Annotated in this window: 61 protein-coding genes and 3 pseudogenes; 46 read left to right on the forward strand and 18 right to left on the reverse strand. The window is 54.4% G+C overall.

Going from position 1 to position 55271, the window contains the following annotated elements:
• The 20 genes and pseudogenes from ACFR99_RS12440 to ACFR99_RS12535 form a co-directional block, all read left to right on the forward strand.
• A pseudogene (locus ACFR99_RS12440) lies at positions 1 to 422 on the forward strand (hypothetical protein); the annotation flags it as partial.
• Positions 423 to 778: 356 nt separating this feature from the next.
• On the forward strand, positions 779 to 2041 hold the full coding sequence (locus tag ACFR99_RS12445) for a phage NrS-1 polymerase family protein (RefSeq protein ID WP_390287835.1): 1263 nt from the start codon (positions 779 to 781) through the stop codon (positions 2039 to 2041).
• A gap of 906 nt (positions 2042 to 2947) precedes the next feature.
• Positions 2948 to 3151: a hypothetical protein gene (locus ACFR99_RS12450; protein WP_390287837.1), complete on the forward strand. Its 204-nt coding sequence runs from the start codon at positions 2948 to 2950 to the stop codon at positions 3149 to 3151.
• A 137-nt stretch (positions 3152 to 3288) separates the two neighbouring features.
• Complete coding sequence (locus ACFR99_RS12455; protein ID WP_390287839.1) at positions 3289 to 3948, forward strand: helix-turn-helix domain-containing protein; 660 nt, start codon at positions 3289 to 3291, stop codon at positions 3946 to 3948.
• A gap of 556 nt (positions 3949 to 4504) precedes the next feature.
• Positions 4505 to 4969 carry a hypothetical protein gene (locus tag ACFR99_RS12460; RefSeq protein ID WP_390287841.1) on the forward strand — a complete coding sequence of 155 codons (465 nt, stop codon included), beginning with the start codon at positions 4505 to 4507 and terminating at the stop codon, positions 4967 to 4969.
• Positions 4970 to 5128: 159 nt separating this feature from the next.
• Complete coding sequence (locus ACFR99_RS12465) at positions 5129 to 5683, forward strand: DUF7342 family protein (RefSeq protein ID WP_373619992.1); 555 nt, start codon at positions 5129 to 5131, stop codon at positions 5681 to 5683.
• Positions 5684 to 5688: 5 nt separating this feature from the next.
• A complete protein-coding gene (locus tag ACFR99_RS12470; protein WP_390287843.1) occupies positions 5689 to 6132 on the forward strand; it encodes a hypothetical protein in 444 nt (147 codons plus the stop codon).
• Between the two features lie 142 nt (positions 6133 to 6274).
• Positions 6275 to 6568, forward strand: coding sequence for a hypothetical protein (locus ACFR99_RS12475; protein ID WP_390287845.1), 294 nt, complete (start codon positions 6275 to 6277; stop codon positions 6566 to 6568).
• Positions 6568 to 6897: a DUF7558 family protein gene (locus ACFR99_RS12480; RefSeq protein WP_390287847.1), complete on the forward strand. Its 330-nt coding sequence runs from the start codon at positions 6568 to 6570 to the stop codon at positions 6895 to 6897. The genes ACFR99_RS12475 and ACFR99_RS12480 overlap by 1 nt, the downstream gene beginning before the upstream one ends.
• 167 nt (positions 6898 to 7064) lie before the next feature.
• Positions 7065 to 7631, forward strand: a complete 567-nt coding sequence (locus ACFR99_RS12485) for a DUF7342 family protein (RefSeq protein WP_049912077.1) — start codon at positions 7065 to 7067, stop codon at positions 7629 to 7631.
• Positions 7624 to 8070 (forward strand): toxin-antitoxin system TumE family protein, encoded by a 447-nt coding sequence (locus ACFR99_RS12490; protein ID WP_390287850.1) that lies wholly within the window; start codon positions 7624 to 7626, stop codon positions 8068 to 8070. Before ACFR99_RS12485 ends, ACFR99_RS12490 begins: the two co-directional genes overlap by 8 nt.
• A gap of 135 nt (positions 8071 to 8205) precedes the next feature.
• Complete coding sequence (locus ACFR99_RS12495; RefSeq protein WP_390287852.1) at positions 8206 to 8562, forward strand: DUF8105 family protein; 357 nt, start codon at positions 8206 to 8208, stop codon at positions 8560 to 8562.
• A 2-nt stretch (positions 8563 to 8564) separates the two neighbouring features.
• The gene (locus ACFR99_RS12500) at positions 8565 to 8894 is read left to right on the forward strand and encodes a hypothetical protein (protein WP_390287854.1); all 330 of its coding nucleotides are present in this window, start codon (positions 8565 to 8567) and stop codon (positions 8892 to 8894) included.
• Positions 8895 to 9063: 169 nt separating this feature from the next.
• A complete protein-coding gene (locus ACFR99_RS12505; RefSeq protein WP_390287856.1) occupies positions 9064 to 9462 on the forward strand; it encodes a type II toxin-antitoxin system death-on-curing family toxin in 399 nt (132 codons plus the stop codon).
• Positions 9463 to 9480: 18 nt separating this feature from the next.
• A complete protein-coding gene (locus tag ACFR99_RS12510) occupies positions 9481 to 9666 on the forward strand; it encodes a hypothetical protein (RefSeq protein ID WP_465260898.1) in 186 nt (61 codons plus the stop codon).
• A gap of 145 nt (positions 9667 to 9811) precedes the next feature.
• Positions 9812 to 10105 carry a PadR family transcriptional regulator gene (locus ACFR99_RS12515; RefSeq protein WP_390287858.1) on the forward strand — a complete coding sequence of 98 codons (294 nt, stop codon included), beginning with the start codon at positions 9812 to 9814 and terminating at the stop codon, positions 10103 to 10105.
• 189 nt (positions 10106 to 10294) lie between these two features.
• On the forward strand, positions 10295 to 10567 hold the full coding sequence (locus tag ACFR99_RS12520) for a PadR family transcriptional regulator (protein ID WP_008458077.1): 273 nt from the start codon (positions 10295 to 10297) through the stop codon (positions 10565 to 10567).
• Positions 10568 to 10775: 208 nt separating this feature from the next.
• Positions 10776 to 11585 carry a hypothetical protein gene (locus tag ACFR99_RS12525; RefSeq protein ID WP_390287861.1) on the forward strand — a complete coding sequence of 270 codons (810 nt, stop codon included), beginning with the start codon at positions 10776 to 10778 and terminating at the stop codon, positions 11583 to 11585.
• Positions 11586 to 11828: 243 nt separating this feature from the next.
• On the forward strand, positions 11829 to 13010 hold the full coding sequence (locus ACFR99_RS12530; protein WP_390287863.1) for a tryptophan--tRNA ligase: 1182 nt from the start codon (positions 11829 to 11831) through the stop codon (positions 13008 to 13010).
• A gap of 73 nt (positions 13011 to 13083) precedes the next feature.
• Positions 13084 to 14967 (forward strand): transposase, encoded by a 1884-nt coding sequence (locus ACFR99_RS12535; protein ID WP_390287865.1) that lies wholly within the window; start codon positions 13084 to 13086, stop codon positions 14965 to 14967.
• Between the two features lie 156 nt (positions 14968 to 15123).
• Here ACFR99_RS12535 and ACFR99_RS12540 read toward each other — a convergent pair whose 3' ends face one another.
• Positions 15124 to 15498 carry a hypothetical protein gene (locus tag ACFR99_RS12540; RefSeq protein ID WP_390287867.1) on the reverse strand — a complete coding sequence of 125 codons (375 nt, stop codon included), beginning with the start codon at positions 15496 to 15498 and terminating at the stop codon, positions 15124 to 15126.
• 270 nt (positions 15499 to 15768) lie between these two features.
• On the opposite strand from ACFR99_RS12540, the gene ACFR99_RS12545 reads away from it, so the two are divergent.
• Positions 15769 to 17217, forward strand: coding sequence for a lamin tail domain-containing protein (locus ACFR99_RS12545; RefSeq protein ID WP_390287869.1), 1449 nt, complete (start codon positions 15769 to 15771; stop codon positions 17215 to 17217).
• A 5-nt stretch (positions 17218 to 17222) separates the two neighbouring features.
• The gene (locus ACFR99_RS12550; protein WP_390287871.1) at positions 17223 to 17501 is read left to right on the forward strand and encodes a DUF3006 domain-containing protein; all 279 of its coding nucleotides are present in this window, start codon (positions 17223 to 17225) and stop codon (positions 17499 to 17501) included.
• A gap of 526 nt (positions 17502 to 18027) precedes the next feature.
• Here ACFR99_RS12550 and ACFR99_RS12555 read toward each other — a convergent pair.
• On the reverse strand, positions 18028 to 18435 hold the full coding sequence (locus ACFR99_RS12555) for a hypothetical protein (protein WP_390287873.1): 408 nt from the start codon (positions 18433 to 18435) through the stop codon (positions 18028 to 18030).
• Positions 18436 to 19343: 908 nt separating this feature from the next.
• On the opposite strand from ACFR99_RS12555, the gene ACFR99_RS12560 reads away from it, so the two are divergent.
• Positions 19344 to 20240: a DNA-binding protein gene (locus ACFR99_RS12560; protein WP_390287875.1), complete on the forward strand. Its 897-nt coding sequence runs from the start codon at positions 19344 to 19346 to the stop codon at positions 20238 to 20240.
• Positions 20241 to 20504: 264 nt separating this feature from the next.
• Here ACFR99_RS12560 and ACFR99_RS12565 read toward each other — a convergent pair whose 3' ends face one another.
• Complete coding sequence (locus ACFR99_RS12565) at positions 20505 to 20666, reverse strand: hypothetical protein (protein WP_169319060.1); 162 nt, start codon at positions 20664 to 20666, stop codon at positions 20505 to 20507.
• Positions 20667 to 21045: 379 nt separating this feature from the next.
• On the opposite strand from ACFR99_RS12565, the gene ACFR99_RS12570 reads away from it, so the two are divergent.
• The 6 genes from ACFR99_RS12570 (at position 21046) to ACFR99_RS12585 (ending at position 24086) form a co-directional block, all read left to right on the forward strand.
• The gene (locus tag ACFR99_RS12570; protein ID WP_390287877.1) at positions 21046 to 21660 is read left to right on the forward strand and encodes a hypothetical protein; all 615 of its coding nucleotides are present in this window, start codon (positions 21046 to 21048) and stop codon (positions 21658 to 21660) included.
• Between the two features lie 423 nt (positions 21661 to 22083).
• Positions 22084 to 22221 carry a DUF7563 family protein gene (locus ACFR99_RS20370; protein WP_465260899.1) on the forward strand — a complete coding sequence of 46 codons (138 nt, stop codon included), beginning with the start codon at positions 22084 to 22086 and terminating at the stop codon, positions 22219 to 22221.
• 86 nt (positions 22222 to 22307) lie between these two features.
• Positions 22308 to 23192, forward strand: a complete 885-nt coding sequence (locus tag ACFR99_RS12575; protein ID WP_390287879.1) for a biosurfactant protein 1 — start codon at positions 22308 to 22310, stop codon at positions 23190 to 23192.
• A gap of 124 nt (positions 23193 to 23316) precedes the next feature.
• Positions 23317 to 23490 (forward strand): DUF8012 family protein, encoded by a 174-nt coding sequence (locus ACFR99_RS20375; protein WP_465260900.1) that lies wholly within the window; start codon positions 23317 to 23319, stop codon positions 23488 to 23490.
• A 33-nt stretch (positions 23491 to 23523) separates the two neighbouring features.
• Positions 23524 to 23775, forward strand: a complete 252-nt coding sequence (locus ACFR99_RS12580; protein ID WP_008015331.1) for a hypothetical protein — start codon at positions 23524 to 23526, stop codon at positions 23773 to 23775.
• Positions 23772 to 24086 carry a PIN domain-containing protein gene (locus ACFR99_RS12585; RefSeq protein ID WP_390287881.1) on the forward strand — a complete coding sequence of 105 codons (315 nt, stop codon included), beginning with the start codon at positions 23772 to 23774 and terminating at the stop codon, positions 24084 to 24086. Before ACFR99_RS12580 ends, ACFR99_RS12585 begins: the two co-directional genes overlap by 4 nt.
• Before the next feature lie 42 nt (positions 24087 to 24128).
• Here ACFR99_RS12585 and ACFR99_RS12590 read toward each other — a convergent pair whose 3' ends face one another.
• Positions 24129 to 25319, reverse strand: a complete 1191-nt coding sequence (locus ACFR99_RS12590) for an RNA-guided endonuclease InsQ/TnpB family protein (RefSeq protein WP_390287883.1) — start codon at positions 25317 to 25319, stop codon at positions 24129 to 24131.
• A gap of 101 nt (positions 25320 to 25420) precedes the next feature.
• Between ACFR99_RS12590 and ACFR99_RS12595 the strand changes: the two are divergent.
• The 3 genes and pseudogenes from ACFR99_RS12595 to ACFR99_RS12605 all read left to right on the forward strand — a co-directional run.
• Positions 25421 to 25609: pseudogene (locus ACFR99_RS12595) on the forward strand (PIN domain-containing protein); the annotation flags it as partial.
• 91 nt (positions 25610 to 25700) lie between these two features.
• Positions 25701 to 26201, forward strand: coding sequence for a hypothetical protein (locus ACFR99_RS12600; RefSeq protein ID WP_390287885.1), 501 nt, complete (start codon positions 25701 to 25703; stop codon positions 26199 to 26201).
• Positions 26202 to 26207: 6 nt separating this feature from the next.
• Complete coding sequence (locus ACFR99_RS12605) at positions 26208 to 26573, forward strand: DUF7568 family protein (protein ID WP_390287887.1); 366 nt, start codon at positions 26208 to 26210, stop codon at positions 26571 to 26573.
• A gap of 69 nt (positions 26574 to 26642) precedes the next feature.
• Here ACFR99_RS12605 and ACFR99_RS12610 read toward each other — a convergent pair whose 3' ends face one another.
• Entirely contained in the window at positions 26643 to 26933 is a 291-nt protein-coding gene (locus tag ACFR99_RS12610) for a winged helix-turn-helix transcriptional regulator (protein WP_390287889.1), read from the reverse strand.
• Positions 26934 to 27344: 411 nt separating this feature from the next.
• On the opposite strand from ACFR99_RS12610, the gene ACFR99_RS12615 reads away from it, so the two are divergent.
• The gene (locus tag ACFR99_RS12615; RefSeq protein WP_390287891.1) at positions 27345 to 29549 is read left to right on the forward strand and encodes an amino acid permease; all 2205 of its coding nucleotides are present in this window, start codon (positions 27345 to 27347) and stop codon (positions 29547 to 29549) included.
• A gap of 214 nt (positions 29550 to 29763) precedes the next feature.
• Here ACFR99_RS12615 and ACFR99_RS12620 read toward each other — a convergent pair whose 3' ends face one another.
• The gene (locus ACFR99_RS12620) at positions 29764 to 31302 is read right to left on the reverse strand and encodes a TrkH family potassium uptake protein (RefSeq protein ID WP_390287893.1); all 1539 of its coding nucleotides are present in this window, start codon (positions 31300 to 31302) and stop codon (positions 29764 to 29766) included.
• Between the two features lie 235 nt (positions 31303 to 31537).
• Between ACFR99_RS12620 and ACFR99_RS12625 the strand changes: the two genes are divergently transcribed.
• Together ACFR99_RS12625 and ACFR99_RS12630 are read left to right on the forward strand one after the other, a co-directional pair.
• Complete coding sequence (locus ACFR99_RS12625; protein WP_130501951.1) at positions 31538 to 31783, forward strand: hypothetical protein; 246 nt, start codon at positions 31538 to 31540, stop codon at positions 31781 to 31783.
• Between the two features lie 117 nt (positions 31784 to 31900).
• The gene (locus ACFR99_RS12630; protein ID WP_390287895.1) at positions 31901 to 32587 is read left to right on the forward strand and encodes a potassium channel family protein; all 687 of its coding nucleotides are present in this window, start codon (positions 31901 to 31903) and stop codon (positions 32585 to 32587) included.
• Positions 32588 to 32859: 272 nt separating this feature from the next.
• Here the strand turns inward: ACFR99_RS12630 and ACFR99_RS12635 are convergent, their stop codons facing one another.
• The 4 genes from ACFR99_RS12635 to ACFR99_RS12650 form a co-directional block, all read right to left on the reverse strand.
• Positions 32860 to 33090: a hypothetical protein gene (locus ACFR99_RS12635; RefSeq protein ID WP_390287897.1), complete on the reverse strand. Its 231-nt coding sequence runs from the start codon at positions 33088 to 33090 to the stop codon at positions 32860 to 32862.
• Positions 33087 to 34637, reverse strand: a complete 1551-nt coding sequence (locus tag ACFR99_RS12640) for a TrkH family potassium uptake protein (protein WP_390287899.1) — start codon at positions 34635 to 34637, stop codon at positions 33087 to 33089. Before ACFR99_RS12640 ends, ACFR99_RS12635 begins: the two co-directional genes overlap by 4 nt.
• A 127-nt stretch (positions 34638 to 34764) precedes the next feature.
• On the reverse strand, positions 34765 to 35451 hold the full coding sequence (locus ACFR99_RS12645; RefSeq protein ID WP_390287901.1) for a potassium channel family protein: 687 nt from the start codon (positions 35449 to 35451) through the stop codon (positions 34765 to 34767).
• Positions 35452 to 35719: 268 nt separating this feature from the next.
• Positions 35720 to 36070, reverse strand: a complete 351-nt coding sequence (locus ACFR99_RS12650; protein ID WP_390287903.1) for a hypothetical protein — start codon at positions 36068 to 36070, stop codon at positions 35720 to 35722.
• A 231-nt stretch (positions 36071 to 36301) separates the two neighbouring features.
• Between ACFR99_RS12650 and ACFR99_RS12655 the strand changes: the two genes are divergently transcribed.
• Complete coding sequence (locus ACFR99_RS12655) at positions 36302 to 37042, forward strand: Lrp/AsnC family transcriptional regulator (protein ID WP_390287905.1); 741 nt, start codon at positions 36302 to 36304, stop codon at positions 37040 to 37042.
• A 296-nt stretch (positions 37043 to 37338) separates the two neighbouring features.
• Entirely contained in the window at positions 37339 to 37788 is a 450-nt protein-coding gene (locus tag ACFR99_RS12660; protein WP_390287907.1) for a universal stress protein, read from the forward strand.
• A 16-nt stretch (positions 37789 to 37804) separates the two neighbouring features.
• Here ACFR99_RS12660 and ACFR99_RS12665 read toward each other — a convergent pair whose 3' ends face one another.
• Positions 37805 to 40078, reverse strand: coding sequence for an amino acid permease (locus ACFR99_RS12665; protein WP_390287909.1), 2274 nt, complete (start codon positions 40076 to 40078; stop codon positions 37805 to 37807).
• A 137-nt stretch (positions 40079 to 40215) separates the two neighbouring features.
• Here ACFR99_RS12665 and ACFR99_RS12670 point away from each other — a divergent pair, with 137 nt between their 5' ends.
• Positions 40216 to 40968 carry an Lrp/AsnC family transcriptional regulator gene (locus tag ACFR99_RS12670; RefSeq protein ID WP_390287911.1) on the forward strand — a complete coding sequence of 251 codons (753 nt, stop codon included), beginning with the start codon at positions 40216 to 40218 and terminating at the stop codon, positions 40966 to 40968.
• Between the two features lie 948 nt (positions 40969 to 41916).
• Positions 41917 to 42144 carry a DUF8129 domain-containing protein gene (locus tag ACFR99_RS12680; RefSeq protein WP_390287913.1) on the forward strand — a complete coding sequence of 76 codons (228 nt, stop codon included), beginning with the start codon at positions 41917 to 41919 and terminating at the stop codon, positions 42142 to 42144.
• A gap of 91 nt (positions 42145 to 42235) precedes the next feature.
• On the opposite strand, the gene ACFR99_RS12685 is transcribed toward ACFR99_RS12680, so the two are convergent.
• Positions 42236 to 43213, reverse strand: coding sequence for a DUF7983 family protein (locus ACFR99_RS12685; RefSeq protein ID WP_390287915.1), 978 nt, complete (start codon positions 43211 to 43213; stop codon positions 42236 to 42238).
• Positions 43214 to 43604: 391 nt separating this feature from the next.
• Between ACFR99_RS12685 and ACFR99_RS12690 the strand changes: the two genes are divergently transcribed.
• Together ACFR99_RS12690 and ACFR99_RS12695 are read left to right on the forward strand one after the other, a co-directional pair.
• Positions 43605 to 44603 carry an IS110 family RNA-guided transposase gene (locus ACFR99_RS12690; protein ID WP_390287917.1) on the forward strand — a complete coding sequence of 333 codons (999 nt, stop codon included), beginning with the start codon at positions 43605 to 43607 and terminating at the stop codon, positions 44601 to 44603.
• Positions 44604 to 44925: 322 nt separating this feature from the next.
• A complete protein-coding gene (locus tag ACFR99_RS12695; RefSeq protein WP_390287919.1) occupies positions 44926 to 45945 on the forward strand; it encodes a DHH family phosphoesterase in 1020 nt (339 codons plus the stop codon).
• 212 nt (positions 45946 to 46157) lie between these two features.
• On the opposite strand, the gene ACFR99_RS12700 is transcribed toward ACFR99_RS12695, so the two are convergent.
• A complete protein-coding gene (locus ACFR99_RS12700; protein ID WP_390287921.1) occupies positions 46158 to 47927 on the reverse strand; it encodes a transposase in 1770 nt (589 codons plus the stop codon).
• A gap of 453 nt (positions 47928 to 48380) precedes the next feature.
• Here ACFR99_RS12700 and ACFR99_RS12705 point away from each other — a divergent pair.
• Positions 48381 to 48941 (forward strand): annotated as a pseudogene (locus ACFR99_RS12705) (hypothetical protein); the annotation flags it as partial.
• Positions 48942 to 48966: 25 nt separating this feature from the next.
• On the opposite strand, the gene ACFR99_RS12710 reads toward ACFR99_RS12705, so the two are convergent.
• Positions 48967 to 49380, reverse strand: coding sequence for a type II toxin-antitoxin system VapC family toxin (locus ACFR99_RS12710; protein ID WP_390287923.1), 414 nt, complete (start codon positions 49378 to 49380; stop codon positions 48967 to 48969).
• Complete coding sequence (locus ACFR99_RS12715; protein WP_390287925.1) at positions 49377 to 49688, reverse strand: AbrB/MazE/SpoVT family DNA-binding domain-containing protein; 312 nt, start codon at positions 49686 to 49688, stop codon at positions 49377 to 49379. Before ACFR99_RS12715 ends, ACFR99_RS12710 begins: the two co-directional genes overlap by 4 nt.
• Before the next feature lie 165 nt (positions 49689 to 49853).
• Between ACFR99_RS12715 and ACFR99_RS12720 the strand changes: the two genes are divergently transcribed.
• Together ACFR99_RS12720 and ACFR99_RS12725 are read left to right on the forward strand one after the other, a co-directional pair.
• Positions 49854 to 50393, forward strand: coding sequence for a DUF7342 family protein (locus ACFR99_RS12720; protein ID WP_390287927.1), 540 nt, complete (start codon positions 49854 to 49856; stop codon positions 50391 to 50393).
• Positions 50393 to 50902, forward strand: a complete 510-nt coding sequence (locus ACFR99_RS12725; RefSeq protein WP_390287929.1) for a hypothetical protein — start codon at positions 50393 to 50395, stop codon at positions 50900 to 50902. Before ACFR99_RS12720 ends, ACFR99_RS12725 begins: the two co-directional genes overlap by 1 nt.
• Positions 50903 to 51375: 473 nt before the next feature.
• Here ACFR99_RS12725 and ACFR99_RS12730 read toward each other — a convergent pair whose 3' ends face one another.
• A complete protein-coding gene (locus ACFR99_RS12730; protein WP_390287931.1) occupies positions 51376 to 51648 on the reverse strand; it encodes a hypothetical protein in 273 nt (90 codons plus the stop codon).
• A gap of 522 nt (positions 51649 to 52170) precedes the next feature.
• On the opposite strand from ACFR99_RS12730, the gene ACFR99_RS12735 reads away from it, so the two are divergent.
• Positions 52171 to 52605, forward strand: a complete 435-nt coding sequence (locus tag ACFR99_RS12735) for a hypothetical protein (protein WP_390287933.1) — start codon at positions 52171 to 52173, stop codon at positions 52603 to 52605.
• Between the two features lie 141 nt (positions 52606 to 52746).
• Positions 52747 to 53139: a hypothetical protein gene (locus ACFR99_RS12740; protein WP_390287935.1), complete on the forward strand. Its 393-nt coding sequence runs from the start codon at positions 52747 to 52749 to the stop codon at positions 53137 to 53139.
• Positions 53140 to 53692: 553 nt separating this feature from the next.
• On the opposite strand, the gene ACFR99_RS12745 is transcribed toward ACFR99_RS12740, so the two are convergent.
• Positions 53693 to 53872 (reverse strand): hypothetical protein, encoded by a 180-nt coding sequence (locus ACFR99_RS12745; RefSeq protein ID WP_390287937.1) that lies wholly within the window; start codon positions 53870 to 53872, stop codon positions 53693 to 53695.
• A gap of 462 nt (positions 53873 to 54334) precedes the next feature.
• A complete protein-coding gene (locus ACFR99_RS12750) occupies positions 54335 to 55201 on the reverse strand; it encodes a DUF8008 family protein (RefSeq protein WP_390287939.1) in 867 nt (288 codons plus the stop codon).
• Positions 55202 to 55271: the final 70 nt, after the last annotated feature.

A 55271-nucleotide genomic window follows, 5' to 3' on the forward strand; every position in this document is an offset into this window, starting at 1 on the left:
CCCTGCTCTTCCAGCAGGGCGACACGTACGAGCTGTCTGAATCGCCAGATAACGAGGAGCTATGGCCAGATGCTTCTTCTGCTGAACACTCCAAGGCTGTGGAGCCGTCTCAGCCGGCAGAATCATGCACCTCAGAAGAGCAATCTGTACAGATCGAACCAGAGAGTGATGGCATCGAGGCGTTCGCAGCGATGTACATCAGAGAAGCAGATGGTGTGCAGATACCGAAGGAGGAATTGTTTCAGGCGTACTCGAGATGGACTGATCAGCAGGACATTGATGGGACAAATGCGAGCTGGTTCGGTCGGAAGCTTGCGAACGTCGTTGAGTATGAAGATGACCGTATCAGAGACGGCGATAATCTGGTAACAGTCTACACTGGAATCGACCTGACCAGCGATGGATCAAAGCTCCTTGAATGAGATTTATATCATAACTATGTCTGTATTTCAAGAGAATAAAACACCGGATATCTCTGCACTAGCACTAGTATTCCGATCTCCGCTCATCAGGCCATTTAAACGCCAATCTCCGGTTTACACCACTGTTTGTTCAGGTCAAATTAATTGTTCAGGTCAAGAATCTGAAAAATGTTCAGGGCAAAACCGCAGGACAGAAGCGATGTTCATGGCAAATCGAGGGTCAAAACCAACTAGTATAGAAGGGGTATCCCCCGTTGGACAGGGTAGCGAACAGCCCACTGGTTTTCGGTGTGTTTGTCAGCATCGTGATAGTGGATGCACGATGTCCAACTGGACGCATATTACGAGGTCGATCGATGATGTCTGAGAACGCTGTCTCGGTACTCCCCGAGGAACTACGTGAGCGCGACCAGTGGGTCTGCTGGAAAGAAGAACCTCGAGATGGGAAGCCGACGAAGATACCAGTGACGCCAGGGAGTGGTGCGTTCGCGTCATCGACGGATCCCAAAACATGGGCGTTGTTCGAGACAGCGCTCGAGTACGCTGACACAGGGAACGCCGATGGCATCGGCTTCGTCTTTACCGATGACGATCCCATCGTCGGCGTGGATCTGGATGACTGTCGGAATCCCGAAAGCGGCGACGTTGACGACACAGCACTGGACATCATCGAGCGACTCGATTCCTATACTGAGATCTCTCCATCGGGCACTGGGTTTCATGTGCTCATCAAGGGAGAGCTCCCAGATAGACGGAACCGCCGTGGCAGTATCGAACTGTACGACACCGCTCGGTTTTTCACCGTGACTGGCGACCGCCTCGAGGACACGCCACCTCGCGTTGCACGTCGGCAGGATGCGCTGGTCGCGATCCATCGTGAGTACGTCCAAGACTCTGACCCGGATCCAGAGCACGAATCTGGGGACCGTCGCACTAGCGACGAGACGGAAACAACGGGTAGTGCAGCCCATACTGACGTTGATCTCGAGGACCAGGAGCTGCTCGAGCGAGCGCGGAACGCATCGAACGGCGAGAAGTTCGAGCGGTTGTGGCGTGGTTCGACTGCTGGTTATGAGAGTCAGTCAGAAGCAGACATGGCGCTGTGTTGTTTGCTGGCGTTCTGGACTGGTGGGGATCAACAGCAGATGGATCGGCTCTTCCGCCAATCGGGGCTGCTTCGAGACAAGTGGGACGAAGTCCACTACGCAGACGGCTCTACGTACGGCGAGAAGACCATCGAACGAGCGATTGCGAGTATCTCCGAGTTCTACGATCCCGATACTCGAGAGACGGCAACCGAATCTGTTCCCAGAACGAGCGAGTCGTCGACCGCTGCCACCCGTGACAAATCGGATCGGACTCCGAATCGTGCGTATCTGGTTGAGAAGAATCGACTGTTGACCGACCGTGTCGACGAATTAGAGACCACGCTCGAACAGAAAAATGAGCGTATCGATCGCCTCGAGGCAACGATTGAGGATCTCAAAACCGAACTTGCAGAGCGTAACCGAGAGATCGAGCAGACTCGAGAAGAAATAGCCGAGACGACGTCCGACTGTGACACCGCTTCAGAAACAGCCTCTCTGTGGGGACGATTATTCGGCGATAGCTCCAAGTAACAATCGTCAGGAGGATCATTTCTTCGATTCAGAGCAAGGCACTTGACTCGGTAAGCAAGTCTTCGTAAGGAACAGTAGTTCTATTGAAGTATACATCCGAAAAGATAGTTCTAGCGGAAAATAACAATATAGCAACCTCGATTATCATACATACTGATAATCTATCCCTTGGATGTAGGCCTTCAAGTAGTTGCTTGTCATTGGTGTGTTCTATGCCTTCAGACCGCGTTCAAATCCGCAAACTCAAACAGCAGGTCGAAAGACAGGAGGTACTGCTCGAAGAGTTGCGCACGCACGTTACACCACAGGGTCTGACTCAAGGCAGAGAGATACAGCCATGCATGCACTGCGATGAAGGGTGGGTTGCTGTCATCGATGACCGTCTCACCTGCTCTAGCTGCGGCTATACGGCGACCCTCTAACGCCCTTGCCTGTACTAAACGCAAGCCAATGCAGGCTGTAACAATTTTACCCACTAAAGAACAAAATTATTGAAATGCCCTATCAGCCTCCAGTTGAATGTCCAATTTGCGGTGAAACGCTAGCTCTTGATCGAACTCTCGAAGATCACCTCATACGAATCCACACACATGCGGAAGTAGTTCGGTATCTAATAGCCATACATAGGCAATATAATGTAATTAACACTTCATGATGCGGTTAGAGTATTCGTTTCTTCACAGCCGATCAGTTAAGTCGTGAACTGAATATAGGATTTATAACGTTGATGAAGAGATCATAGAAGTCTTCCCACGGTGTTAACTACACCACGTCTATGGTGAATTGGCCGATAAGTAGGTATGCGTATTGAGTGTATCACAGACTGTCTCTCAGTTAATCAAAACAACAGGCTTCTGTGAATACCTCGGGGATAAATCCGTGTTCGGGACGCTACGTTGGTGACTAATGATCGAACATACCTCAAAAGATGCGCTTCGTAATGATCCACTCTCTGCCAATGAAGATGTGGCGAAGCTTTGTCTCCAGCTGCGCCATATCTCCCTCGAAGAATTAGAAGAACAGGGGTTGGTGAGGTGGGAGAGAGACGAACACCTCGTAACGAAAGGCCCACTGTTTGATGAGAAGCGACCAGAGTATGAGATTGACTAAGAGCAGATACGGTATTTGGTACCTTATTCGGCTGTCTTCGGTACAAGCGCCATCAAACGTGGCTTCTCGAAGTAATTCGATCCCAGTTCCAGTCCTCTATGGTGGCTATTTACCGCTAGAACGTGACAATTCGTCTGATGGCTACTGAAGCCACCTTTACAGTTCCGTCCGATCAGTTCCCTTTGGGAACGGTCTTCAAACAGTTACCGGACGTGACCGTCGAACTGGAACGGATAATCCCGGCACAGGACATTGTAATACCGTACTTCTGGGTGCGAGGAACTGTGGCCGACGATATTGAGGACGCGTTTACCGGCCATCCCGGCGTGGCCGACATTCGCCTCGTCGATTCGGTCGCAGACGAATACCTGTTACGTGTCGAGTGGGCGCTCGAGTATTCCGGTGTGCTCAGTACACTAGTAGAGACCGATATCCCACTCATCAAAGCGAGTGGCACGAACCAGCAATGGACATTCGAGGTACGTAGCGACGCTCGAAGCGATCTCGCGACCTTTCAGCAACGTTGTCGAGACCGGGAGATCCCGATCACGCTCACAGAGATCCATGCACTCACGCCAGTCGAGACGGCCACTGAGGAGGCACTCACCGATACCCAGCAAGAGGCACTGGTACTCGCCTACCAGCGCGGGTACTTCGAATCCCCGCGCGAAGTGACGATGGAAGAGATCGGCAACGAACTCGGCATCTCCCAGCAGGCCGTCGCGTCTCGTCTCCGGCGCGGAATCAAGCACATTCTCGGAAGTACGCTTCCCGATATTGAACAGACGGACCGATAGGCTCTCAAAAAGGGTTTTGTATAGTATGAAGTCACGCTCACGTTGCTGGCCGTTCACAGTAGATACACTATGCCCGACGGGGAGATTGAGCGAACAATTGCTGAATGTCTCATCTGCGGGTCCGTCTATGCAGCTCGAAAATGGAGTGACGGAACAATCCAACCGATTGGGAGTACTGGCTGTCAATGTGGATCAACGCAATTCCGTGTTATCAAAGATACAAGTACTCACACCTTCCGAGAGGAGAAGACCAAATGACCATTATTGCGTATTCAGCATATAGGGGACGCTGAGTAGCTGATTTTGTTTTCTCCACGTAAAACAGTCAGGTTTACCCTCTGGATTCATTTCATTTGTTGTGTTCCGTCAGTAGTTCTTTGTACGGAATCGGTTTGTACAATCCGTATCGTTACTTCCTTCCCCTGTACTGACTGCGATTTGAGTCGTTCAGAATAAAGAAACGGAGCAACGAGCTACCGGTACCGTCGCGACTGTGATGGCGTGTTTGTCATCCTCGAGATAGGTGCGGGGCGGTCGAACTGCCCCGAGGTAGCGAATGACTACTGAGCGACAGCACCCACGAGACTGTGGTATTGATCGAACACCAACTCACCGACAGCCCTTCGAGACACCCTGGTCTGGCCTCGAGTTACGCGTTCCGAACGACCGAAATCGAGAGTCACTCATCTCATTCGTCGAGTGTGTTCTCGTCGAACTCACGCATGCAGATGTCGGTGCCGAGTATCGATCATCGAACATTTGGGGAGTTAAACTGACGCAGTACATCGCTGCCGATACGGTTGGCGAGAGATTCGAGAAGCGCCATTATGACGAACGGCTCGGCTGGCAAGAGCAGACGATTTCTCGGCAGGACGTCCGTGATGAACTGATCAATCGCCTCGCACGGCCCGCGTCACTGGCGACGAATCAGAGTCATTCCTATCCTGTTGAGGAACCAGATACGTTCAGGGTGAAGCCGACGTGGCAACTTCGAACGGACCGACGGCCCGGCGAAAAGTAATCAGCAGTCGTCAGTACGCGAGCGCGCTGTTGAATATCGATTACTGATTCCAGTACGCATCACCTAGTACTTTCCACTCGACCGCGCTCCCAGCATCAGGGTACAAAATAATTCTGACCGACACTAAACTATTAGTTCACAGGGATCATAAAGCGAGTAATGAGCGACCGATCACAGGTGTGGCCAGAAGAGATGGATAGTGCAGACCGTGTCAGGCATGTCGCCTTAACGCGAACGACACCACGAAATGCTGGCTGGATCGCCGAAGAGGCGGATGTCTCGAGAGATACGGCTGTTAAATATCTTGATCGAATGGCTGATCAAGGAGAGCTCGAGGCCATTGAAACAGCTGACGGCACATGCTACAAGCCCGATGAGATTACGCAATTCCTCCGTGAAGTTCGGTCCCTTGCTGAAGAGCAGTCAGTAGACGAACTCACTAATGAACTGCGTGCGATTGGTGAGGAAATCGACTCGTGGAAGTCAACGTACAATGTTGAATCTCTCGAAAAACTTCGACAGAGCATTGGACGTGAGGATCTGTCGGCTGACGATCGACGCGAGCGCCTCGAAGTGATCGAAGAATGGGAATACAACATTCAGGTGCGTGAAGCACTTCAGCTTGCGATCAGCCTTCAGAGTTCGCTAACGCGACTCGATGCAGACCCGCGTCTCGCAAATCGTGGTTCAGACACGCTTCCCCAAGAGGGTTAGGGAAGATGGTACTCTTTCTTGCTGGTGGCCGAGGATTCACTCGGCGCGAAGGACTCCGTCGCCTCAAAGAACGACTGGAAAAAGAACCGGGGTTTTCCGATGTTCGGTATCGACCATCTCGACTCCGTCCACGATCTGTCGTTGCTGACATCGAGGCTGAGATATTCTTAGGCGAAGAATTCCCACGGCAACAGGCCACCTTCGAGGTCACATGGCGGCCACGTGCCGACATTGATGTTCAGCGTGTTCAGTGGGCTGATGACGCAGTCAGCTTGGGGTGGCACAAAGACGATGATCATGAAGAACTTGGGACAACCCATTTCCAGATCGAAACTGATGAGGAATTAACTCACGAACCGGGGCATCTAGAAGCAGAAGCGCCGCTAAGCTTTCTGGAAACCTGTCTTCAGCGACTTCCTCCAAAACTCGAGGAGACGATTCCAGAGTGAACCCGGTTACTCCTAATTGAACGGTTGCTTGATCTCTGTATTCTCCTTCTGATACGGTCCCTCTGACCGTACTTCCAGCAGTGAATTTTTGGCGCCATGAGGCACGAGGCGCGCTCAACAGTGAGCCGTCATGGAATTTCCAATGACTGATCCAAACCCGATTGACAACACTACAGACGATTACAGCCGGTTCGAAGCCAGACTCGTTGCCCGTGATCAGGATGCAACTCGCGTCCTGACAGCAGATATTGGCGACACAGCCGCCCGAAAGCTCGTTACGGAGCTCATCGATAACAGTGTGGTGACGCCGGTCCCTGGCAAGCGGGTGTTCGTCCACGAGCCAAGTGGGACCGCCTTTGACTCGAGCACTCAGCTTGCTGTCTTCCATCAAGGCTGGACGGCGGCCCGTAATGCCGACGAGGTGGGGGGCGAGTGATGCAGCAGACGCTCGCTGGCTGTGCCTTCTGCGACGCCCTGCCCGGCACCGAGGCCGGAGAGGCACATACCTGGGGAAAAGACGAGCGAGTCTCTCACCCCATCTGTGTCGACTGCGCTATCCAGGCGGAGCCGGCCCCTGACGAGCGCGATCACTGCACCTGCGATGGCTGTGGGCTCGTCGTCGACGCGCTTGCAGCCCTCACGCGGTTCCGAGTTGAACTCGGCCGTCTTGAGGGCACGCTACAGCTGTGTGCGCGGTGTAGTCCGGGTGGGCCAGCCACCTACTGGACGCGTGATCTCGAGGAGCACATCGTGAAGACTGCGTAAGTACTGGATGCGAATGTGAGAACATGCTGGAGATTCCTGTTGAGCAAGAAAATACGTCGATGGTTCTGAACAGAGAGCGACGTAACTCGCTGAACGAAGCAGAAATAATTCAGCGTGCGGTAGATATATGGCCGATCATATCGTTAGTTGGATGTAGGTGAACACTGATGGACTTGACTGATACTCCCGACGACATTCGTGATTCAACTGAGAGTCCACCTGATTTTACCGAATGGGACTCTCCTGAAGAGGTCTTGAAAGGAGGTCCAACACGAGAACGATTGCTCAGTGTTATTTTACAGTTACGGACTCCAACAAAAGTGTCCAGAATTGCAGAGCAAGCAGACTGCGATACTGAGACTGCAAGGGACTACCTTGAATGGTTCACCTCGATGGGAATGACGCGTGAGATCTCGGGACGACCTGTGAGATACGAACGCAACGAATCGTATCTCCAGTGGCGCAGAGTTGAGCAAATCCGAGACGAATATTCTGAGGCAGAGATCGTCAAAGAGCTCAAAGAGACGATGAAACGAATCGAGGAGTATCGTGCCCAGTTCGATGCCGATAGCCCGGAAGACGTGTCCCTCATGGATCGCACCGAGGAAGCGTCGGTCGAAGAAGTGTGGGAAGCACTGAGTGAGTGGAAAACGCTCAAACAACGTGCAGAGCTCTTAGATACAGCGCGTCAGAACGGCCATTCCTCGAGTGGCGGTGCCAAAGTCGATGCCTGAACGCCGGCCAGCTGACGACGATACTGTCCCAGAGGTCGGTGGCATCGATACCGACATTCTCGAACAAATTGGGCAGCATCTTGAACGAAGTAATCGCTTTGCAGAGACCGTCTTTCAGCCGGAGTACGCACCAAGTTCAGTCGTCGCAGAATACGACATGGGGTACTTTCCAACTGCTATCGAGCGTGCGTATCTTCAGGTTCGCTGGTACGAGACAGACGATTTCAATATCCACTACTCTGAACAATACGCCACTGGAGACCACTGGGAGTGTCGGTGGGACCGCCATCCAAACGATCACAATACTCGCTCACATTTTCATCCACCGCCAGATGCAGCGACACCAGGGGATGATGTGGAGTATGAGGAAGACTGGCGAGATATACTCTCGGACGTACTCGGCGACTTAGACGATCGAATCGAAGCGTTTTGGGAGTGAGAGATAAGCGGGATACCTGTTGAAAGACGGTCCCCTTCAACCCCAGCGCATTCGTTCACCGATTAGGGGCTTAAACAGGATTCTCATAAAGCCAGAGCCTATATTTTGAAAACGACAGCGGTACTCGGTATCGGTATGGAGTGTCCTGCGTGTGGCGGCCCCGTCACGATAGAAGTAGGGCCGAACCAGCCGCTCTCAGCATCAGTGGCGGACGCACTGCTTGCTGCCGACGAAAACGAGCAAATCACCGTTACCCGAAATTGCTGGGCGTGTGGATGGAATGAAGAACGGTCGGTATCCATTGACTCGATCGAGATAACCGAGGGAGAGGCCCATGTTGTCAAGCGAGCCGTGCTCCTCAACGAGATCACCGACGAACTCTCGACCATCGACAGTTTGGCAACGCTCAAAGATGTTCTTGCCGAGGTCCGCCGGCAGCGTCGGCTTGAGCCAACGACCACGGAGACAGACAGAGACACCACAGGTGAATAGCGATGTCCGATGGCGACGCCCTGTACGACGTTCGTGAACGAACCGGAAACCCCGATCACGCATCGGTCGACGAGGTAGTTGAACTCGTGTTCGAGCGTGCACAGAACCCTCGAGAGGATCACCAGGACGCGCATTTCGACGCGGCGATGGCGACCGCCGTGGACAGATACGGGACAGAACCCGTTCGTACGGTTATCCGTCGCGTCCTCGTCGAACATTATCCGTTCCGTACCGCCACGACTGACCTCGAGATGCGCAATATCGACGGCATTCGTATTGGGACGACGGCTGGCTGGTTCCTTGAGGAGCTGAACGCGCAGCAAGGCGACTGAGACGAGTCTCGTGAAAGCCCGTGACCGCCGCTACGCTTCGGTATCAAATCGATGAATCGCCAAGGCTAGCGATATTTCATAGGCGTTTGTTTCGAGCGAATCGATACATAGGCAGATAACCGATAGCTTATCGGAAATAGTTATCCGGTGGCATGAGAAAACCAAGACTGTGACTGACGATGTCGCGTATCCCTCTGTTGACTTAGTCCTTGACCTTCACGAGCAGATTGTCGAGGAAAGCGACAACACGGAATCAGGGGTTCGATCAGAAGATGCAGTTGCATCTGCGTTGCAGTACGTTTCGGAGGGATTTTTCGGGGAGGTCCCACAGACGATCCATGAGAAAGCAATCCACCTAATGAGGCTGCTTGTTGCAGATCATCCGTTCGTCGACGGGAACAAGCGAACTGCACTCCGAACGGTCGTCGTCTTCTACATGCTGAATGGATACACATTCGAATACGGCGACGAAGTTCGTGCCTTATTGCACCGCTTTGCGACCGATGAAGCCGCTGTCGACACCGATACCGCAGTAATTTACTTCCGAGCGTGTGCTCGTCGCAACTGATAAAGGGACACAACGAGTATGTTCAATATAGAGATGGCGTCCAGCACCGATTCCTCGGCGACGGTCGACGAAGAAGCCCGCCGACTATACGAGCGATATCAGTCGGCCGAGAGTGATGAGGAACGCCACGAAATCGCCCTCGAGATGGGGAAGCTTGACGGACGCCGCCACGCGGAGATTTACGCAGCACTCGAAGACGAGTGAGCGGTTTTTCTCCCAGAGATCTGTGTGTACGGTGTCGTTCGAGACCCGCAACTAGCTGAATTTCGATTTAGCAAAAGCCACATACCAGATATGTTTGTGTAACTTTTGTCGAGTGGTTTTTCAACCTATAAGTCGAAATGGGAATATGTACGATCTCACTAAATTCCAGCGTGACATCTTGTACGTGATCGCCGGCCAGGACGAGCCACATGGTCTCGCGATCAAAGACGAACTCGAGGAGTACTACGAGAACGAGATCCACCACGGACGACTGTATCCCAATCTCGATGACGTCGTCGACAAAGGACTCGTCGAGAAAGGCGAGGTCGACAAACGAACGAACTCCTACACGATTACAGCGCGTGGGCAACGCGAACTCAAGGCCCGGCGTGAGTGGGAAGACCAGTACGTTGGTGACCTACTCTCGAGTTCGGAGTAAGACGGTTACAACGGTTGATCGTGCATACTGAGCCGAATCCCTCGAGTGTCGTTCCATCACGACCACAATTTCAGGGTATCGTGAATGGAAAGAGAGTCAGTTAGTGATATAAAGAACTGACTAGTTGGATTCGCTTACATCTACGTACGTGTGGAATAACAAATATCATCTCGCCTGAATGGCTGGGCCATGGACGACCTCACAGGATTCCAACGCGACCTGCTGTACGTGATCGCGGGTGCTGACCAGCCATCTGGACAGGATGTCAAAGACGAGATCGAGCAGTACTACAGTTCAGAGATCAATCATGGTCGGCTGTACCCGAATCTCGATACGGTTGTGAATAAGGACCTTGTGGAAAAAGGACAGCTCGATAGGCGCACAAACTACTACGCGATTACAGACGAGGGAGAGCAAGCAATCGAGGACCGCCGTGAGTGGGTATTACAGTACATCGACTAATTGAGATCGGAAACGATCTGGATCCTTGTTTTGATCTCTCGAACCTCGTAACTACTCGCATTCCTAGCAATTATCATCCACCAACCTGCTGTATTTTATAATGAATCGGCGGAACGTTCTTGTTTGGTTCGGAGGTGGAATGGCCGTAGTTGGACTCGGAGGATATTCTCAGCGCCGCCGTCTGCGACGGTGGTCCGACCGCGACGCGTTGCACGACGCACAAGAGATTGACTATCCCACCGTTCCATCCCCCACATATCTCCGTCCAACAGAAGGTCATCTCACTGATGCCCTCGACGAACTTACCGAGCGCGTGGACGCCGCTCGAGAGCGGTGGCCAGACGAGGAGATCGAGGCCGACGACCGGGAAATTATAGCGAACTCTAGAAAACAGTTCGAAAGGGCGAAAGCAACACTCGAGGATATCGAAGAACAACGCGGATCGTTTGGGGAGCTCTCGGCGGCGGAACGGCTCGACGTTCTCGGTGATCTCCGAAGTGCATTGGGTGGCGCAGAGCAGGCAGTCGCTCTGGCGGATCTCCAGCGCGGCAACCGTGAGCGAGACGACATCGTCGCTACTCTCGGGGCATTGCGCGATGAGTACGAGTCCGTCATTGAGGATCTACTGTACGTTGCACCCGATCTCTCGTGGGCCGTTATCGCGTATGGGGAACTGGACGAATGGCTGGACAACGTCCGCGGCTCCATCCGGACGGGCGAGCACCACGTGCACGGTGAAGGGAACACCGACATCGTCGAACCACAGTATTCGGCCGGCCAGGCAGCCAGTGCACGCGCACGTCTCGCTGATGCTGTCCGGTTGCGCGACTCACTCGAAGAAACCGCACGAGAGAACACGACTGCGAACTCACTTGAACAGGAACTCGACAACGCGTACGAACGGCTCAACGAGCGAACGGACACGGTTACCGAACGGGTCGATTTTGATATCGAGGACGGTGCGGACGAGGACGAGATGGACTCCTATGCATACAGAAGACAGGCACGTCAAGAATAATCGGTTGGATTGCTTTGTTGATTGCAAGATGAATAAGGAACAGAATGTATAAGGGGAGCAATCTCGTTGCTGTTAGTATGGTGTCCACTTCCCACGCCAATTGCTGGCGTTGGCACGCGTCTCGGGAAGTGGACAGTATCGTGGCCTAGAATCTGACGGGCTTAACCCGGCGGATTCAACCGCGATGCTCACTCGCTTTCTCAATCGCATCGCCTCCAAAGTGACTACAACCATCAAGCACATATGCCAGCAGAAGACGACTTCACCGTAACGCCATACGCCGTCGAAGGTAACATCGACTACGACCGACTCCTCGACAAGTTCGGGGCTGATGCCCTCACTGCCGAACAGAAGGCGAAGTTTCCTGACCCCGGCCATCCGCTCGTGCGCCGTGACGTGTTCTATGCAGAGCGAGATGTAGACCCATTCCTTGATGCCGCCAACGAAGGTAAACCACACTCTATCGTGACGGGACGAGGCCCTTCAGGGCCGATGCACATCGGTCACATCTTCCCGTTCTACTTCGCTAAGTATCTGCAAGACCAGACAGGAACTCTCGTCTACATCCCCTTCTCAGACGACGAGAAGTACTTCCTTAAAGACAAATCGCTGGGTGAGATTAGCGACTACACCCGCGAGAACCTCCTTGACCTTCTCGCGGTTGGGTTCGACCCCGAGCGAACCCGAATCATCGTAGACACGGCTGACGCTGACGTGGTGTATCCTTTAGCAACTGCGTTTGCCAAGGAAGTGACGCAATCGACCGTGGACGCAACATATGGAGAACCCGAGAATATCGGTCTCTCGTTCTACCCTGCTGTCCAAGCCACACACCTCCTCTTACCACAACTTGTGGAGGGTCGCCATCCGACGCTCGTCCCGATTGCGGTTGACCAAGACCCCCACGTTCGAGTCTGCCGTGACATCGCGGCCAAGCAACGGTATGACGTGGCCAAGCCCGGTGCCTTGCTCTCAAAGTTCCTCCCGAGCCTCGAAGGGCCGGGGAAGATGAGTTCGTCCGACGACGCACCGAGCATCCTCCTTTCAGATGACCGAGAGACGGTCTTCGACAAAATCCGTACTCACGCTTACTCTGGTGGACAGACTAGTCTCAAAGAACATCGAGAACAGGGAGGGAATCCCGAGGTAGATGTCTCGTATCAGTTCTTGTACTACTTCTTTGAAGAAAGTGATGAGCAGGTGGAACGGCTTGCACGCGAGTATCAACAAGGGTCGCTCCTGAGTGGTGAACTCAAAGAGATGGCGGCAGAGAATATTGCGAACTTCCTCGAAGCACATCAAGAACGTCGTAGGGCACTCGGCCCGCTCGAAGAAGAGTTGGAACAGTACCGCCTGACAGAGAGCGAGCGGCAAGATGCGCGGCGACGGGCAGGATACCCCGACAATTCTCTAGTTCAGCAATAGGCACACTCACAGGAGCCTTCCACCTCTAAAATTTCCAAGATTATATATAATCCGTTTCTCGTGCTACCCAGTAGTGTCGGTTGCTCAACCTACTGAATCACCGTTCGACCACGACAGGTACTTCACGTTCACCGTCAGCGGCGAGACCTACAACGGGAGTATCCACTTCCTCACCCAGTACAACGAGAAGCCCGATTTCGTCGAAGTCCTACGAAATGCCTTCTTCCGCGACGAAACCTACGGTGATGCCCGTGCGGACTGGCATCGGAATACTACGTCGTTTTACGCGTGGGTGAAGGCTCATATGCTCCGGCTCGCGTGGGACTGCCGCGAAGGGTTCCTCCGCTACTTCCTCCACTCATTCCCCAACATCTGCCGTGACCTTGGCTTTCCCGTCGCGCACAACCGCGACACGAGCGGAGCGCCGAGTCAGTCGCGGCTCTGGGAGATGTGGAACAAGGAGTTCACCGACGTACAGCGCGAATTTGTGCGGACGGCCACCGAGGAAGCCCTTGACTTCGCCCGCGAACAAGGCATTCCCGCCCCCGACCCCGTGTTTCGGCCCGAGGAACGAGACATCTCCTCGAAGCGGAGCGAACAGCGACTCGTCGCGGAGAAGACCAAGGAGGTCTGGCAACAGGCCAAACCGTTCGTTATGGACACATTCTACCTGAAGCGGGCTGACAACAGCGTAATCCACGAGAACGCGTTCTGGGAACAGCACGCCTACATGGGGATGCGCGAGAACATGTACGCTCAGAGCGGCCATCACTCCTTCTATATCGACTCCCAGCGCGACCGCACCCCGAGTGCGTCGAACCACCGCTACCAGATAGGGAAACTCACTGTCGAGGAGACGCGCTCGATGCTCCACGAGACCACCCGGATGCTCATCGCCCACGCTCGGCACAACGCCGAACTTGTCGGCAAACTCTGGGCCGCCATCGACATCACGAAAGGCAACCCGTGGACGGGCAAAATCGAGCGCGACGGGGACAACAACATTACGGAGGACTGGATTCTCGGCTACAAAGACGGCGAAGTGTACTATCAGTGGGCCACCATCCAGATTGTTGGCTACGACATTCCGCTCGTGCTGGACGCGATTCCAGTCAAGCGCGGGATGAAGCGAGCCGACATCGTGGACAGCCTGCTGGAGAACGCACTTGACCTCGTGGATGACATCGAACTCGTGATGATGGACAGAGAGTTCGATAGCGAAGGCGTGAAAGACGCCTGTGACAAGCACGAGGTCTGCTACCTGAACGGTGCACGGAAGTACGAGTCAGAGAAGGCGACGTGTACGCGGCTCTGTCGTTCTGGGAAGACGATTCACATCGAGGAAGAATCTGTCTCAAGCGGCCCGACTCGCAAACGGATGTACCTCCTGTCCAGTGCTGAAGACGGCTTTGAGGCCGAAGACGAGGAGGAAGACGAGAATGAGGAGGGGTCAGACATCCGTGAGGAGATGCTTGAAAACCTCGCTGACCTCGGTATCGAACTGGATGAGGAGGATGCCTCGCACGGATTCAGCGCCCTTACGGAGGAACTTCGAGAGGAGGAGGCGAACGAGCCGACCGTGGGGTGCGAGGAGGATTCACAGGCGTACGCGCTGTTCGAGACCAACCATCCCAGCGTGACGCTGAAAGAGGATGATAGCGAGGTAGAGCGCATCCACATGGTCGAACGGATGGTTCGTCGCTACCGCCATCGTTGGGGCATCGAGAACGGCTACAAGCAAATCAAGACGTTCCGTGTCCGCACGACGAGCAAGCGCCACACGTATCGGTTCTTCAACTTCGTATTCGCGTGCGTACTGTACAACGTCTGGCGGCTTGTGGACTTATTGGTGAAACTCGCCATCGAAGGCGAGAATGCGACGTACGCGCCGCGTGTAGACGCGAACCAGTTCTTGACGGTGGCGAAGAAATACTACGGTCTCGACCCGCCGGACTAACGTCGTCGGGCGGTCAGGTGTCCGCTGACCACTGAGCGGCAGCACTGTCCTGCGTTCCTTATTTTCGGCTGATTGGTATCTGTTTCTGAATCATCGCCCTTAGTGCCTTCTCACGATGTTTTAGTACGGAATGGGTATGCCGCAGAGAACCTCGGTTCAACCGATTATTTGGTCACATGCCTGCCTTCTAATGCATACGAGATTTCGTTCCAGCAGTATGCCGGGATCGACGGCAGACCCGACGATGCGTACGAGAAGGAGTTGCTCGCACTCGCAGTGCGTCAAAAAGTGGAACACCATGCTTATGCACTGATCCTCTCGGAGTTCGAGGATATACCAGCCACTCACCAGCCTACCGCTTCCAGCCCTGAGTTTGACACGACGGGTGCAGACGTTCGCGACGCCAAAGATCGTGCCTCCGCCGCGCTCGACAACCGTCTCCGTACAGGCGGAGACGATCCACTCGTTCGCCATCTGTGCGCAACACTTGTAGAGCGATTTGACCAGCAGGAACATCGCCTCGACCGACACCTCAACGCGATTAACGACGGTTCGGCGAACGAATGGGCTGTCGAACTCGAGCGAACTCGGCTACGATACCGCGAGATCGAAGAACTGGCTACGACGATTCCGGATGCGATAGCAACCGCCACCGGTGGCAACGATCATGCGTAGAGTGTACCGTATCTAGAGTCGCTCGTGACCGATTAGTAGCCAATCCTAGCGGTTGTTGATCTGTGGTGTCGACAAGCTCTCCCACTGGACGGAACACTCAAACGCGTCTCTTGAGATGATCCGTATATGAACCGAGCGATCCTCGTGGTTTCCGTGGCGCTCCTCGTCGTTCTTGCGGGATGTGCGAGCGACACCGGGGACCCCGAGAATGCGATTGACGACTCTCAGACCGTTGGGAATGCTCTCGAGGTTGTTGACATGAACGTCAAGGAGGTGTCGCCCGGCGAGGAGTACATAGTCCTCGAGAATACCGCTGATGAGCCCGTTGATTTGTCCGGGTTTGAACTCCGAGACCGAGAGGGTGGGCAGGTCGATGGCGGCCTCTCTCCGTTTTCGTTTCCAAGTGAGTTCGTCCTGGAGTCTGGGGAGACGGTGAAGATAACGACCGGTGAAGGCGATCCAACGGACAACGAACTGTACTGGGGATACAACGTGAATATCTGGCGAGGCGATGGCGACGTGGTTCGGCTCGTCGACGCCAATGGCCAGGTCGTACTCGAGCACGCCTACGGCGATATCGATCTCGATGGGTCTGAGTCAGATGGCGATGTAGATGGCGGCACTGGTGACGAGAGCAATGGACTCAACGGGAGCACTGTCGAGGGAGAACTCGAGATTCACCACATCGACGTCGGGCAAGGCGATTCGACTCTCATCGTCACGCCAGCCAATGAGACGATCCTGATCGATACTGGCGACTGGCGAGAGGACGGCAGTGAGGTCATCGCCTATCTCGAGGCCCAGGGGATCGATCGGATCGACCATCTCGTCGCGACACACGCTGATGCCGACCACATCGGTGGTCACGCTGCTGTGATCGAGCACTTCGAGACGACTGGTGAGGGTATTGGAACCGCATACGATTCGGGTGTCCCATCGGATTCTGCGACCTATGGGAACTACCTCGATACCGTCGACGAGTACGACGTCGAGCTGCTCATCGTCGAAAGCGACGATGAGCTAGCGCTTGAGGGCGATGTCTCTGCCCAGGTGATGAACCCGCCTGCTGGGGACGCTGGGAGTGATGTTAACGATAACAGTGTGGTACTGGCGCTCGAGTTTGGTGACTTCCAGTATTTGGCACCCGGTGATGTCGATACTGGCGTTGAGCAGCGCTTGGTCGACGAGTGGGAAAACGATCTCGAGAGCGATGTCTACAAGGCTGGCCATCACGGGTCATCGACCTCCTCGAGTGACGCCTTCGTAGACGTCATCGATCCGGAGACGGCTATCATCTCGAGTGCCTACGACTCACAGTACGGGCACCCAAGCGATGAGGTCCTCGAACGGTTTGCCGACCGAGAGATCGAAACGTACTGGACGGGAGTCCACGGTGATATTGTGGTTCGCACTGACGGCACGTCGGTCGACGTAGAGACGAGAGAGTCGTTCTCGACGAACGCCGAGGATATCCTTGCAGAGACACCTGATTCCGACGACGAGACGAATTCCCTGATATCACCTCCGCTGGTCGCCAGTGGAATTGATGGAGCTGTCGCTCCTGCTATGGGGTGAGAAAGATGGATGGGACTTACACTGGCGTCGTCGATCGAATTGAGGACGGTGAGATTGCTGTCATCTTGCTCGAGGAGAATGAGCAGGTGATCGAGCAAGTCGATGTCCCTGTGGGTCGACTTCCAGAGCCCGCTCAAACAGACGGTGGCGTGCTTTCGGTGATGCTTGAGGATGGTGAAATCACGTCGATGGAGTATCGACCGGACGCCACTCGCGACCGCCGTGAGTCTGCGCAGGAGAAACTGGATCGGTTGTCGGAGAAGTTGTCTGATCGCGAGGAGTGAGTCGACGCTGGCGGTTATGAAGGTGACTCTCGAGGAAAAGTCTGTAGTGGACACTTGGTTCTGTTTCAAAGTTCCGTCTGATAAGAGGAGAATCGTGGATTGTCAAACGCTCAGTACAGCACGAAGAGTTAGCGATCAATACGGCGTAACGATTACTATGTAGGTGGCATACGCAGAACTACAAACATGACCAATAGAGTGAACGAGTATCTGCGGAAACGGCCTTTTCTTGGCACAGTGTTTTTCTACTGATGTTTGTCAGTGGCAGTCTCATGTGGATAGCAATAATGCAGCCGTCTCGTCCGCTATTCTCAATTTTGTCCGATGAGGGAGTCTGGTTTACTATTGGCCTACTCGCAGCGCCCTCTGGACTGGTATATTTTATCGTTTCGAAGCGGACTCACTCGCAGACCTGATCGAGGAGAGAGCTTTCAGTCAATACGCACACGTAGTTATCGAACCGACCGCTCCAGTTTCAGAGGCACCTCTAAATAAAGAAACCGTGCTACTGTCTACTGTTACAATACTATTCAGATTGATACTGTCGTAACACTCTAAAAAGAAAGAGTGTACTGATCCCACTGATCGTGAGAAGGGCAAGTTGAGATGTTGAGCCGGGCGTTTGAGACCCAGCCATCTTAAAAGGAACTCCAGTCATGAAAGCAAGGGCAAACAATTTCGTTCTAATAGATGTTAATTTCGATTTAGTAATACGAATATATGAAAATGAATCCTGTTTACTTTTCGAAAACTTGTCTCTTTTCAATGTATAATATAGGAGAACTAAGAAACCACCGAGAGGAACAAGAATAGCTAGATCATACCGTTGAAATTCGTCAAGATTGAATTGGCGCATATCTACATATACAATTCCAGCAAGCAAAAATTGGATAACCATCGTAGCTATTAATGTAAATTCTACTGCACTACCCATTTATTGAATAAATTGATACCAGACTACATAAATTTTCTTGATGTTTATTCACCAAGGGGAGTTCGCAACTGTGGTGTGCGGATGGGTCACTGAAACATCTGTGATGGAGTAGATCTGGGTGAGCGGCTTGCAATCACCACTTTCGATAATAGGGTGAAAGCCCCTGGCACGCTCGAGTCCCGCGCCTGGCGAGACGCACGCGTCTCGCTGCCCGTCGCTCGTTTCACTCGCGAAGACCTCGCTGCGCTCCTCACAAGTTCCGGTGCTTTCGTCGGCGGGGTTCCTCGAGCGCGCCAGCCCCTTTTGATCCCACCCACGTGGATTGATCGGGAGGCGATAGCGTTGGTTGCTCGCTCTTGGTATTCGGCCCGCCCCGCTCGCCGCGTGCCGCCCTCCGCGTCGCTCGCGACCGACCATTCCGGGCTGCGGTTCGCTCCTAGCGTCGCTCACCGTTCCGGGCTAAAGTGAATCTGGTCTCGGCGCCAGCATTAAGCGCGTTTTCGGTTGCGCCCCTCGCGGGCTTTCGCGTTCCAGCGCTTGGTGCCGCCTGCGCTGTCGCGCGCCACACCGCGGCGCGCGTTCTCGACGACAGTCGCGCTGGACACGGACCCGCAGTCCGGGCCGGACACGAGAAACGGCTTAAAGCTGGCCGCTCGCTTCGGGCGGGTCGCCGAGGCGCTCACACCGTTCGCGCCTCGAGTCCTGCCTCGCTTCGCTCGGCAGGACGCCGCGCGGTGCTGGTTGGGACACCGCATTCAGGCGCGCTCTCGCTCGCGCCCAGATGGGCGCTCGCGAAGGCGCGAGCGCGAGCGCGCAGATGGATCTAGTTGGTCGGTGTCGTCGGAAAACCGCGATGTTGCAGAATCGCGGTGGCAGGCGCGTGAGCGCCTTCGGAGATTAGGACTCCAATGTCTAGTAACAACTCGAGTAGCAAGGTCGTTACGGTCGATGAACAGGCACTCAAACAGGCGGATGAGCAGGCGGTCGATGAAGACGGTTTCCCGGTCGTCGACGAGACGCCGGAATTCGAGGCAACAGTCGAGCAAGAGGTCCAAGCAAAGGTGGATGCGAACCACCCAGACGGGATCGTCGATACGAGCGACGACCGGATTCACGGCGCGACCCTCGAGCAGGAAGAGCGCATTCGAGCACGAGAGGATGAACTCGAGCGAATCAGTGCCCAGGCCGAGATAGGAACACAAGAAGGTCGTGAGAAACGAACGCGAACGATCGCTGCGAACCAGAGCAAAGCGCGGCGTGTGGAATTCCAGAAACGGGCGGCAAGCGTGGACCCAATGGCAGACCCAGAGCGGGCAGATCCCCGTACAGAACTCTCTCGAGAGCAGCTGGCGGCCGTGAACAAGCAGTCGATGCGACTCGCAAAGCAGTTGGATGGCTGGTCTCGAGCAGCGATCAGCCGGCGATTGAGTGAAGCCGTCGTCGGTGGCCAAGACCTGACGAGTGCGGTCGTCAACGTGTTCGAGGAGCTGCAGACGGCACCCGGACACGTCATCCCCATTGGAAAACTCGAGGAGGTCTCTCGGAAGGAGGTGAGCATCGAAGGGCGTGTCGAAACCCTGTGGGATCCCTCCCATCCAAGCATCGCACAGGTCGGGCTCATCGCAGACGACAGTGGACAGACACGCGTGACGATCTGGAAGTCATCAGACGCGCCGTGGATCGAGGAAGGCGAACAGGTGCGCATTCACAAGGCTGCCCGGAACTGGCACGAGGGCCGTGTCTCACTGGCCGTGACCGGGTGGTCGATGATCCACTTCCCGGAGCGCGGCCGCTGGTGGGAATAGCCGAAGCAACCCCTTTTTTGCTGGTGTACGCAGTCACCGCCACCTCCCACCACCTCCACGGTCCGGGCTGCTCACGGCCGGGGGCCGTTGCGCTGCCGGGCTTTCGCCACCGCATGAATCCGTCCCACGACTTCTTCATTCAGAAGTATGCCTGAAACTGAGTCGAGCAATTCGGTAACTACAGATGCGAACTGAGCGGTACCCTATATGGAGGACAGATGTCTGGCTGTACGTGTCAGTATTGAAGTGAGCAATTTATTCGACCTATTCTTTAGTAGTGTCTATCGAGCGGTAGATCTTGGATCGTAATTTAGATGCTTGCTCTTCTCCAATCGTCTCGCTCTCTTCAAGCACATCTACAATTTCAGCTATTGTCTCGCAGAGTTGTTCCGGATTGTCGATGTGTGTTTTAGGTTCGTCTTCCATACGCTATCGTCTACATCAAGTGTATTCAACAAAGGGGACAGCCGTCCAGCATCTCTTGTCAAAAACGATGAATTCGACACAATAACCAAACAATTCTCGGATACAATGTTCGCAATCAGACTGCTGGCTTCGTTCACTGATACAATGGAAACTGTGTCACCTGTACTGACCGGTAGCTACGTGTGTAAATCACACCAGACATTATTTGTTAGTGATATTAATTTTCTCCAGGGGGCAGCGGCACACACTCCTTGTTCGTCGAGCGCTCTCGTGGCGGATATTGACTGTGAAGTCCCAACAGGTGCTGGAATTCGATCACGTCGTTATTCCACAAAACATATGGCTAGTTCTTCTGTTTTATTTGTTGAATGGATGCACGATGAACGAACTCGGCCCAAACGAAGACACGCCTGCCTCTGACGGGAGTAAACTCACGGGAATGGGGCGCTTTCGCTGGTTCGAGACTATCGATACTCGCTTGCTCTTGGTGGGCGCGCTCGCCGTGGGCATCGGCATCGGCGCACTCTTCGCCGGTGGAGTACCGGCTTTGGAGGAGTCACCGCCCGATCCTGAGATCGAATCAGTCGAAGTTCTTGACGCGGGTTGTCACGACGATGTGCGATCCCGGGCAATGTCGAGTTCTGATGGGAGCTGGGTCAGTACGATCAATAACACCTCGAAGGATACCGAGGTGTCCGCACAGATTCGTCGAACGTCTCCTCCGGATGCGACGGTCGCCGCGTATCGGGTGGATCTGGAAACGCACAATACGACGATCGAGTCTAATGAGTGCCCAGGCAAGATCGTCTATCGTGTCGAGTACGACGCACCCTATCCTGACGCTGCGGACGCGATGCGGACGGAACGGTACGTTGACGGTGAGTTCCACACCTGTGGTTACTCAAGCAGCGGTCCGGAGGCGGGCTGTGTCGCGTTATATGAGGAACGACCAACCCATTACTCGAATGGCACCGTCACATATGAGTCGCCCTGAACTGATTTAGTCCGGTCACCGCTTTCGGAGCGCGTCTACCGCGAGTTCCGCAAGGAGTCCTGAATAAAGAAACCATGCTACGGTCTACTTCGCGATAGATTTCTCTGCCCCACGAGTGAGGTGAGGGGCAGTCGGAGTTGCTCATTGCCCCTCGTGAACACCATGGCTTTCAGAGAGGTTTACGAGACAACATTCGACGAAGACGTCCAGCCCAACTCGAGCGCCAGTCCGTGTCCCAACTGCAACGGACGGATGACCACCAACGCAGTCGAAACTCGTTGTGAAGACTGTGGACTCCTTCTCGAACCGCAACAATACCAGGCCCAGAAAAGAGTCAATCCCACTTAGATAGAATGCCATTGAGAAAAACTACACAAGCATTGGAACAAGATATTTACTGGAGTAATAATATAGATTTGGATAATGCCAGAATGTGATGGCTGTGGCTCTCATGTCACCGAGAACTATTTCCGGGTTTTCGCCGTTGATGGTGATCTGCCAGCGTGTCTCCATTGTGCCAGCAACCGTGAAGCTCGAGAAGCAGGACTCCGCCAGCAATAGCGTCTCAGTGATCTCATCTCCAGATCTTCTCTACCGAACTGGAACCTACATCGAGACGTGAGACAACACGATCCACTACTCAGCCAATGACTGACCGAGATTCTGACTTTGAGGAGCTTCGTCCGACCGGCGAAGCGTCGCATATCCCAGATGAGACACTCAGCGAGTGTACTGAGGGTGAGCCTAATCGACAGCGAGTTGCGACGGCGACGGCTGGATATCCAGACACTCCAACGGAAGCGGATACCGAGTGCCGATCCTGTGGCGCACCGATCACAGCTGATCAGACCAAATGTCTGTTCTGTCTCACCAATCATCTCGAGGACTCCTCTTCTGAAACAGACGCACCAGCAACAGAGTGGACACTCCTCGGCGTCGTCCACATGCTTGTTGAGTCGTCGACGTTCTACGGCGCCGTCGCGAAAGGCGCGGCTGCTGCGACGCTCCTTGCCTCGAATGCGACCGAACAGGCTGTCGACGACTGCACGATCATCTACGATCTCGAGGACGAGCCTGCAGCCCAATTGACCGATCGGTGGCCTGTACTACCCGATGCAGTACGGATCTCATCCACTGACGGTGAGCAGCTTTTCGCAGCGGCCCATGATCGAACAGCGTGGACTGACCAATCAGCGGTGGATAGTGACCACGAACCCACAACGTATCTCTACGACGAAGGTGGAACTGGCATTCGCGACGAGCAGCGGCTTGCGACGTTGCTCGACAACGCCGGCGATGATGCGTGGTTAGTCCCCGCAATTGCTCTCCAGCAGACAGCTGACGAGCGTGAACCTGAGCATCAGGACAGTTGCATTCCGACCAAACAACGCCTCGAGTGCCACCAGTGCGGACGCACAACCGATCATCGATTCAGCGGTCATGAATCGGTTCCCGACGAAACCTGGACCGGCCACGCAATCTGGGAGTGCCAGGTCTGCGGGACGCCGCGCTATGGACCGAGCCCAGAATGACTTGCTCCGCGTCATGTCTTAACCAACAGACGGCGATGGTGCAGCGTGGCTGTTGGTTAACAGAACGGTCGCCCGTGCTATCGTGTCATGTTTGTCTGCGCCGCGATCGGCTGAGGCGCATTCAATGGACCCACGAAACACACCAGGATACAGACTGCATCGTGCACTCAGTCAACTCAACCATCTCGAGGGCGATCAACTGACTGACGCAGACAGAGAACGAATCGAGTCAGCAACGGCGCTCTTGGAGGAAGTGAGCCTTCTCACTCGCTCCCCCATCATCCCAGGCTCTCCATAGACGTTTAAGTCATCCCGAGCCGATTGTGTAGACATGGCCACCGATCTCACCGAACGTGTCCAAGAGATCGCAGAAGCACGAGATGTCGCCGAGTCGGAGATCCTTGAACAGGCTCTGGAACGCGGTGTCGAAGATCTCTGGATCGATCTGGTTCTCTCGCGGTATGTCAACGACGAAATCGATCGGGAAACGGCAATTGACCTCGTTGGGCGAGATCGCGTCAAGCGTGCAGAGCGCGAACTCCAGGTAGTTGAAGACGATGTTCAGTGGGGTCTGAGTGCGTGATCGTCGCGGTCGCTGATACAGGCCCACTCATTCATCTCGACGAAATCGGTGCGGTTGACGTGCTGTCAGCAGTCGATGGATTGCTCATCCCTCAGACCGTGTACGAGGAACTCAAGGCAGGTACAGTTCCACCTGCACTCAGCAATCTCGAGTACGAACTCGTCGAGGCTGATCCGACTGAACTCACAGTGAATCTGAACCTCGATCCCGGTGAAACTGCCGCTCTCGCAGTTGCGTCCGACCGCTCAGCTGTTCTGTTGACTGATGATCGTCAACTGCCCCGCGCACAGTGGCGTGGGGCTTGTCAGTGAACTCAGCCTCTACCCCGAGAGCGGGGGAGCCAGTGTATCTGGCTAACTCGGTGTTCTCGCTCCTGACTTCAGAGCGTATTGACTGACGCTCCTCCGACCGGACGGCTGATGGCCCCGCCGGAGATACAATTCCGCAACGTTCTTCGCCGCGTTGTAATCCGCGTGATTCGACTTCCCACACGACTGGCACTCGAACTGACCAGCGTGCCGGTTATCATCGTGCGTGAACCCGCACTCGTTGCACCGCTTCGATGTGTTCCGAGGACTCGTCGTATCAACGAACAAACCCTCGAACTCGGCTTTGTACTCCACGAAGTCTTTCAGTTTGCGGAACGCCCACTCGGAATGCCACGCCGCTTCCGGCAAGTCCTCACGAATCCCGTCCAACTCCTCGAATACGATGCCAACACAGTCGTGTTCGAGTGCTTCTTCTATAATACCGTTTGCCACCGTGTGAAGTACGTGCTTCACGTATCGTTCTTCCCGACCGGACAGAGACTCGATGGTTCGGTGGGCGGATTGTGTCCCGGACTGCTGGAGGGTGCCTCGTGTTTTCTCACATTCGCGTCGGTAGTGGTTGAGTTCACCTGCGTCGAAGAAGCGGGCTGTACTCGTCACAGCAATTCGGTTGACGCCGAGGTCAACACCGAGAACCGTTCCGTTCTCGGTCGCTGCCTCGGGTTCGTCGTCTTTCGGCGTCCGGTAGCCGAGATGGATGTACCAGTCACCGTCTCGATAGTGGAGCGTGGATTCTGTGTATTCCCACTCGTCGCTATCGAGGTATTCGTACTGGTATCCACTCTCGTCTTCGGGGAGACACAGGGTGGCGTGGACGCGACTGTGGTCTCCGAGCGTGGTGAGTGTGATTTTCTCCTGTTCGGGGAAGACGGTGAGAGTACGTCGGTCGAACGTCATCGACCGGCTCGTAAACTGTGGTTGCGAGGCTTTCTTCCCGGTTTTGCGACGTTCGATGCAGGATTTAATCGCTCCAGCTACCTCGTGGCAGGTGAGTGTGGCGTGCTGGTCGCCCAATTTGGTTTTCTGCTTGATTTGTTGTTTGGCGAGTTGTCGCACGTCGGACTTGGTGTGGCATTCGTTCCACGCGAGGCCACTTGCGATGTTGCAGCCGTCGAGCCACTCCTCGATTGTGTCGAGAAGCAGTTGCTCATCCTCGTCACTGCGGAGGGTGAGACGAGTGATGAGCGTTCGACGGTGATACTCGTCCGACGCCATATAGTCAATAAAGTTCTATTGATTGATAAAATTTTGGTCAAGTGTCGGCTTCAACCCCGCCCACGGTGGGGCGGGGAATCCGCCTCGCTACCTAGTTTGAAGCACGAGATGCTGCTAACGATCTCAGTATCGAAGTGCATGGTTCAATCGGTGTTATCGTTCTCGCGTATCATCGTGACCAACTTACGAAATCAAAAGCAGCCGAGCTAATGCGGGCACTACAAACAGAAACAAGCCTATTTATTACGGATGCAGTGGTTGAACAAGGAATTTCGCTGCTTGAAAACTAATCTTGATTTTATGCGCCGGTAATGGGTGCCGGCACACTGGGTAAGACCAAGCGAACACTGACCAGAGCGTCGGCACAGTGAGGTATCCCAGATGCATATGATCATTTATCCGTTGGTAGAGGCATCGACAGCAGACGAGGCACTGTCAACCGGAAAGACCGTGTTCGACCGACTGGTTGGCGCGGAGCCGCATTCCTGCGCAGCGTTCGACTACTACGTCACCTTCGACGAAGAGGAGACCACAGTGGCTGGAAAAGCACGGTGGGGCGACCTACCGACAGCTGCACCCGTTACGTCCGACGAAGGTGAAGAACTCCTCAAGCGGGCCTGGGAGACTACGACGGAAACGTTCCAACGAAATCTGAATCGGGTGAAGCAAGCACTCGAGGAACGCAGCGACGATGAGATCATGCGCGACGAGGGTCTCGCTCGGCATGCCTTCCAGCAGGTCGGTGCTTCCCGTGGCCCGTCGATCTGCTTGTATGATCAACACGCGACAGGCATCCGCCGTCGCGGACATCTCGATCGCCTCCTCGAGGAGACTGACGAGCGCGAGACGTGCTGGATCGTGCCGGCAGACGTCCATTTCTGAGTGATCATGCCCCGAATTACCAACTGGACACGAGAGAGTCGAACGCCCACGCTGGCATATCGAAACACGGAGACTGGAGCGCGAGCCGTCCTGCATCGTGCCCCGGATTCCTACGCGTACAAGTGGCGGGCAGCGATCCTTGTCGACGGCTATCCAGTGTGGTCGCAAGGCTTCGAGTCGAAGGAGGCGACCAGCGTTCGGGATGCACTCCGGGACCGACCAGCCCCCGAACTCGCTTGTCCTGAGTGTCCAAACGACGACGTCATCGTCGGCCAGAAATCTGCGGATGGTGCGAAGGCCAAACGATGGTTTGACTGTCCCAACTGTGGCTATGAAGCCCCCTCAAAAATCGTCTATGGCGCAGAACGCTAACAGCTGGTGAGAGCGAGAGCGCAAGCTAATCGCTCAGAGCAACCATGTGTCTCAAGGAGTGGGCGCAGTTCAACTAGTCGTCGTCACCTCGTCTTCGATCAGCTGTTCGAAATCTCCTACCCTCCGGTGCTCGTCTCTGTGAGCGAGTGCTGCTTGCCCCTTTGGTGTGATTTCATACAGTCCAGATCGTTCTTTGGGTCCAATTTTGCGTACGAGACCGTAATCTGCAAGCACCGGTAGCCGAGTATTGATGTTCTGCCGGCTCTTCCCCGTGTGCGCTGCAAGGTTCGTCGCAACGTTCCGTCCCGTCTCATTCAGTGCCTCGAGGATTAGGAAGTCTGTTGGACGTCGGAGTCTCATAATCACCAGTCCCCACCCATTGTTATCAATTACTATAATAACACTATATTAATTATATGGCTTACCGATAGTTTCGGAATAGTTGTTTTTATATTACAAATCCTTACGAAGTTTACTGTTAACCGATAAATTTTCTAGTAGTGATAATTATCAGAACATTCTACTCTATCTATGTCATCTTCTATAGGACAGTACAGCAAAATATAGGGCACTATTTTGCGGATACCCAAATGAAAACACCGGGTTTATGCTGATACCGCCATATCTCTCATATGGAACTAGGAATGGGTCATTCCGTAGTGGCCCATACAACGCAGACGCGTCTGAGAAGCTACCGATGTTGACACCGTCTGTGTAATTTCGATGTTGGCTGGAGCAGTGGCCGATGGCCGATAATTGATGAGTGAAACTATGCCAAAAGAACTCGAACGCGACCTTGGACTGTTCGCGGTAGTCGCTATTAGTATCGGCGCGATGATTGGAAGTGGGATCTTCATACTTCCTGGCCTGGCTCTAAAAACGGCGGGTCCGGCTGTTATTCTCGCGTACCTGCTTGCGGGGGTGCTCGTTTTGCCGGCTGCGCTAAGCAAGGCGGAGATGGCGACAGCGATGCCGGAGGCAGGTGGAACGTACATTTATATCGAACGCGGCATGGGTCCGTTGCTCGGAACGATCGCCGGTGTCGGAACATGGTTTTCGCTGTCGTTCAAAGGCGCGTTGGCGCTGGTCGGAGGCGTCCCCTATCTGCTCTACCTATTTGACCTGCCGGTGAAACCGGTTGCACTCGCGCTGGCAGCCGTTCTCGTTCTCGTCAATCTCGTCGGTGCAAAACAGACTGGACGTCTGCAAATTGCCATCGTCACGGTAATGCTCGCGGCGATGGTCTGGTTTGTCGTCGGTGGGCTCCCATCGACGACCGGCACCTATTATACCGGTTTCTTCAGTAAGGGATCTGATGGGCTCCTCGCTGCTACTGGCCTCGTGTTCGTCTCCTACGCGGGTGTGACCAAGATCGCGAGCGTGGCTGAGGAGGTGGAAAACCCGGATCGAAACATTCCACTCGGGATCCTCGGGTCGCTTTCGTTCACGACGCTCCTCTACGTCCTCATTGTTGTGGTGATGGTAGGTGTGACCCCGCCCGATCTGTTAAGTGACTCTGCAGTGCCGATGATTCACGCGGCCGAAGCGACACTTGCCTGGCCAGGTGTAATTGCCGTCATCGGCGCTGCAGTCCTCGCATTGATCAGTACAGCCAATGCAGGTATCCTGTCGTCGTCTCGGTATCCGTTTGCGATGGCTCGAGACCAGCTTGCACCGCCGTCTCTGACAGAGATTCACGAAAAGTGGGGGACGCCTGCACGGGCAATTACGCTCACCGGTGCTGTGATGTTACTGCTCATCGCATTCGTTCCGATCCTCCAGATCGCGAAACTGGCGAGTGCGTTCCAGATTATCGTCTTTGCACTGGTCAATGGCGCAGTTATCGCCTTCCGTGAGGGAAACGTTGGGGACTACGACCCCAGTTTCGAGTCACCGCTCTATCCATGGACGCAGATTGTCGGGATCGCTGGCGGGTTCCTTCTCATTGGGTACATGGGAACGATCCCGCTTGTCGGCGCTGTCGTTATCACAGCAGGGTCGATACTGTGGTATGCGTACTACGCGCGAGACCGGGTCCAGCGCGAGGGTGCTGCCACAGACGTTGTACGGCGAACCGTCGGTCGCAAAGCTGTCGAGCGGACGAAATCAACCTTCGAGGTGGATGGGTACGAGGTACTCGTCGCTCTCACTGAGGGAACGAGTGAGCGACAGGAACAGACGTTCCTGCGGATCGCTGCTGATATCGCCCGCGAGAACGACGGAAGCGTCACCGTCGTTCAGTTCGACGAGGTTCCCGACCAAGTACCGCTCCGACAAGCGTCGGAGACACAGTCGCCGGCGGACATCGAGTTCGAGGAGCAGACAGAGCCACTGACCGACGAGTTCGATGTCCCGATCCAGTACGGCGAAATCGTCAGTCACGACACGAAGCGAGCGATCGCTAACTTTGCCGAACACGAAAGTGCGGACTTCCTCTTGCTCGAGCGAAGTGATGACCCACTGTACGCGCCGATATTCGGGACAACTGTCGAGTGGATCACGCGCAAGGCACCATGTGACGTATTACTGATCGAGGACCGTGACCTCGATCGAATTGACACCGTCACAGTCATTACCGACCGCGGGCCGTTCGATCCGCAAAAAATCACCGTTGCAAACGCGTTAGCGAGAGAGGCTGGGGGTGAAATAGACTTACTGTATCCGCTCGATAGTGCTGCAACCGAGACTCAGCATGAAACAATAAATGAGTACCTTGCGGAACTAGAGTCGCTGTGTTCGGTCCCCGTGAATCGCTCGATTATCGAGACCAACGAACCCGAACAGGACTTTGTATCAATAACTGATACTGCTGATATCCTTGTCATTGGTACAGATGGAGGACGAATACGAGGGAATCTATTCGGACGACCAGCAGAGAGAATTATTGATAACATCGATTGTACGGCAATTCAAATTGAGTCGAAGCGGGGTAATCCTGGCCTGCTCCGTCGAGCAGTCGAACGAATCGTATTCTAAACGAAAAGCAGCACGAGTTCCCTGCCCTACCGTGGTAGGGGAGAAACGCAAGAGAATTCCTCGGCTTCATCCTTCTAAGCCAGTGGTATCGGCTGATTAGATCGATGTTCAACAGAACAGTATAAGACGAGGAGCATATGAACTTCCGCTAACAGTGACTTAACACCCAGTGAGAGAACAGGACTTTAGACAGGTATGGCAATTTGAATGATATTCAGCGTGTCCAGAAGTTACCAGTGAACAACACGAGCACGGGAATGATCTCGAGGCGACCGATCCACATGAGAAAGACCATCAGGAGCTTCGAGCTATCAGGGAACTCGAGGTAGCTCCCGAACGGGCCGAGCGAGCCGAACCCAGGACCGATGTTGCCAATCGTCGCGAGGCTGGCGCTGAACGCCTCGAGCGGCGTCAGCGTGTAGCCGATGCGGCTGGCATCGAGCGCGATGAACAGCGTCGCGACGGCGAAGATGATGAGATACATGAAGGTGAAGCCGAGGACGCCGCGGATCGCGTCCTCGTCGACGACGTTACCGCCGAGCCGGACCGGCCGAACGACTTCGGGGTGAGAGGCCGTGAGCAGTTCCCGTCGGAGGACTTTGAAAATGATCACCCATCGAACCACCTTGACACCACCACCGGTCGAGCCAGCCGAACCGCCGACGAGCATGGCAAAGAGGAGGACGATCTTTCCCGTCGAAGACCACTCGACGAAGTCGCTGGTCGCGTAACCGGTCGAGGTCAGCAACGACGCGATCTGGAAGGTGCTCTGTCGCAGCGAGTTCTCGAGGATGCCCTCGGTTACGCCGCCAAGGCCCGCAAGCGCCGGTGCGGTGCCAGAGTAGAGCATCCCGGCGAGGAGGACGGTCAGCCCGGCGATCGCGGCGATGTAGGCGCGAAACTCGGTGTTTCGAACAAAGCGATTACCTTCACCGCTGAAGACGTGCCAGAACAGGGCGAAGTTCGTCCCGGCGATGATCATGAAGGGGATTGCCGTCCACTGGACGATCGCAGAAAAGGCCGCGACGCTGTCGGCCTCTGGGGAGAACCCGCCCGTCGGGAGCGTTGTGAACCCGTGGGCGATGGCGTTGTACAGCCCCATGTTAGGAGCCATTCCCACGAGATGAAAGCCATAGAGCAACGCGATGTAGATAGCAGTAAAAGCGAAGTAGACGAGCCAGAGGATCTGTGCCGTCTCGGCGATCCGCGGGGTCAGTTTCTGTAGCTCCGGACCCGGCGCCTCCGACTCGATGAGTTGGGCACCGCTGACGGCGACCTCCGGGAGGATCGCGACCATCAACACGATGATCCCCATCCCACCGAGCCACTGGGTGAGCTGGCGCCACATCATCACGGCGTGGGAGTGGCGTTCCAGCGAGATCTCCCCGAGTACGGTCGCTCCGGTCGTCGTAAAGCCGGACATCGACTCGAACAGCGCGTTGACGGGATCGGCGAGCGTCGATTCGGTTCCCCAGCCCGCGAGCACGTACGGGACCGCGCCCACGGCGGCGACGGCGAGCCACGAGATCGCGACGAACAGCATCGCTTCACGGATCTGCAGGTCCGGCTCGAGGTCGAGTTGCTCGAGGCCGTGGCCGACGGCGATCGTCAGTGCGATCGTCGCGACGAACGGAAACACCGAGTCGCCGTAAATGAACGCCACGACGATCGGGATCACTAACGGAACGGAGAGATACTTGAGGACGGTCCCGACGAGTGCGAAGCTGGCGCGCCACTCAGTTCGGAGTCGCATAGAACACCCCACTCACGGAGTCACGTCTGGACACGGTTGTAACGGCATTTCGCTAAGGCCGTAATTAATCCATCGTGACCGACACGCTGTCCGGCGTCCTCGATCCGGCCGCCGCTCGCTCCGTGCGGCGGGATGGTATCCGACAGTATCACCACCGCGAGCGCCGATTCTGAGGTCGTAGCACCGATGCGAGACGGGTACAGGTACTTTATACGAGCCGTGCGTAGTGTGACCTATGAACGTACAATTACCAAGTGTTCGCCACCCACACTCGTTTTACGACGTGTTCGGCGTCGTTGCTACAGCAGTGGCGATCATGGCACTCGTCCTCACGGTTCGACATGGATCGGTCGTCCGGATCGAGATGGTCGCATTCATGGCGATCGTCTTTCTGTGGGCCGGGTGGGCGATCGAGCGAATCCTGGCCGAATCGGAGGAACAGTCGAAGCGACGACGACAGCGACCTCCCTGGGATCAGTAACGGTGGTGACGGCCGTCTGACGGGCGAATCCAGCCGACTGTCGCTCAAGGCCGGGAGATGGAGGCAAGCAGTGCCGAAGCGGTATGTTTTCATCGGAGACCGAAGAAACCCGACGTAATGTATATCATCGTCGTCGGTGCGGGCGATATCGGGATCCCGCTGATCGATATCGCGACCCAATCGGGAAATGAGGTTGTCGTCATCGAGAAAGATTCCGAACGCGCAGATCGAGCCGCCGGTGAGTACGACTGTCTGATCCTCAACGACGACGCCACAGCCCATGAAGCGCTCATCGACGCTGGAATCGGGAAAGCCGATGCCCTGATCAGTACAACTGATCGGGACGCGACCAACATCATGGTCTGTCTGCTCGCGCAGGAACACGAGGTACCGTCGATCGTGTCGGTCGTCCACGATCCAGAACACATGAACGTGTTTCGCCAGATCGGCGTCAACACCATGGAGAACCCCCAGGAACTCATCGCCGAGTACCTGTATCGGTCGGTCGCTCGCCCGGCGATCGTCGACTATATGCGAATCGGCGAAGAGGCAGAAGTGTTCGAGATCCGAGTCACCGAAAACGCGCCGATCGTCGGCAAAACGATCCTCGAGGCCGCGAATAAAGAAATTATTCCCGACGATGTGCTGATCGTTGCCATTGAACGCGAAGGACAGGACCCGCCAATTACTCCAAAGGGAAGCACAACCATCCAGACCGGCGATCTGTTGACCGTCTACTCAGGATTTGGTGCCGAACCCGAACTGACAAACGTGTTCGGCCACTACGAGGACCGGGTGAAATGACGCCTGAGCCGGGCGGCCATGGACTCGCGGCTTTCGACAGCACTCCTTACGGAGGGCTCGAATTCAGGTGAGTTGCGATTTCGACGTGTATATTAACCGCAACCGGGGGAAGAAAGTGATGAATAAACAAGGCGACGGAAATAGTCGGCTGAGACTTGCGGCTGATGTTTCGGCGCTGACTGGACTCTTGTTCGTCTCGCTGCTCGTCTCCTTGGTCCAGAGCGCGTACTAGGCGATGCCAGAAGTGTTTATTTCGATATTGTTATCAATCGTCATTGGTTCTTTTCTGACTGTGCGTTTCCATCACGCACACTACGATAAATTATGTATGAAATGAAAAATAATATATAAGTTATTGCAACACCAGATGTGAAAATCGACCGTCCCACGACAGCGATGAAAAGAATGATTAGTGGACCGAGAAGCAGCAGTACATCGAAGACCCGATCCTCAGCACCTGCCTCAAGGAGTTCTCCAACGACCGGGAGGTCGCGAAGATTCATTGGTATATCCCACCCCGGCGGAAGAGTGCCCGAAGCGTCACCAGTACGGGGATGATCTCAAGGCGACCAATCCACATATTGAACAGGAACATGAGTTTCCCGAGCGTCGGCAGCGACTCTGGGCCGGTAATGCCCGCAGAGAGGCCGACGTTGCCCTGTGCGCTTGCGACCTCGAAGATGACGTTTTCGAGGGTGTACTCCCCTTGTGGAAGTATTAGGAGAAGCACAAACATCCCAATGCCAAGGAAGACAAACCAGAGAAAGCCGATGATGGCTGCTTCCTCGAACTCCTGGCGGACTTCCTGTTCGTTGAGACGGCGACCGTTGATTTTCAACCGGCGAACTGCTGTCTTGGGATAAAAGACATCCGCGATACGGAATCGGGTTCCTTTTAACAGCGTGAGCGCCCGGATGAGCTTGATTCCGCCGACTGTCGACCCGGCTGCACCGCCGACGATCATCCCGAAGACCACCGTGAGCTGGGCCTGTGCTGGCCACCGGCCAAGCGCCACATTCGTCGAGTCGACTGCAGTCTGGAAGCCAGCGCAGGTTGCCGCCGAGACGAACTGGAAGGAACTGTAGCGAAATGCCGTAAACAGGGTGTCATACGTTTCGGTGACGTAGACGAGCGCGGTAAGAGCGAGCGTGCCAGCGCTCATGTAGATGAATACCCATCGAGTCTGGAGATCCGTATAGAGATTTCGGAGGTCGCCTTGCAGGATGAGATAGTGCACTGGAAACGCGATACTGCCGAGCAGCATGATCGGCAGGAGCGCGAAGTCGATAGCGACGCTGTCGTAGGTGGCGATCGAGTTGTCCGTGATCGAGAATCCACCAGTTGATAAGCCTGTCATAGCGTGGTTGATTGCACCCCAGAGCGGCATCCCGACGACCCACAGCAGCAGAATCGAGACGAACGTAAAGAGGAGGAAGATCCACCAGATCGTCTGCACCGTGGAGACGATACTCGGATGAATCCGTTCGGATCGCGCTTCGCTCTCATAGAGTGTCAGTGACCCACTGCCAGGGCGGGCGAGGATCGCCGTTGTCAGGACGATCACGCCGACGCCACCGACCCACTCGATGAACGACCGCCACCACTGCAGCGTCCGCGGTAAGACCTCCTCGTTGTCGGTCATTGTCAGGCCAGTCCCGGTAAAGCCGCTCATACTCTCGAAGACGGCGTTGAGCGGATTGGTAAACGCCGCGAGTGTCTCCGTCTGTGCCGGCGTCTCAAGGACTGGGAGCCCAAGCTCAACGGTCCACGCAATGAGGAGGAAAGGGACCGATCCGAAGAGCGCGACACAGAACCAGCCCGTCGCGGCGATAATCATCCCGTGTAACTTCCCAGGCTGGGTCGCCTCCCGAAACGTCGATGTCAGGAGGTAGCCGATCCCAAGCGGGAGTAACCCGGAGACGATGAGGGCCGGCATCGCCCAGTACTCTCCCCAGACAAGCGGGATGAGCAGCGAGACGAACAGTAACCCGGCCAGCGCTTGAAACATGCGCCCCAAGTCTCGGCTGATTGTTTCCATCGCATCGTTCATACACATCTCACCTTCATCGTCGAATTTTTATTTGCATCGATGTACTGAGTATCCATTTTAATTTGTATTTTCTTAGATTATTGATTTGAAAAGTACATATCACCACTTCGGCTCCTCATTTCGGTCGTCATTTAATTCGGTCTTCAGAATGACCGAACACATCAGTCAGTTCGGGGTCAGCACCAAATGCCGAATAGACGGTCAGCAAATCACCGGGTTCGATTTCCGTCCCACCTTTGGGAGTAAGGGGTGAGCCCTGTCCTTCGCGTTCGATCGCGACGATCAGGACGTCGTCGGGGAGGACCCCCTCCTCGGCTGCCTTGACGATCGTTTTGCCGGCAAGTGGGGCGTTTTCGGTGACTCGGATCTCGAACACTTCTGCCTCTTCGCCGATTCGCATGTAGTCGACGATTGCCGGGCGAGCGACCGACCGATACAGGTACTCGGCGATGAGTTCCTGGGGGTTCTCCATGGTGTTGACGCCGATCTGGCGGAACACGTTCATATGCTCTGGGTCATGCACGACTGAGACGACTGCTGGAACCTCGTGTTCTTTGGCGAGCAGACAGACCATGATGTTGGTCGCATCTCGGTCGGTCGTACTGATTAGGGCGTCTGCCCCTTCGATACCGGCATCCATGAGTACCCCATGGGCCGTCGCATCGTCATTGAGAACCAGACAATCGTACTCACCGGAAACCCGATCAGCTCGTTCTTCGTCGTTCTCGATGACGACAACTTCGTTGCCCGACCGAGTCGCGATGTTGATCAGTGGCGTTCCAATATCTCCTGCTCCAACGATGATAATATACATGTATACTTATAACTCGAGTCGCTGCATGATCGCTTCCCAAATCGACAGGGGAGACTCCTCTGGCCCACGTGCCATCATGACTGTTCCGTCTGTTTGTTCGCCAATGCTCTCCACAAGGGAGCCATCGTCTTTTCTACGGCATGGATACCTGTGACGCGGTGGAACTGATAGCATTCGAAGATAGCTGCCATGTCCCGTGCGTTCGCCTCGGTGGAAACTGGAACAACGTAGAACAACGATAGATTCTACAGGAGATCGCATTAGCAGATCACTCTTCTAGATCTCCAAGAAGTGACCAGTTGAGGTCTTCTTCACCATCTGGATGTCTCTCCCGAGTCACATGGTAGAGGGAAACAGGGGATGAGTCACTGTCCGAATCGCCCGTATCAGGAGACCGCATTTTGACTAATGTGTATACTTCCTCATCCTCAATGGCGAGAACATCACCTTTCGCTTCTTCGCGAATCTGTTTCTCTATCGGCGGATGAGCTTCTTCAAGAAGCTGTTCGACGTATTCGTGTACTGTACGAAGTTCTGGCGGCTCAAAGGTATCCAGTTGCTCAACTAGAGCATCTGGGAGCCGCTCTGAGAGTGATTGTTCGTCGTCTGAATTGCTCATACGTGGATCGCTATTCTGGAAAGCAAAATAACTTCCGCTAGATTTACGGATACGTTCTTTCAGCCCCAGAATATTTTCTTATCGTTTATCGTCTTTGAGATGCCGTGTCTCCTGTAAAATCCCTACTTCTCCATCAGACAGTATCACGTATATGGGATGATTGATGCTGTTTCCAATCGAGAACAAAGGTCAAGTTAAAAGCCAAAAGGGAACCAGTTATCACACATAAGTATGTCCAAAGGAATCGATGAGATAGACGAGGAGATACTGTATTATCTTACGCAGGAGGGCCGTCATACGTCCGCACCTGATATCGCGGAGAAAGTAGATGTCTCTGCTCCGACTGTTCGTAATCGGATTCGCCGTCTCGAAGAAAATGGGATCATTCAGGGTTATCATGCTCATGTGGACTACGAGCAAGCCGACGGTCGACTAACAAACCTATTCACCTGTACCACGCCGGCGACTGATCGGCAGGAACAGGCCCAGCGGGTGCTTGATGTTCCAGGTGTTATCAACGTCAGAGAGATCATGACTGGCAAAGGCGATCTCCAAATCAAGGTCGTCGGGATGGATACTGATGACCTCACACGTATCGCACAGGATATTACAGCTCTTGGTATCGAAATTGATGATGAGGGCCTTATTCACCGAGAATATGTCCGCCCGTACGCTCAGTTCGGACCTCGGGAAAAGGAACCAATTTCGCCAGTAACCGGTGTTGCAGGTCTCGCTGGAGATGCAGATGTGATCGAGGTCATTGTGAAGGAAGGTGCACCAATCACTGGCAAAACGCTTCAACAAGCCAACGAAGAGAACCTTATCCCCGCAAGTGTGCTGGTAGTGAGAATTGATCGAGGCGATCAAGCCATCACTCCGACAGGAGAGACCACGATCAGGAAAGATGACTTCGTGACGATTCACTCGCGATCAGGGATCACTGATAACACCTTAGAGGTGTTTACTGGGTGAACTACCCCTCCCTCAAGCGCGAGCCGTCAGGTGAGCAGTAGGGTTGGACTTCCTGTTTCCACTACAAACGCGCTTTGCAGGAACCGAATTGGTTCTCGTAGGGAGCGCAGTCTCCCCAGTCGGTGATTTGGGACAGCCCTCCTTACTTGCTTCAGACCACGTACCAAGATATTGTAAGCCGTATTCCGGTTCCTGTTGGCCGTGAATCTGCACGAGACATGACGGACCCACAGCGACTTCTCGGTTAAGGTAAGAGATACCCAGCTGTTATACTGTATGTTATCTTTTTCTCTTGTATGGGCAGTATACCAGACACCTTCCACGGCAATCTTCTTAGACACGTTCTTGTTCCGGTTGCAAACGAGAACGATGCTGAGAAGACAGCATTATCGCTTGAACCGTATAATCCAGACAAGGTGACAGTACTTCACGTCGTCGAAAAAGGAGAGGGCGTTCCAGATAAGACGCCTGTCGAGCAGTCCGAAAACATCGCTGCAGAATCATACGCCGCTGTCCGCAGGGTCTTTCCTGATGCGAACGACCACACTGCCTACGCCCGAGATGTCGTCGCTGCTATTTTCGAGGCTGCTGATGAGGTAGATGCGAGCTCTATCGCGTATCGTTCCCGTGGTGGAAACCGAATTATGCAGTTTCTATCGGGTGACCGCTCGCTCAAACTCGTTACCCAAGCCAGTCGGCCCGTCATCGCACTACCGCGGACAGATGGAGACGCATCAGCCGAGTGATCACACGCTGAGTGTCTCAGCGGCGGCCAAACAGCCGATCGCGGAGCGAACGCGACGATGGTCGTTCGGTCAGCAAAACCGGTGTGTCGAGGTCCTCGATAACATCAAACACGAGTGAGCCCCGAACGATACGTGACAGGAGTCCACGCTCCGTTGCGCCGAGTATGACGAGATCGTGATCAGCACTGACGCGTTCGATCACGGTTTCGGTATCACCCGTCTCGATGTGTAAGTTGGCATCCGACAACTGATGGCTGTCGGCCCAGTCACGCAGGAATTCACGCCCTTCCTCTTCTTCTCCATCGTCGACGACGTGTAACAACATCACTTCGGTATCAAGCGTTTCCTGCAGTGCGAGGGCGACCTCTGCGGAGAGATCTGACGACGCTCCGCCGGCAGTGGGGACGACGACATCGCTCGGATCGAACTCCGTTGCGTCCAGAACGAGGAAATCACACGGCAAGTCATGTGTCAGTTCGTCAAGGGTGCTTTCGGCGCGCCCACTCGCAAACTGCGTGCCGCCGTAGCCCATCACGACTTTGTCGGCATCGTTCGATTGCGCTGCATCGTACACCTCTTCAAGACTGCGATGGGACAGGATCGTCTTCGTCTCAATTGGTACATCGAACGCCGCTGCATCTTCTTTGGCGGCGTCGAGAAGCGTCTCCGAGGCGGCGTTAAGATCGCCGTTCTCGGCGGCAGCGGTCAGCGTCGTCTGGTCTGGCACGGTGACGATGTGTGTTGCGAGCACGCGACCGCCTTCGTGTTTAGCGATCGCACTGGCAAGTGTGATAAGCGCACTCTCAGTTCGGGGGTTGGCCAGTGCGACCATGATCGTCGGCCCGTCCGATCCACTCGGTGCGACTGCATCAGCAGCCTCGACGACCCGATCCGGCAACTCTTCCTCACGGCTCCGAATGTAGTGCGAGAGCACACCCTGTTGTGACGTTTTATCGCGGGCGTAGAGGAAGTACCAGAGCACAGCACCGACAACGAACGCTGCAGACAGTGCGATCTCCAGACTGTCCATAAACGCGACGAGCCCGAGCGATAATACCGCCCCGAGGATCGGCGTGATAGGATAGAACGGAACCCGGAAATCGGGATCGTACTCCGGGACGTCCGCCTCCCGAAACACGATGAGTCCGGCGTTCATCAGCGCGTAGACGATGAGGTGGAGGACGCTCGCCGCTTTTGCAAGCACCTCGAGGTCTTTCCCTAAAAACGCGATAAACACGATGATGAGCCCACCAGTGACGATAATCGACCGGTAGGGCGTCGCGAAGTTCGGATGGATCTCGTTGAGCCAGTTGGTGACGATCTTGTCACGGCCCATCGCGAAGTTGATACGTGCTGAGGCGAGGATCGAGGCGTTCGCCGACGACGCCGTCGCCAACAGCGCGCCAACGGTCATCAAGGCCGCTGCCGCCGCAGCGACACCCCCGATGGGGCCGATAGAGGCGGGAAACGCGACCTCAGCAGCCTGTGCGACCGGCGCATCCTGACTGAGGTCTGGCCACGAGATGACCCCAAGCATCGTCGTCACGAGAATCGCGTAGATGACGGTCACGATCCCGACACTCCCGATAATGGCGATGGGAAGGTTCCGTCCGGGGTTTTTCAGTTCCTCGGCGACAGTTGCGATCTTCGCGTAGCCGAGAAACGACACGAACACCAGTGCAGTCGCCGGCAGGATCGCCCCTGTCCCGAACGGTGCGAGACCGCCCTCGTTAGCCAGTGTCGCATAATCGAATGAGGAAAAGCCCGCGAGTGAGAACGCAGCGAGAATCGCGAGCAACGTGAACACGATGATCGTCTGGATGCTCCCGGTCTCCTTGGCACCGATATAGTTGACGGCAACGAAAACACCGCCGGCAAGGAGCGCCCCGAGCTGGATCGGGCTGAGAAACACAACCTCGGGTAAGGGGACAAAAACGGCGAGATACTGCCCGAATCCGATACAGTAGAACGCGGAGGCGAAGGCAAGCCCCATCCAATCACCCATGCCCGCGATCGATCCGAACATCGGCCCAAGTGACTTGTTGATATAGTAGTATCCACCGCCAGCTTTCGGCATTGCAGTCCCGAGTTCGGAGATAGACAGTGCGTTTACCATCGCAATCAGGCCGCCGACGACGAACGATACGACGACAATCGGCCCTGCTGCGTTGGCGGCGACACCGGGTAAGACGAAAATCCCGGCACCGATCATCGTCCCGATACCGATCGTCATCGCAGAAATGAGGCCGAGGTCCTTCGCCAGTTCCTCGTCACCCTCGCTGTGGCTCATACCGGGAAATTGAACACCATTCATATAAGGACCCCGGTATGATTCATCCATCAGCAATATATGCCCTATGTGATTGCTGATTAAGTAATTCACATTCAGAGCATTGATATAAAGTACCACAATACTATACGGGTATCATGGACTATCGGCTTGATAAGATCGACCGGCGTATTATTTACGAATTGATGCACGATGCCCGGAATACGTCCTCGCCAACGATCGCTGACCAAGTGAACGTCTCTCCTGCAACGATCCGAAATCGAATCAGCCAACTCGAAGAAAACAATATCATCCGTAAGTATACCGCTGAAATTGACTTCGAACGAGCGGATAGCTACTTGACAAACCTCTATATTTGCAACGCACCAGTCTCCGAACGCAAAGCACTCGCGCAGAAGGCGAGTGCTGTCCCAGGTGTCATCAATGTCCGTCAATTAATGACCGGCCGTCGAAACCTACATATCATGGCTGTTGGTGAAAATACAGAACACCTTAGACGAATCACTCGCGCACTCTCCCACCTGGGTATTGAGATTGAAGATGAAACGCTCGTGGAGTCTGAAAATCATAGTCCCTATACATTATTTGGACCTGACGAGGAAATTTCGGCCAAGACGGCAGCAGATTTTATTAGCCTTACTGGAGATGCGAACATTGTTGATGTGACTGTGCAGGCTGATGCCCCTATTGTCGATCATACACTTGAAGAGGCAGTCCAAAACGATATTCTTGATGATGACTCACTGGTCATCGCTATTGAACGCGGAGATCGCGTATTGACACCTCACGGAACAACCGTTATTCAATCAAATGATATCGTCACAGTGCTATCCCATAGCGGTGACACTGAACACACACTTGACGCATTCATCGCTGAAGAAGCCACTTGAAAATTGACTACAGAAATCCGGTGCTTGCTACGGGTAGCACGCCTCTGGGAATGGTGTCTGCCTCTAGTGGATCGCTCGGGATCAAGAAAACGGGGACAGTTGGAACTGTACTACGACGAACACTCGGAGCAATTCAGGGCCCTTCAACAGCCACTATCATAATGCTGAAGACATCTTTTTGAATATACGACGAATCTATCCCGTATGCCCGAACAAACTGACAAACGCTCCGAGTCAAATCATCGTTGGCTAGTATACACTATGTTTTGTGGCATTCTTTTCATCGCAATTTCAATAATTTTGCAAATTATTGAATACCCATATTCAATATCAACCTCTACTTCGAATGGGATTGGATACATAGGTGTCTTTTTATTTCTCAGCTCATTTCTTGTTCAAATCACCCTCGAATGACCCCATTATCCAGATAGAATAATCTTAGTGCTCGGTGTGGTTTCCCTCACCCTATAATCCAATATATTCAAAAATGCCATGTGAATATTTATTATAAGTTATAAAGAACAGATTTTGTGTGAAATTGTTAGATTTCTATGGTATGAACAGAGCAGGGATGTTTAGTACAAGTGTGTTTAACTAGATCTCATGAAGTGTGAACGGTGTGGGAAAGATACCTCCGTTGAATGCCACGACGTAGACGGATTTTCTGGGTATCTTTGTGAGGAGTGTGAAGAAGTATGGAAAACTCTTTTAGATGAGTGAGATTCTATGGTAGTAGAAACAAAGGACGATAATGTGTGATATATTTTTGAGGTTTATGTCTGATATCCTTATAGTTTATTTTAGAACACTGAACCCTATGTCTGTCCTTCGTTGATTTATGTGAATTTCCTGTACATACCGCAGAGAATAGCTATTCTCTCGCTCACAGAGATTCTCAACAGAGCAGCACAGTTTTTCGTGCCTCAACAGGAGTAGAGGCAACATCCAATGAGCGACACGCCAGAACACACACAAGACTCGAGCAGACTCTCACCAGCACAGCGGCTTGAGGCACCGAACACGCGACTCATCGATGCCGGCATCGAAACGATCAACGAGATGGATACGCTTCGAGCCTGCATCGCCTATGAAAACCAGCACCAACAACGTGTTCCGATCCTCCGCCTGCTCGAGAAGCGGGCTATCGAACTCCGCTCACAGGACGACGATGACTAACTCGATACTGCCAGTGTCAGATTGCAGGACGACCGGGAGGAACCTTGCCAATACCTTGCCCTGTACGTGATGACGTGAAAGCCGTCACCAGTCATCGCTGTACTTCTGTCCCTGCTCGGAAACTCGTGAGGTCGTCGATACGCTCTTCGAGTGCTTCGATTTCCTGTTGCAGTTCTTCAGCTTCTGTCTCCTCGCTGGCGGCAAGCCGGTCCTTCAAGCCCTGGAGGCGCGACTCCTTGACGTCGTCGTCGACCTCTGCCTTGCGAACGTACTCGCTCTCATCGATCTCGTAGACATCGGACTCGGTGAGTGTCGTCACCTCGAGTGCTTCGTCGACTTTCTGGCGATCAACACTCATGACGCGCTCGCAGTCGATCCCTTCCGCCTCGAGCATGGAGAGGACGTCCTCATCGTCTTTGAGCGAGCGGTTACGGCGACTCGTACGTTGGACGGAACCGTACTGACCGGCAACAGGACGGTCGTGATGGAGGCGTGAGAGAAGCACATCGGCGACCTCCTGGCGAAAGTCGTTGGCGTCACGCTGAACATCCGACAGCAGCGTGTAGAGGTTTACGAGGGTGGCCGTCTCCAACTCAAGCAGATCGGTTACGTCGTGGCGCTCGAGTGCATCGATCAGCAGCAGCGCATCCGAATAGACGTCCAGGCCGTCAGGTTCGGTGCGGTCGTCGTCATCGATATCTGGTTCGTGTGCTGTGTCGGCCAGTTGGGTCGTCGTCGGACCATCTGTCTCGGCGATCACACCCGCGTCTTCGTCGATCTCGAATCGGGGATGAACACTCAACACCGCTGGATACGGGTCAGCATCTGGCGGCAGCCGGTCGAGATCGAACCCATCGTGCGCGGTCTGTATCTGATGATACAGCGACTCGAACTGATCGCGTTGGAGCGGGCGCTTCTCGCTGGACTCGTCGAACTGGATGATAATACGGTGTTCCTGGATATCTGTGATGTGGATGTGGGAGTGCGACAGTGGTGTGATCAGTGTCGCGTCCGCCGGCAGCTCATCCAGATGCTCGAGAAGCGTGTGCCAACTGACGCTGAATGGCATACGAGGAAGTTACGCACCGTCCCGACTAAACCTTGTTCTCGGCAGCTGTCAGAGAACTCTCCAACTGGTTTGATCCACCGACTGCTGCGGTGAATTGGCCGGTAAGTAGATATGCTTATTGACCACTAGAATTCCTACCAATCAGCGTATCTGTTCGAAGAGTCGTGATAACTCGATGGAAATTCTGCTATCCCATGAGAGCGTGAAACAAGTATGGGACGCAAGAGACCGAGCTGTATTCCGTGCCTGAGAGCACGTGGTGATGACTGGTCCGAGTGCGTAGGAAGCCGAGTCCTGGGCATTACAGCCCGACTGCCGCCAGGAGCGGCAGTCGGGAAAGCCCGTATAGGTGAATCTCTGTTTCACGCACCGGCGTCACGAGGTGAACCCAATGTTCATTGGAATCGACGTACACAAGCGGTACTCACAAATCGCAGTATTGGACGAAAACGGTGAGATCGTCGAAGAGGTTCGCGTCGAAAACGCGAACCTCGACGACTTTGCCCAGCAGTACGCTGGGTCCAAAGCCGCGCTTGAAGCGACCAGCAATTACTACCACATCCATGACACTCTTTCAGAGTATCTGGATGTGACTGTCGCCAATCCAGGCGAATTGAAGTTGATCTCTGACTCGGACAAGAAAACTGACCGCGTCGACGCGAAACAACTCGCTCGGATGGTTCGGTTAGGATCGATTCCTGAAAGCTACGTTCCAACCGATGAGGTTCGGCAAGCCCGCGCACTTGTGCGCGGGCGCCAGAAGCTCGTTGAGAACCGGACCGAGTACGCGAACAAGATCCATGGCTTGTTGAGTGACCACGGGATCACTCAGGAGGTGAAACCGCTGAGTGTGAAGGGACGAGAGTTCCTGGCGGAACTCTCGCTCCCGGCACCGTGGGACGCGTTGCTGGAGTCGTATCTGGAGCTCATTCAGACACTCACTGAGCAAATTGAGTCGTTGGAAGCGGAGATCGAGGAGCGGGCTGGGTCTCTGAAGGAGACCCAGTTCCTGATGACGATTCCCGGCGTGAGTTACTTTACAGCGTTGACGATTTACGCGGAGTTGGGAGAGATAGATCGGTTTGACCGGGCCAAGGAGGTCGTAAGTTACGTCGGACTAAACTCGATAATCCGCGAGTCTGGCGACTCGCGGTTTGAGGGGAGCATCTCGAAGCGAGGATCAGGACGCGTCCGGTGGCTGCTCGTTCAAGCGTCGTACTCAGCGGTACATACGTGCGAAGACGCGTACCTCAGCCGGTTCTACAACCGGTTAGCTCGAAAGAAAAACTCGAAAACAGCGATTGTGGCAACCGCCCGAAAGCTGCTGGTTTCAATGTATCATATGCTGGACCGTGAGGAGGTGTACGATCCACCAGGGGTGAGTGCCTGAGCGCCGCCGGGGCGGCGCTCATTGGCCGGCTGGTGGCAGCGTGAGCGACCGCTCTCGCTAACAAGAAGTCCCCCGCCTGATGGCTGTTTCAGTAGCTATCGGTTCGCCGGTTGTCGATTCTACGCTCAAAAACTACAGCAAGTCCTTGTCGCCCGAAGAATTATCTTAGCAAACGTGGTTTGTTTAAACAGCAGAATTTCCATAGGTGAATACAGAGCGCGTATCTTGCATGACCTCAGCACCAATCAACCTCTGAGAGACACAGACCACCAACTTGGAACACCTATGTACGCCTAAGTATGTGGCAATTCTATGTTAGATAATGAGCAGGGCCCAACAACTCCACGAACTCCTCGTGGAAGGCAGCGAACTCAACATCGTCTGTCACAATAACCCCGATCCGGATTGCCTTGCGAGCGCGCTCGCGTTGGGTCGAATTGCGGCTAACGCTGGCATCGACGAGCAGCATATCCTCTACAGCGGTGACATCTCCCATCAGCAGAATCGAGCGTTTGTCAATCTGCTTGATATCGACCTCAAACCGTTCGATCCCACGGCTCTTCAGGATAGGGCTGCGGATGCATTGCTTGCGTTCGTCGATCATTCGGTTCCAGGCGCGAACAATAACGTTCCCGAGGGGACATCCGTGGATATCGTGATCGACCACCATCCGGCCGAGGACATTGGCGCCCAGTTTGTCGATCATCGTGAAGAGGTTGGGGCAGCTGCGACGATTCTCACGGAGTACGTTCGCACCCTCGATATCGACCCCGACGCCGTGCTTGCGACGGCGCTCCTGTTTGCCATCCGTCGTGATACCCTCAACTTCCTTCGCGGAGCGACACGCGAGGAATATGATGCGGCGGGATATCTTCATGACCACGCGGATCACGATCTGCTCCGACAGCTGTCGACACCGTCGGTTACTGGGGCCACACTCGACGCGATCTCGACTGCGATCGACAACCGCACGACAAAAGCGGCGGTGCTCATCTCTCACGTCGGACGGACGACCGAACGGGATGCGGTCCCGCAAGCAGCCGATTATCTTGCCACGCTGGAAGGCGTCGAAACGACCATTGTCTTCGGGATCGTCCACGACACCGTTCACCTCAGTGCACGGTCGCCGGATCCACGAATTCACGTAGGTGACGTGCTCAGGGAGACGTTCAAAGATGTCGGGAGTGCCGGTGGCCACCACGATGTCGCAGGTGGTGAAATCCCACTCGGTCTCTTTGCTGATTACACGACTGACGACGAACAGTTACTGGACATCGTCGAACAGGTGATTACCGCTCGCCTCCTCGCGGGGCTCGATCTTGCCGACGATTCAGAGGAATGAACGGAACGACTCCTACTGAACTGAGTGAGACATCCATCCCGAACAGAGATTCCTCTTTCAGTAACAGTTTACTGAATGTAGCCACTGAGGGCACAGGAGAAAGGGGTGTTCCGCCGGGAACACCCCGAGTGATCACGACGACTGATTTGCTGAATCGCTCACCAACTCGATGAATCCAACTTCCGAGCCGAGAAAATTCCCTTCTCCTCCGGCTATCCCGCTGAGTGCTCCCGCTTCGCCTCCGATTCCAAGAATCGTGAGGCTCGCTTGAGATTCGTCCCGATAGCTTTCGCTATCGACGCGTTCTTCACCTTAACCGCCCCTGTGAACCGTGCTTTCTCCCCATCCTGGTAATACACCTCATTGACCAACGACTCAGCCCCAGCGCGTAAGTTCAGAAACTCCTTCTCTGCCGGATCATCTAACCGCTTGCGTCGGTGCGCAAGTGCTAATTTCCGCTCGTAGAAGCCGTAACTGTAGAACTGCTGTTTCTCCTGGACGAAGCAATTCTCCCTGTGTGGACAGTCTTCACAGAACTCTTTCCCCATTCGCCCTGAGATACGACCACTCTCGGGCATGTACCGCTGCTCGAATGGTTCGTGTCCGGCAGGACACGCAACCATTCGGTGGTCGTCCCACTCTGCATCCGCTAGCGACAACTTCTCTGCAGGAGGCCGCTGCCCGGTTAGTCCCGTGAAGTGCTGCGTGATCCCATGATCATCGCAACACGCCTCTACTTCTTTGTGCGTGTAGCCACCGTCAACGAGGAGATCGGTTAACCCGGTCTCCTCCGGCAATTCTGGCACGTCTTCGGCTAACAGATCACCATCGTCTGTGTTGTTCGTGTCAACGCGAATCGTCGTGATCAGTCGAAACGGGTTCTCTCCGTCACAGGTCTCGGCAACGTTCGTTTTGTAGCCGCAAAAAGACTCACCGCCCTTCCGGCGGTGAGTCGCATCCACGTCGTGGGGATTTTGCATCGACCCGCTACTGATCTCGTCGGGCTCTTTCAGCCCGACGCGATCTTGCTCGTGGTCGTCCTCATCGGACTGGGCTGGCTCATCACTGGCCTGCTCGTGGCCTGTCTCTCCCTCGCTGGATGTGAAGGTTCTGAGTGGTTCCCATCCCGGTGACTCGCCGTCACCGGGATGGTCGTCATCGTCGTCTTCATCGTGATCACGGTCATCGTCTTCGAGTTCAGGAATGCGGTAGCACTGTTCGTCGAGGATTTGCTGGAGATGAGCAAAACTCTCCAGTTCAGCGTAGTTTTGCTCCCCTTCGAACCTGTCGATCAACCAGGCAGCATGCTCGATGAGTGTTTCCATGGTCGAGTCGACCTCACCAGGCTCCAGTTCATAGGACAGCTCCAGGTTCTCCGTGTCGGCGAATTCGTCTAGTCCGGCAGGGAGTTCCTGGACGATCTCGTCGGGGAGATCGTCCAGGAAGTTGTGAACGACTTTGGCGATGAGATCGATTCGGGAGAGTTGCTTGATGTTAGCCTCGATAAACGTCGAATCCATTCGCTGGGTACTGGCATCAATCTCGAACTCATCTTGGAGGTAGCTTCGGTGATCCTGGAAAACCTCGTGCAACAGGTCTTGACCAGTCTCTTCTTCGTGTTCCAGTAAGCGTCGGCGGAAATTAGTGAACGTTTTCGCACAGATGTTGTCACCGAGCGTTTCCTTCCCTAGCGCGTTCCTGACGCGAAAATCGAACAGATAGGCGTGTTCGAGCTGCTCATCAGACAGCCCAAGCAGGTGCTTGATGATTTCCAGGGAAACCAACTCGTTGACCGGTTTGTTCGGCCGGCTATACCCGTCATGGTACAGCCGGCCGAACTTCTTCTCATCAATCTGGGTGAAGACGTGTTCGTAGAAATGAGTAGACCAGTGATTCTGTAACTTCGTCTTTAGTCCGGGTTGTAGGTCTTTTACAGGCGAAAACAGTGCTTCCTGCTGATACTCATTATTCTCTTTGAACACGTCTTACCCCAATACTATGACTATTCTAGCTGAAGTGACGTATAGCTTTTCAATATGATTTTAATAAGTTTTTCACTGCCTACGCGTAGCCCATAAGCCGTCTGACCGGACCCCTTTCTACTTCGCCCTCAGCCACTCTATTCAGCAGGCGGCTTTTGGCATAGTTCGGACAGATCGATAGCCACTTCGGTAACTGCTTGCCCTGTACTTGTCGATTCAGGAGACCTCAATATGGACAGTATGAACAGTTCGATGAGTCACTCTGCGGAGAGAACGTCTCGAGCAGAGCGAGCCCAACACCATGGGCGAACCCGTAGACGTATCCAACCTGGTGCGGAGAGTCGACGTAGCCGTAATTAGACGCCAGTGCACCCCATCCGCAGGAGTTGTTTGTGCGCCGGTGATGGGCGCCGGCGCACTCGCGCCTGAGAGGAGAAATCGATGTCAACCTGAAGTCAATTCCGATTCGTCCACCGAAATGAGTCTGCAGCAGAACAGGATTCAACCAATCACATCGCACAGGTCTACCGGCATTCCGACGGTTATCCCGAGAGCGTCCTCCAAGACCTCGCTCAGCTCAAGCAGTTGCTCGAGAAGACACGAACAGAACGTGGTCCCAGCTACGCCGCCGCGCAGTTCATTTTCCTCGAGACGCTCTCGAGTATGGGCCTCTACATAGACGAAGGACGTGAGCGAAGTATTCGCGCAGACCAGCCGGATGACTTGCTTGACCCGTCGAACATGGAGCATCTCGAGCAACCGTTGTTCCTGCTCGGCCACGGCGTTGAGAATCCTGCTAATGGCATTCACGGTGATGAAGAGTATCTCTACATCGTCGAATTGCCGTCGCAAACCCCATTCGATGAACCGACTGAGTGGACCGTCAAGGTGAGCGACCACGCCGGCTTTCCGCGATGGGACGGGCCGACAGACGAGGCGTTCGAGCAAGCTTCATGGCAGTTTCATGGATCGCTGGAAACGGCTCTCGAGAAACTGGGCGTCGAACTCGCGTAACCAGAACTGAAGTCCTGAAAATAAACTAGACTGGCTCGTCGCGGAACCTCACAACGTCATCTTCTACGTCATCGAAATCATCGTCTGCCCCGACGAGAAGTGTTCCATCGACAGCGTCGGCCGTCGCAAGCGCATATGCATCGCCGAGTGCCATCGTATACGCTTCCTTGAGCGCGGCTGCACCGTCCCAACACTCTCGAGGGTCAAAGACTGAGACACCCAATTCTTCGAGTCGCTCGAGACTTGCCCGGACATCAGCAGGGTGGAATCCGGCTCGAGAACCAACGTACAGGACCTCTGTTTTCGTTACTGGACTGATGTAGCCCTCGATCTCGCTAGAAGCAACACGATCGATCCACTCTTCGACAGTATCACTCCCTGGCTCGTCGTCCAGATAGGCAACGAGCGGTTCTGTATCAAAAACGATCGTGTCCGTCATTCGTCCTCCGGATCGCTGGAAAAGCGCTCTACGACGTCATCGGCTCGCTGTTTGTCGCGTTCGCGTTCCTCACGCAGGACCGCTGTTGCAGGACGGTCCTCATCGCCCTCCCTCTCGAGACCGCGGAACTCTCGCATTGAGCCGACTGGCCGGACAACGATTTCTCCATCCTCGTTCTCGAGGAATTTGACTCGTCCTGGCGCAGGAATGCCGTGTTTCTCCCGAAGCTGCTTGGGGATCGTCGCCTGCCCTTTTTCGGTGACAGAGACGACACGCTCCTCACCATTAGACGGAGTATTACTTGGCACAGATAATACTTCCACACCGAATTACTTGGCTCTGTTCCTGGCTCGTCGACTGCAATGGAAAATCACCACGAAAAGCGCAGTTCAGGTACTAGACTGCTATCGCTACTGTTTGATTATTTGAGCTAGGGAAAATTATTTGAGTCGTATAGTACAAGTGGTAGTACGATGGCTGAATCAAATCCAAGGTCATGGAGGGAAGACATGAGTGGCCGTGAGCGTATCCGGTACGTCGTAGAACTATTGGAGGAGCCTACGCCAGTGCAGGAAATTGCAGACCGGGCGAACGTTTCACGCGCAACAGCCGACGATGAACTCCAGCGACTGCAGAGCGATGACTGGGTTACAGAGACGACCGTCAATGGAACAAAAGCGTATGATCTGAATCCCGTTCGGATGCTCTTCGATGAGGTCACCAATCTGATCGAGAAGCATTCACGCGACGAACTGGAGAGCCAACTCACAGATTTGAAACAAGAGCAGGAAGAGTTGGCAGACGAGTATGCCGTCCAGTCACTCAACGAGTTTCGGGAGCAATTCGCTGCAGACGAACTCTCGGCCGACGAGCTTCGTGAACGCCGCAACGTGATCGCGACGTGGGAGTCGATCAACATGGAACTCGGGCTCGTGAAGCATGCATTGCAGTTATATGGTGATGTGGTTGAACTCTCCTCACCCAAAACAGACTCACACTCGGCACTCGTCTAATGGTTGTCTTTCTCGCTAACCGAAAGAACTTGCAGAGTAAGCGACTTCACGACCGTATCCAGAATCGACTCAGCCGCGAGTTCGACAATGTTCGTCGACGACGTTCCGAACCGCGTGAAGCTGGCCCGTATCGGGTCGTCGGCGAAGTAAACCCACGACAGTACCTTGGCGACAGCAACTATCCAGCAACAGTAGCTCGCATCGAGATCGGCTTTCAACTGCATACCGGAGACCCATACGAGTACTACTGGTTCAACTGGATCGAACCAGAACAAAACCTACTCGTCGGCTGGCATCAGGACGATACGCATGACGACCTTGGGCCAGTTCATTTGCAAGTCAACGATGGCTCAATGGCTGTCACTCATCAACCGGCGCAGTTTGTTGACTCACATCCGCTTGATGTCGTCGCACACAGGCTTGCAGCTCTTCCAGATGCAGTCTCAGCTGTTGAGTGGGAGAACGGACACCCTGCTGGACTCGACTCATCTGTCTCTGTCACCAAGTGACCCGTCACGGGGTTGGCCCCAACACATCCGACCTGTTCCGCCTGTAGAGATCCACACAACTGCTTAACTAACAGCTCTTCAGCTGCTCGAGTCCGGCGTCTTTTGTGAGACCCCCAAAGGGGCGGAGGTCTTCTCGAGTTCAGTTCGATTCGACTCGACTCGAGAAGCAGTGATCAAACATGGCTACGAGCAGCAGCTCCCGGGAAACGTTCGACGATTCGGACACTCGGAAGATCCAGGTAATCGAATTTCATTCGCGGAGCTTGTCCAGCAGGTCGTCGATGAAGGACTCAAGTTCGTGTTCAAAGAATATGAGGAGGTGCTCTAGCAGAACGCAGTCATCGCTTCTGTACAATTCCGGTAATGGTGCAGCGAGATATCGAACTGACTCGAGCTGAGTGTAATGGCTCGAGATCAATAGAGTGTGCTGATCTATCCGGAATACAGATCCGCTCTTCGGAGAGACATTAACGTTAACACTGCCCCTCTGGCGATGTGACCCGAAGTTCGTCTTCGACTTCGTAGAAGTAGCCACGTTCGAGGAGTCGCGTAAGTGCGTGCTCGACGTCCCGTTGCTCGAGTGCCAACTCTGCATCGGCGGCCAGCATGTCGGTGGCATCGTCGTAGTCGCTCAGCGGAACACTGTCTTCTCCATGGTCTGGCCGACATGCCTGCGTACACAGCCGGTCGTAGCACTCGAGAACCCACTCCGGAAGTGGTGGCCGTGGATCTGTGACGCGAGCCATTGTAGTTCTGTCTCATTGTTTCGACAGTCATCCGCTTAACAGTACCCGTTGAATACGGGTTTTGCTCGCAATCGAGTGAGATTTTATGGTGCGGCAACTGCCGTGTCGCCGGCCCCAAGGTCGAACGGGAGGTTGGTGACGAGTTCGTCGACAGCTTCCATCGAGTTTGACATCACGCACAAAGGTGGTCGATCACAAAGCCATACAGGACAGTTCCAAGCACCTCAACAGAACAGTGGGTGATCACAGAGTCAATGGAGACGGTTCTGACCAACTGAGAATCGAAGCGAGGTTGATAGTAACTCTCCCAAACATCTCATTTGTCGCGTTACCCCGCGCGACAGGCCAGTCAAATCATCCACGAAAGTGTGTCATAGAAGTCTTCTCACAGTGTTGATTACAGCTACTTCTACGGTGAATTGGCAGATAAGTAGGTCTGCGGATTGATCGGAGGTTCGTCCCTCCCGGGCGTGAGAGTGACCGTGCCAGAGAGTTCTTGTGTCGCCCATCTTTATCAGAAGTGTGTACCGAAGAGAAGTGCTCCAGACGATGAGTGTCGGTGCAGTTGCTCTTGGTGGCGGTTGTTCAGCCCTCTTCGACTCTCGCGGCTCGTTGTATCTCGAAGACGTCACGATCAAGAATGGGGACGACATCGCTCATGACTTCGAGCTGACCGTCGAGCAAGCAGACTCGGTCGTCCATGAGGCCACGGTCGAATTGGAGGGAACACAAACGCTGGCGACGGTTGCCTGCGAGTGGTCCGGACGTGGTCCTTTCGTGGTGACGTGCACGCTTGATGGAGACTCAACAGAGACAGTTCGGATAGACGACGCTATCCAGCAGGGGGCAGGAGAGCACGCACAAGTCACGTTCACAGTCACTGAGATGGCCGAACTCGACTGGTCGGGTTTCTTGGATGACGGGGGTCGGGAGTGTCCTCGATCAGCATCTAACTGACGACCTTGTCGGCAGTATCCTGTCCGATGATAGGTACACCATCTGTACTGAACGGTAACTGCGTGTGTGTAGTTGAAGACTGCTCTAAACTCCAATCATGTTGCCATGTAGTTATTTAGAGCTGTGCGACAACATCAAGACATGGCCTTGGTAGACTCAGACCGATCGCGTCAACTTGTGCTATTTGCGTCACTGGGCGTGATCGGTCTTCTCACAGGGGTGCGTGTCATTAAGTATGAGTCATCACCATGGAATTGGGTTGCAATCTTCGCTATCGGAACAGCTTTCATATTTGGCCCGATCACGTGGGCTATCCGCGACCGACTTCCGAAAGAACGGCGCGAACGACTCAGTTACGTTGCTGGTGGTGTCGCTCTGCTCTGTGTACCGATAGTCCTCGGACTTGGGCTCATTGGTGGTAGGCTCCTATTCTTCCTTGACGTCGTTGTACTCGGCAGTCTCATCGGCTTTGCAGTCGCATCGGTCATTGAGAGGATAATTATTCCAGAACAGCTTCGCGGCACTACTCAATGATTCTCCGGACATACCGGTAACTACGTGTGCTTACTGACCGGTGAGCGATGAATTACAGTGCTTACATTGATCCCGATCTAGTTTGTTCGGTGCACCACATTGCGAACAATTGATCCGAGCCGGTGGTTCATCGGTGTCGTTCCACGATAGAATCAGCATAACGAGGAGAACGAGGTATACGAACAAAAACAGCTCTAATGGGCCGAATGGGAAGAGAACGAAGAAAACAGGGAAACCAACGAACGCGTATATCGGGAGGGTTGAGAGGCGATCCATGAATTCCATCTTAGAATATAGGAACAAAAATATTAATACTCTAAATGAAGAAACCGTATTACCAACTACTGCTAACACAGTAATCGCTACGCCGTACTGATCGCTAACTCTTCGTGCTGTACTTATCGAATCAGGGTACTCACATAGGTGGTATGAGAGCCGTTCTATGACACCCTCAAATCATCCACGACCCTATTTGTCTCAGTCCGCCCGGCGGCCACCACTCTACGCCCATCCGGGTGACTTTTGAGGTCTGATCAAAGACGGTGAGCGGTAGCTACTTGATCTCGAGTTCGTCAACAGCTTCGCATGGTTCGACATCGTACTCGAGGAGGCAATCGGCGGCCAGCTGCCAGGCATACTCAGCGAGGTCAGGGGCAGCAGGTTCGTAGTGGACTGAGAACTCAATTAGTGCGACGGCAATCAGGAGATCTTCTTGGCGATTGGTCAGTTGCATCACGGGCGTTGGCCGCGGCTTCTGATATAAACGTTAGACTGAAGCATGTGAGTTTAGCAGTCGCCAGATTCAGAGTTAGCCAACCCAGTCCGTCGGTCGGACAGCGACTGCACTCTGGAAGAGTGGTTTGTGAATCTTGAAGATACAGATCACACCCATGATTGCCGCAATCTTGAACATGCAAAATTGTTTCTGGTAACGCCGAGCCAGTTCTCCACCCTGCTCTTCCAACGGACGTAGAACGCATCTCGAGACGACAAGCTCCCGGTGACAGCTGGCGTCTTCAGACACACCCACAGGGAAGTCCTTGGAATAAGACCGACAACGACCGATCAAACGACGTACCACAGACTAGCAGTACACTGCATACAACCGCTCTTATGCTGGATATTAGTTAGGCGGATAGAGTGAGACCCTTCTCAGGGGTAGTGGGTCGTCGGGAGACACCCGCAACTGTCGACGTCAAGTGTCTCCGGAACTGGCCATCTCACCGGGGATGTCGACGTCGTCCATCAACAAGACACGGCGTTCGGTGTACTCAAGGCCGTTCTTGCGCTGTGTCCGCTTTTTGACTGCCAACCGACTCTTCGAGAGATCGAGTAACGCATCGATCGTTCGAGAAACCAATTTCTTCGCATAGTCGTCGCTGATGCCCTTCTCCTGCCGTCGGATCCAGTGTTTCATATCGCCGGCGGTGACGTACTCTCGAACGCTTGCACTCCCTTTCCGCCAGGGGTTGTCTCCAACTCCCGGATCAGTACGTGCCTTCCAGAGCTTTACAGCGAGCCGTGACGGAAGCGCCGATGTCGTTGCCCGAAGCATATCCTCGTCCATCTTCGCGAGCTGCTGGAGCGGAAGCAGATCCCCATACGAGAGGGAGACGTTGCTACCACGTTCGAGTGGGTCGTCACTCTCGGGTAATCGGAAGTAGCTCTCACCGTCGTCTTTGCGGATGCGCTCAAGGCGGCCATCCACAACGTCGATCTCCCCATTCTCGATGTGTTTCTCCAGGAGGTGTGCACCCTTTTCGAGTTCTCGTGCCTGGAGTTCACCGACACGATCTTTGTTGGCGTTGAGTTTCTTCTCGTGGGCGTCCAGTCGAGCTTCGATGGGCGTCTGTGATTCTTCCAGGTCCTCGAGCCGTGCTTCGAGATCCTTGTTTTCTCTGTGGGCCTTCTCGAGTTCGGTCTCGAGACGACCTATGCGGTCGTCCTTTCGGGAGAGTCCGTTCTCAAGGGTTGTGACGCGCTCGTGAAGGCGCTCGAGTTCGTCGGCAAGTGTTTGGAGTGTCTGTGCATCAGGGTCGGGACAGTCTGTGTTCGCGCTCATTTGATTCTGGTTTCGGTGGCATTGTCGGACGATTCGACTCGCGCTGCTGGTCGATATCGGGAACGCTGGT

This window comes from Haloarchaeobius amylolyticus (assembly GCF_042678045.1).
GTDB classification, from domain to species: domain Archaea; phylum Halobacteriota; class Halobacteria; order Halobacteriales; family Natrialbaceae; genus Natrinema; species Natrinema amylolyticus_A.

Excerpts from the sequence above, each read along its gene's own strand:
- ACFR99_RS12650 (WP_390287903.1), bottom strand. The coding sequence starts at position 36,070 with ATGAGCAATTCAGACGACGAACAATCACTCTCAGAGCGGCTCCCAGAT.
- ACFR99_RS12695 (WP_390287919.1), top strand. The coding sequence starts at position 44,926 with ATGAGCAGGGCCCAACAACTCCACGAACTCCTCGTGGAAGGCAGCGAA.
- ACFR99_RS12625 (WP_130501951.1), top strand. The coding sequence starts at position 31,538 with ATGAACGTACAATTACCAAGTGTTCGCCACCCACACTCGTTTTACGAC.
- ACFR99_RS12495 (WP_390287852.1), top strand. The coding sequence starts at position 8,206 with ATGGAGTGTCCTGCGTGTGGCGGCCCCGTCACGATAGAAGTAGGGCCG.
- ACFR99_RS12725 (WP_390287929.1), top strand. The coding sequence starts at position 50,393 with ATGGTTGTCTTTCTCGCTAACCGAAAGAACTTGCAGAGTAAGCGACTT.
- ACFR99_RS12485 (WP_049912077.1), top strand. The coding sequence starts at position 7,065 with ATGGACTTGACTGATACTCCCGACGACATTCGTGATTCAACTGAGAGT.
- ACFR99_RS12635 (WP_390287897.1), bottom strand. The coding sequence starts at position 33,090 with ATGAATCTTCGCGACCTCCCGGTCGTTGGAGAACTCCTTGAGGCAGGT.
- ACFR99_RS20375 (WP_465260900.1), top strand. The coding sequence starts at position 23,317 with ATGGACCCACGAAACACACCAGGATACAGACTGCATCGTGCACTCAGT.
- ACFR99_RS12615 (WP_390287891.1), top strand. The coding sequence starts at position 27,345 with ATGCCAAAAGAACTCGAACGCGACCTTGGACTGTTCGCGGTAGTCGCT.
- ACFR99_RS12555 (WP_390287873.1), bottom strand. The coding sequence starts at position 18,435 with ATGGGTAGTGCAGTAGAATTTACATTAATAGCTACGATGGTTATCCAA.
- ACFR99_RS12450 (WP_390287837.1), top strand. The coding sequence starts at position 2,948 with ATGATCGAACATACCTCAAAAGATGCGCTTCGTAATGATCCACTCTCT.
- ACFR99_RS12550 (WP_390287871.1), top strand. The coding sequence starts at position 17,223 with ATGGATGGGACTTACACTGGCGTCGTCGATCGAATTGAGGACGGTGAG.
- ACFR99_RS12475 (WP_390287845.1), top strand. The coding sequence starts at position 6,275 with ATGACTGATCCAAACCCGATTGACAACACTACAGACGATTACAGCCGG.
- ACFR99_RS20370 (WP_465260899.1), top strand. The coding sequence starts at position 22,084 with ATGCCAGAATGTGATGGCTGTGGCTCTCATGTCACCGAGAACTATTTC.
- ACFR99_RS12750 (WP_390287939.1), bottom strand. The coding sequence starts at position 55,201 with ATGAGCGCGAACACAGACTGTCCCGACCCTGATGCACAGACACTCCAA.
- ACFR99_RS12515 (WP_390287858.1), top strand. The coding sequence starts at position 9,812 with ATGTACGATCTCACTAAATTCCAGCGTGACATCTTGTACGTGATCGCC.
- ACFR99_RS12460 (WP_390287841.1), top strand. The coding sequence starts at position 4,505 with ATGACTACTGAGCGACAGCACCCACGAGACTGTGGTATTGATCGAACA.
- ACFR99_RS12530 (WP_390287863.1), top strand. The coding sequence starts at position 11,829 with ATGCCAGCAGAAGACGACTTCACCGTAACGCCATACGCCGTCGAAGGT.
- ACFR99_RS12500 (WP_390287854.1), top strand. The coding sequence starts at position 8,565 with ATGTCCGATGGCGACGCCCTGTACGACGTTCGTGAACGAACCGGAAAC.
- ACFR99_RS12680 (WP_390287913.1), top strand. The coding sequence starts at position 41,917 with ATGAGCGACACGCCAGAACACACACAAGACTCGAGCAGACTCTCACCA.
- ACFR99_RS12710 (WP_390287923.1), bottom strand. The coding sequence starts at position 49,380 with ATGACGGACACGATCGTTTTTGATACAGAACCGCTCGTTGCCTATCTG.
- ACFR99_RS12740 (WP_390287935.1), top strand. The coding sequence starts at position 52,747 with ATGGCCTTGGTAGACTCAGACCGATCGCGTCAACTTGTGCTATTTGCG.
- ACFR99_RS12610 (WP_390287889.1), bottom strand. The coding sequence starts at position 26,933 with ATGAGACTCCGACGTCCAACAGACTTCCTAATCCTCGAGGCACTGAAT.
- ACFR99_RS12640 (WP_390287899.1), bottom strand. The coding sequence starts at position 34,637 with ATGAACGATGCGATGGAAACAATCAGCCGAGACTTGGGGCGCATGTTT.
- ACFR99_RS12645 (WP_390287901.1), bottom strand. The coding sequence starts at position 35,451 with ATGTATATTATCATCGTTGGAGCAGGAGATATTGGAACGCCACTGATC.
- ACFR99_RS12665 (WP_390287909.1), bottom strand. The coding sequence starts at position 40,078 with ATGAGCCACAGCGAGGGTGACGAGGAACTGGCGAAGGACCTCGGCCTC.
- ACFR99_RS12670 (WP_390287911.1), top strand. The coding sequence starts at position 40,216 with ATGGACTATCGGCTTGATAAGATCGACCGGCGTATTATTTACGAATTG.
- ACFR99_RS12490 (WP_390287850.1), top strand. The coding sequence starts at position 7,624 with ATGCCTGAACGCCGGCCAGCTGACGACGATACTGTCCCAGAGGTCGGT.
- ACFR99_RS12565 (WP_169319060.1), bottom strand. The coding sequence starts at position 20,666 with ATGGAAGACGAACCTAAAACACACATCGACAATCCGGAACAACTCTGC.
- ACFR99_RS12470 (WP_390287843.1), top strand. The coding sequence starts at position 5,689 with ATGGTACTCTTTCTTGCTGGTGGCCGAGGATTCACTCGGCGCGAAGGA.
- ACFR99_RS12730 (WP_390287931.1), bottom strand. The coding sequence starts at position 51,648 with ATGGCTCGCGTCACAGATCCACGGCCACCACTTCCGGAGTGGGTTCTC.
- ACFR99_RS12510 (WP_465260898.1), top strand. The coding sequence starts at position 9,481 with ATGTTCAATATAGAGATGGCGTCCAGCACCGATTCCTCGGCGACGGTC.
- ACFR99_RS12465 (WP_373619992.1), top strand. The coding sequence starts at position 5,129 with ATGAGCGACCGATCACAGGTGTGGCCAGAAGAGATGGATAGTGCAGAC.
- ACFR99_RS12600 (WP_390287885.1), top strand. The coding sequence starts at position 25,701 with ATGCATATGATCATTTATCCGTTGGTAGAGGCATCGACAGCAGACGAG.
- ACFR99_RS12745 (WP_390287937.1), bottom strand. The coding sequence starts at position 53,872 with ATGCAACTGACCAATCGCCAAGAAGATCTCCTGATTGCCGTCGCACTA.
- ACFR99_RS12590 (WP_390287883.1), bottom strand. The coding sequence starts at position 25,319 with ATGGCGTCGGACGAGTATCACCGTCGAACGCTCATCACTCGTCTCACC.
- ACFR99_RS12605 (WP_390287887.1), top strand. The coding sequence starts at position 26,208 with ATGCCCCGAATTACCAACTGGACACGAGAGAGTCGAACGCCCACGCTG.
- ACFR99_RS12570 (WP_390287877.1), top strand. The coding sequence starts at position 21,046 with ATGAACGAACTCGGCCCAAACGAAGACACGCCTGCCTCTGACGGGAGT.
- ACFR99_RS12520 (WP_008458077.1), top strand. The coding sequence starts at position 10,295 with ATGGACGACCTCACAGGATTCCAACGCGACCTGCTGTACGTGATCGCG.
- ACFR99_RS12720 (WP_390287927.1), top strand. The coding sequence starts at position 49,854 with ATGGCTGAATCAAATCCAAGGTCATGGAGGGAAGACATGAGTGGCCGT.
- ACFR99_RS12620 (WP_390287893.1), bottom strand. The coding sequence starts at position 31,302 with ATGCGACTCCGAACTGAGTGGCGCGCCAGCTTCGCACTCGTCGGGACC.
- ACFR99_RS12660 (WP_390287907.1), top strand. The coding sequence starts at position 37,339 with ATGGGCAGTATACCAGACACCTTCCACGGCAATCTTCTTAGACACGTT.
- ACFR99_RS12690 (WP_390287917.1), top strand. The coding sequence starts at position 43,605 with ATGTTCATTGGAATCGACGTACACAAGCGGTACTCACAAATCGCAGTA.
- ACFR99_RS12575 (WP_390287879.1), top strand. The coding sequence starts at position 22,308 with ATGACTGACCGAGATTCTGACTTTGAGGAGCTTCGTCCGACCGGCGAA.
- ACFR99_RS12560 (WP_390287875.1), top strand. The coding sequence starts at position 19,344 with ATGTCTAGTAACAACTCGAGTAGCAAGGTCGTTACGGTCGATGAACAG.
- ACFR99_RS12545 (WP_390287869.1), top strand. The coding sequence starts at position 15,769 with ATGAACCGAGCGATCCTCGTGGTTTCCGTGGCGCTCCTCGTCGTTCTT.
- ACFR99_RS12480 (WP_390287847.1), top strand. The coding sequence starts at position 6,568 with ATGCAGCAGACGCTCGCTGGCTGTGCCTTCTGCGACGCCCTGCCCGGC.
- ACFR99_RS12445 (WP_390287835.1), top strand. The coding sequence starts at position 779 with ATGATGTCTGAGAACGCTGTCTCGGTACTCCCCGAGGAACTACGTGAG.
- ACFR99_RS12655 (WP_390287905.1), top strand. The coding sequence starts at position 36,302 with ATGTCCAAAGGAATCGATGAGATAGACGAGGAGATACTGTATTATCTT.
- ACFR99_RS12580 (WP_008015331.1), top strand. The coding sequence starts at position 23,524 with ATGGCCACCGATCTCACCGAACGTGTCCAAGAGATCGCAGAAGCACGA.
- ACFR99_RS12455 (WP_390287839.1), top strand. The coding sequence starts at position 3,289 with ATGGCTACTGAAGCCACCTTTACAGTTCCGTCCGATCAGTTCCCTTTG.
- ACFR99_RS12685 (WP_390287915.1), bottom strand. The coding sequence starts at position 43,213 with ATGCCATTCAGCGTCAGTTGGCACACGCTTCTCGAGCATCTGGATGAG.
- ACFR99_RS12630 (WP_390287895.1), top strand. The coding sequence starts at position 31,901 with ATGTATATCATCGTCGTCGGTGCGGGCGATATCGGGATCCCGCTGATC.